The sequence below is a fragment of the Cupriavidus sp. GW822-FHT03E04 genome, from assembly GCF_058801495.1.
In genome coordinates, this window is the sequence record NZ_JBXANI010000044.1 from 1 (window position 1) to 55381 (window position 55381).

Annotated in this window: 54 protein-coding genes; 29 read left to right on the forward strand and 25 right to left on the reverse strand. The window is 66.5% G+C overall.

From position 1 onward, the window contains the following. Positions 1-180: 180 nt before the first annotated feature. The 4 genes from AC1RQC_RS38015 to AC1RQC_RS38030 all read right to left on the reverse strand — a co-directional run bounded on the left by AC1RQC_RS38015 (position 181) and on the right by AC1RQC_RS38030 (position 4732). The gene (locus tag AC1RQC_RS38015) at positions 181-660 is read right to left on the reverse strand and encodes a GlcG/HbpS family heme-binding protein (protein ID WP_492886560.1); all 480 of its coding nucleotides are present in this window, start codon (positions 658-660) and stop codon (positions 181-183) included. 63 nt (positions 661-723) lie between these two features. Next, positions 724-2184, reverse strand: a complete 1461-nt coding sequence (locus AC1RQC_RS38020) for an aldehyde dehydrogenase family protein (protein WP_492886562.1) — start codon at positions 2182-2184, stop codon at positions 724-726. 83 nt (positions 2185-2267) lie between these two features. After that, a complete protein-coding gene (locus AC1RQC_RS38025; RefSeq protein ID WP_416052223.1) occupies positions 2268-2999 on the reverse strand; it encodes an iron-containing redox enzyme family protein in 732 nt (243 codons plus the stop codon). 194 nt (positions 3000-3193) lie between these two features. Further along, on the reverse strand, positions 3194-4732 hold the full coding sequence (locus AC1RQC_RS38030) for a hypothetical protein (protein WP_492886564.1): 1539 nt from the start codon (positions 4730-4732) through the stop codon (positions 3194-3196). A gap of 328 nt (positions 4733-5060) precedes the next feature. Between AC1RQC_RS38030 and AC1RQC_RS38035 the strand changes: the two genes are divergently transcribed. From AC1RQC_RS38035 to AC1RQC_RS38065, 7 genes are all read left to right on the forward strand, one after another. Next, positions 5061-5813, forward strand: coding sequence for a sulfite exporter TauE/SafE family protein (locus AC1RQC_RS38035; protein ID WP_416052225.1), 753 nt, complete (start codon positions 5061-5063; stop codon positions 5811-5813). 66 nt (positions 5814-5879) lie between these two features. Then, a complete protein-coding gene (locus AC1RQC_RS38040; RefSeq protein WP_492831528.1) occupies positions 5880-6812 on the forward strand; it encodes an ornithine cyclodeaminase family protein in 933 nt (310 codons plus the stop codon). A gap of 179 nt (positions 6813-6991) precedes the next feature. Continuing rightward, on the forward strand, positions 6992-7723 hold the full coding sequence (locus AC1RQC_RS38045) for an iron-containing redox enzyme family protein (RefSeq protein ID WP_416052223.1): 732 nt from the start codon (positions 6992-6994) through the stop codon (positions 7721-7723). 88 nt (positions 7724-7811) lie between these two features. After that, on the forward strand, positions 7812-8180 hold the full coding sequence (locus AC1RQC_RS38050) for a 2Fe-2S iron-sulfur cluster-binding protein (RefSeq protein ID WP_492374649.1): 369 nt from the start codon (positions 7812-7814) through the stop codon (positions 8178-8180). 29 nt (positions 8181-8209) lie between these two features. Continuing rightward, on the forward strand, positions 8210-8563 hold the full coding sequence (locus AC1RQC_RS38055) for a ferredoxin (protein WP_492831527.1): 354 nt from the start codon (positions 8210-8212) through the stop codon (positions 8561-8563). Positions 8564-8623: 60 nt separating this feature from the next. Further along, the gene (locus AC1RQC_RS38060) at positions 8624-8971 is read left to right on the forward strand and encodes a 2Fe-2S iron-sulfur cluster-binding protein (RefSeq protein ID WP_492374647.1); all 348 of its coding nucleotides are present in this window, start codon (positions 8624-8626) and stop codon (positions 8969-8971) included. Positions 8972-9127: 156 nt separating this feature from the next. Continuing rightward, the gene (locus tag AC1RQC_RS38065) at positions 9128-10621 is read left to right on the forward strand and encodes a gamma-glutamyltransferase family protein (RefSeq protein ID WP_492815051.1); all 1494 of its coding nucleotides are present in this window, start codon (positions 9128-9130) and stop codon (positions 10619-10621) included. A 23-nt stretch (positions 10622-10644) separates the two neighbouring features. Here the strand turns inward: AC1RQC_RS38065 and AC1RQC_RS38070 are convergent, their stop codons facing one another. Both AC1RQC_RS38070 and AC1RQC_RS38075 read right to left on the reverse strand, forming a co-directional pair. Next, positions 10645-11331, reverse strand: coding sequence for a GntR family transcriptional regulator (locus tag AC1RQC_RS38070; protein ID WP_492374645.1), 687 nt, complete (start codon positions 11329-11331; stop codon positions 10645-10647). An 81-nt stretch (positions 11332-11412) separates the two neighbouring features. Then, on the reverse strand, positions 11413-11622 hold the full coding sequence (locus tag AC1RQC_RS38075; RefSeq protein WP_492886566.1) for a hypothetical protein: 210 nt from the start codon (positions 11620-11622) through the stop codon (positions 11413-11415). A 50-nt stretch (positions 11623-11672) separates the two neighbouring features. Between AC1RQC_RS38075 and pdxA the strand changes: the two genes are divergently transcribed. From pdxA to AC1RQC_RS38100, 5 genes are all read left to right on the forward strand, one after another. Continuing rightward, on the forward strand, positions 11673-14102 hold the full coding sequence (gene pdxA / locus AC1RQC_RS38080; RefSeq protein WP_492886567.1) for a 4-hydroxythreonine-4-phosphate dehydrogenase PdxA: 2430 nt from the start codon (positions 11673-11675) through the stop codon (positions 14100-14102). 29 nt (positions 14103-14131) lie between these two features. Further along, complete coding sequence (locus AC1RQC_RS38085) at positions 14132-15112, forward strand: Bug family tripartite tricarboxylate transporter substrate binding protein (RefSeq protein WP_492374642.1); 981 nt, start codon at positions 14132-14134, stop codon at positions 15110-15112. A gap of 72 nt (positions 15113-15184) precedes the next feature. Further along, positions 15185-15952 (forward strand): HpcH/HpaI aldolase family protein, encoded by a 768-nt coding sequence (locus AC1RQC_RS38090; RefSeq protein ID WP_174428449.1) that lies wholly within the window; start codon positions 15185-15187, stop codon positions 15950-15952. A 67-nt stretch (positions 15953-16019) separates the two neighbouring features. Beyond that, complete coding sequence (locus AC1RQC_RS38095) at positions 16020-17051, forward strand: aldo/keto reductase (protein WP_492374641.1); 1032 nt, start codon at positions 16020-16022, stop codon at positions 17049-17051. A 95-nt stretch (positions 17052-17146) separates the two neighbouring features. Beyond that, entirely contained in the window at positions 17147-18136 is a 990-nt protein-coding gene (locus AC1RQC_RS38100) for a Bug family tripartite tricarboxylate transporter substrate binding protein (RefSeq protein WP_492374640.1), read from the forward strand. A gap of 51 nt (positions 18137-18187) precedes the next feature. Here AC1RQC_RS38100 and AC1RQC_RS38105 read toward each other — a convergent pair whose 3' ends face one another. The 3 genes from AC1RQC_RS38105 to AC1RQC_RS38115 all read right to left on the reverse strand — a co-directional run bounded on the left by AC1RQC_RS38105 (position 18188) and on the right by AC1RQC_RS38115 (position 21828). Continuing rightward, on the reverse strand, positions 18188-19381 hold the full coding sequence (locus tag AC1RQC_RS38105) for an OpgC domain-containing protein (protein ID WP_492886570.1): 1194 nt from the start codon (positions 19379-19381) through the stop codon (positions 18188-18190). Between the two features lie 429 nt (positions 19382-19810). Continuing rightward, positions 19811-20557 carry a hypothetical protein gene (locus AC1RQC_RS38110; protein WP_492374638.1) on the reverse strand — a complete coding sequence of 249 codons (747 nt, stop codon included), beginning with the start codon at positions 20555-20557 and terminating at the stop codon, positions 19811-19813. Between the two features lie 347 nt (positions 20558-20904). Then, complete coding sequence (locus AC1RQC_RS38115) at positions 20905-21828, reverse strand: LysR substrate-binding domain-containing protein (RefSeq protein WP_492886572.1); 924 nt, start codon at positions 21826-21828, stop codon at positions 20905-20907. A 107-nt stretch (positions 21829-21935) separates the two neighbouring features. Between AC1RQC_RS38115 and AC1RQC_RS38120 the strand changes: the two genes are divergently transcribed. The 7 genes from AC1RQC_RS38120 to AC1RQC_RS38150 all read left to right on the forward strand — a co-directional run bounded on the left by AC1RQC_RS38120 (position 21936) and on the right by AC1RQC_RS38150 (position 28752). Further along, positions 21936-22184: a hypothetical protein gene (locus AC1RQC_RS38120; protein ID WP_492815064.1), complete on the forward strand. Its 249-nt coding sequence runs from the start codon at positions 21936-21938 to the stop codon at positions 22182-22184. A gap of 66 nt (positions 22185-22250) precedes the next feature. Next, positions 22251-23069 (forward strand): crotonase/enoyl-CoA hydratase family protein, encoded by an 819-nt coding sequence (locus AC1RQC_RS38125; RefSeq protein ID WP_492374635.1) that lies wholly within the window; start codon positions 22251-22253, stop codon positions 23067-23069. Positions 23070-23241: 172 nt separating this feature from the next. Next, positions 23242-24540 (forward strand): MFS transporter, encoded by a 1299-nt coding sequence (locus AC1RQC_RS38130; RefSeq protein WP_492374634.1) that lies wholly within the window; start codon positions 23242-23244, stop codon positions 24538-24540. Positions 24541-24703: 163 nt separating this feature from the next. Then, positions 24704-25195 carry a hypothetical protein gene (locus AC1RQC_RS38135; RefSeq protein WP_492815068.1) on the forward strand — a complete coding sequence of 164 codons (492 nt, stop codon included), beginning with the start codon at positions 24704-24706 and terminating at the stop codon, positions 25193-25195. A gap of 289 nt (positions 25196-25484) precedes the next feature. Further along, entirely contained in the window at positions 25485-27038 is a 1554-nt protein-coding gene (locus tag AC1RQC_RS38140) for a class I adenylate-forming enzyme family protein (protein WP_492374632.1), read from the forward strand. Positions 27039-27173: 135 nt separating this feature from the next. Beyond that, complete coding sequence (locus AC1RQC_RS38145; protein WP_150988223.1) at positions 27174-28340, forward strand: thiolase family protein; 1167 nt, start codon at positions 27174-27176, stop codon at positions 28338-28340. A 4-nt stretch (positions 28341-28344) separates the two neighbouring features. Further along, positions 28345-28752: a Zn-ribbon domain-containing OB-fold protein gene (locus tag AC1RQC_RS38150; protein ID WP_492815071.1), complete on the forward strand. Its 408-nt coding sequence runs from the start codon at positions 28345-28347 to the stop codon at positions 28750-28752. 423 nt (positions 28753-29175) lie between these two features. On the opposite strand, the gene tcuB is transcribed toward AC1RQC_RS38150, so the two are convergent. The 6 genes from tcuB to AC1RQC_RS38180 all read right to left on the reverse strand — a co-directional run bounded on the left by tcuB (position 29176) and on the right by AC1RQC_RS38180 (position 35496). Further along, entirely contained in the window at positions 29176-30351 is a 1176-nt protein-coding gene (tcuB, locus tag AC1RQC_RS38155) for a tricarballylate utilization 4Fe-4S protein TcuB (protein WP_492886574.1), read from the reverse strand. Beyond that, positions 30338-31765, reverse strand: coding sequence for an FAD-dependent tricarballylate dehydrogenase TcuA (gene tcuA / locus AC1RQC_RS38160; protein WP_492886576.1), 1428 nt, complete (start codon positions 31763-31765; stop codon positions 30338-30340). The genes tcuB and tcuA overlap by 14 nt, the downstream gene beginning before the upstream one ends. A gap of 183 nt (positions 31766-31948) precedes the next feature. Continuing rightward, positions 31949-32899 (reverse strand): LysR family transcriptional regulator, encoded by a 951-nt coding sequence (locus AC1RQC_RS38165; RefSeq protein WP_492374627.1) that lies wholly within the window; start codon positions 32897-32899, stop codon positions 31949-31951. Positions 32900-32980: 81 nt separating this feature from the next. Next, entirely contained in the window at positions 32981-33694 is a 714-nt protein-coding gene (locus AC1RQC_RS38170) for a 4-carboxy-4-hydroxy-2-oxoadipate aldolase/oxaloacetate decarboxylase (RefSeq protein ID WP_492886578.1), read from the reverse strand. Beyond that, positions 33691-34440, reverse strand: coding sequence for a PIG-L deacetylase family protein (locus AC1RQC_RS38175; RefSeq protein WP_150988240.1), 750 nt, complete (start codon positions 34438-34440; stop codon positions 33691-33693). Before AC1RQC_RS38175 ends, AC1RQC_RS38170 begins: the two co-directional genes overlap by 4 nt. An 84-nt stretch (positions 34441-34524) precedes the next feature. Then, complete coding sequence (locus AC1RQC_RS38180) at positions 34525-35496, reverse strand: tripartite tricarboxylate transporter substrate binding protein (protein ID WP_492886580.1); 972 nt, start codon at positions 35494-35496, stop codon at positions 34525-34527. Between the two features lie 123 nt (positions 35497-35619). Here AC1RQC_RS38180 and AC1RQC_RS38185 point away from each other — a divergent pair, with 123 nt between their 5' ends. The 3 genes from AC1RQC_RS38185 (at position 35620) to AC1RQC_RS38195 (ending at position 40091) form a co-directional block, all read left to right on the forward strand. Beyond that, positions 35620-36519 (forward strand): LysR family transcriptional regulator, encoded by a 900-nt coding sequence (locus tag AC1RQC_RS38185; RefSeq protein WP_492374624.1) that lies wholly within the window; start codon positions 35620-35622, stop codon positions 36517-36519. A gap of 211 nt (positions 36520-36730) precedes the next feature. After that, a complete protein-coding gene (locus tag AC1RQC_RS38190) occupies positions 36731-38563 on the forward strand; it encodes a methyl-accepting chemotaxis protein (RefSeq protein ID WP_492886582.1) in 1833 nt (610 codons plus the stop codon). Positions 38564-38843: 280 nt separating this feature from the next. Then, on the forward strand, positions 38844-40091 hold the full coding sequence (locus tag AC1RQC_RS38195) for a cation:proton antiporter (protein WP_183031132.1): 1248 nt from the start codon (positions 38844-38846) through the stop codon (positions 40089-40091). Between the two features lie 54 nt (positions 40092-40145). Here the strand turns inward: AC1RQC_RS38195 and AC1RQC_RS38200 are convergent, their stop codons facing one another. Continuing rightward, a complete protein-coding gene (locus AC1RQC_RS38200) occupies positions 40146-41150 on the reverse strand; it encodes a sulfate ABC transporter substrate-binding protein (protein WP_492374622.1) in 1005 nt (334 codons plus the stop codon). A gap of 174 nt (positions 41151-41324) precedes the next feature. Next, a complete protein-coding gene (locus AC1RQC_RS38205) occupies positions 41325-41861 on the reverse strand; it encodes a carboxymuconolactone decarboxylase family protein (protein ID WP_492886584.1) in 537 nt (178 codons plus the stop codon). 168 nt (positions 41862-42029) lie between these two features. Here AC1RQC_RS38205 and AC1RQC_RS38210 point away from each other — a divergent pair, with 168 nt between their 5' ends. After that, complete coding sequence (locus tag AC1RQC_RS38210) at positions 42030-43013, forward strand: AraC family transcriptional regulator (RefSeq protein WP_492886585.1); 984 nt, start codon at positions 42030-42032, stop codon at positions 43011-43013. Here the strand turns inward: AC1RQC_RS38210 and AC1RQC_RS38215 are convergent. From AC1RQC_RS38215 to AC1RQC_RS38245, 7 genes are all read right to left on the reverse strand, one after another. Next, positions 43010-43948: a 2-dehydropantoate 2-reductase gene (locus AC1RQC_RS38215; RefSeq protein WP_492886586.1), complete on the reverse strand. Its 939-nt coding sequence runs from the start codon at positions 43946-43948 to the stop codon at positions 43010-43012. The genes AC1RQC_RS38210 and AC1RQC_RS38215 overlap by 4 nt on opposite strands. A 76-nt stretch (positions 43949-44024) precedes the next feature. After that, positions 44025-44573, reverse strand: coding sequence for a winged helix-turn-helix transcriptional regulator (locus AC1RQC_RS38220; protein WP_492374619.1), 549 nt, complete (start codon positions 44571-44573; stop codon positions 44025-44027). Positions 44574-44658: 85 nt separating this feature from the next. Further along, positions 44659-45846, reverse strand: coding sequence for a thiolase family protein (locus tag AC1RQC_RS38225; protein ID WP_492374618.1), 1188 nt, complete (start codon positions 45844-45846; stop codon positions 44659-44661). After that, positions 45846-46076 (reverse strand): hypothetical protein, encoded by a 231-nt coding sequence (locus AC1RQC_RS38230; RefSeq protein ID WP_492814077.1) that lies wholly within the window; start codon positions 46074-46076, stop codon positions 45846-45848. Before AC1RQC_RS38230 ends, AC1RQC_RS38225 begins: the two co-directional genes overlap by 1 nt. Positions 46077-46099: 23 nt before the next feature. After that, the gene (locus AC1RQC_RS38235) at positions 46100-47734 is read right to left on the reverse strand and encodes a DHA2 family efflux MFS transporter permease subunit (protein ID WP_492886587.1); all 1635 of its coding nucleotides are present in this window, start codon (positions 47732-47734) and stop codon (positions 46100-46102) included. Then, positions 47731-48843, reverse strand: a complete 1113-nt coding sequence (locus AC1RQC_RS38240) for an HlyD family secretion protein (protein WP_416052190.1) — start codon at positions 48841-48843, stop codon at positions 47731-47733. The genes AC1RQC_RS38235 and AC1RQC_RS38240 overlap by 4 nt, the downstream gene beginning before the upstream one ends. A 59-nt stretch (positions 48844-48902) precedes the next feature. Further along, positions 48903-49436 carry a winged helix-turn-helix transcriptional regulator gene (locus AC1RQC_RS38245; protein WP_492886588.1) on the reverse strand — a complete coding sequence of 178 codons (534 nt, stop codon included), beginning with the start codon at positions 49434-49436 and terminating at the stop codon, positions 48903-48905. 150 nt (positions 49437-49586) lie between these two features. Here AC1RQC_RS38245 and AC1RQC_RS38250 point away from each other — a divergent pair, with 150 nt between their 5' ends. Then, positions 49587-51092 carry an efflux transporter outer membrane subunit gene (locus AC1RQC_RS38250; protein WP_492831147.1) on the forward strand — a complete coding sequence of 502 codons (1506 nt, stop codon included), beginning with the start codon at positions 49587-49589 and terminating at the stop codon, positions 51090-51092. A gap of 5 nt (positions 51093-51097) precedes the next feature. On the opposite strand, the gene AC1RQC_RS38255 is transcribed toward AC1RQC_RS38250, so the two are convergent. After that, positions 51098-51394, reverse strand: a complete 297-nt coding sequence (locus AC1RQC_RS38255) for a hypothetical protein (protein ID WP_492886589.1) — start codon at positions 51392-51394, stop codon at positions 51098-51100. 57 nt (positions 51395-51451) lie between these two features. Between AC1RQC_RS38255 and AC1RQC_RS38260 the strand changes: the two genes are divergently transcribed. The 5 genes from AC1RQC_RS38260 to AC1RQC_RS38280 all read left to right on the forward strand — a co-directional run bounded on the left by AC1RQC_RS38260 (position 51452) and on the right by AC1RQC_RS38280 (position 55225). Then, positions 51452-52186 carry a GntR family transcriptional regulator gene (locus AC1RQC_RS38260; protein ID WP_492374612.1) on the forward strand — a complete coding sequence of 245 codons (735 nt, stop codon included), beginning with the start codon at positions 51452-51454 and terminating at the stop codon, positions 52184-52186. Between the two features lie 91 nt (positions 52187-52277). Beyond that, on the forward strand, positions 52278-53060 hold the full coding sequence (locus AC1RQC_RS38265; RefSeq protein WP_150988280.1) for a transporter substrate-binding domain-containing protein: 783 nt from the start codon (positions 52278-52280) through the stop codon (positions 53058-53060). A 137-nt stretch (positions 53061-53197) separates the two neighbouring features. After that, positions 53198-53863, forward strand: coding sequence for an amino acid ABC transporter permease (locus tag AC1RQC_RS38270; protein ID WP_416052185.1), 666 nt, complete (start codon positions 53198-53200; stop codon positions 53861-53863). Next, the gene (locus AC1RQC_RS38275; RefSeq protein ID WP_174424714.1) at positions 53860-54516 is read left to right on the forward strand and encodes an amino acid ABC transporter permease; all 657 of its coding nucleotides are present in this window, start codon (positions 53860-53862) and stop codon (positions 54514-54516) included. The genes AC1RQC_RS38270 and AC1RQC_RS38275 overlap by 4 nt, the downstream gene beginning before the upstream one ends. Further along, positions 54497-55225, forward strand: coding sequence for an amino acid ABC transporter ATP-binding protein (locus AC1RQC_RS38280; RefSeq protein ID WP_253931565.1), 729 nt, complete (start codon positions 54497-54499; stop codon positions 55223-55225). Before AC1RQC_RS38275 ends, AC1RQC_RS38280 begins: the two co-directional genes overlap by 20 nt. The last annotated feature ends 156 nt before the right edge of the window (positions 55226-55381 follow it).

Consider the following 55381-nt stretch of genomic DNA (forward strand, 5'->3'; position numbering starts at 1 on the left):
GGCAAAAAGAGCGGCCGGGACCCAAACTCGCATCGCCTTAAGGCGATACTCAGACATGGGTCCCTCTTTTCCGCTCTTTTTGCCTGCCGACGAGGCGCCCCATACGGCCTGGTACACCTACGCCGCTCGCTTCGCATCGCTGCTCTTGCGCGGTTTTCGGGGCTGTTGCTGGGTCTGGATTTACTTCTTGATATCGGCCTCTGCCAGCACCTTCAGGTCGTCGCCGGCCAGCAGTTCCTGCAGGGCCTGCAGCGCTGCCACGCCTACGGCGGTGTCCTGCTCGCCGTTGCCGCCGCTCAGGCCGATGCCGCCGATGACTTCGCCGTTGACCACGATCGGGAAGCCGCCTACGAACACGGCGAACTTGCCTTCGAAGCTCCACTGGATGCCGAAGGCTTCATTACCCGGCAGCGCGGGGCCGTTCGGCGCCTGGTTGAACAGGTGGGTCGAGCGCTTGTGGCCGGCGGCGGTGAAAGCCTTGTTCCAGGCGATCTGCGGGCCGGTGATGCGCGCGCCGTCCATGCGCTCCAGCACCAGCGGGTAGCCGCCGTCGTCGACCACGCAGATCGATTCCAGCACGCCGATTTCCTCGGACTTGCGGATGGCTGCCGCCACCATGTGACGGGCTTCCTTCAGTTCCAGCTTGATGGCTTTTCTCATGTCCTGCTCCTGCTCGATACGTGAATGCTGCGTGAATGCCCGTTGGTTTGCGGGCGCGCTGGTTCAGCAGCCGCGGTAGACGGTCTTGATCTGCGTGTAGAACTCCAGCCCTGCCCGGCCCGACTCGCGGAAGGTGGAAGTGCTGGATTGCTTGAGGCCGCCGAACGGCGCGTTGATCAGGTTGCCCGTGGTGGTGCGGTTGATCTTGACCGTGCCCGACTGGATGTCATGCGCGAAATCATGCGCATAGCGTGGGTTGCTGGTCACGATGGCGGCCGACAAGCCGTACTCGGTGTCATTGGCCTTGGCGATGGCGTCGGCGTAGCTGCTGACCTCGATGATGGCGATCACCGGCCCGAAGATTTCCTCGCGAGCAATGCGCATCTGCTGGGTAACGCCGGTGAAGACGGCCGGCGAGACATAGAAGCCCTTGTCGTATGCCTCGCCGCCCAGGCGGTCGCCACCGCACAGGTGCGTGGCTTCGGCCTTGCCCGCTTCCACATAGCCGAGCACCGTTTCGAGCTGCTTGCGGGTGGCGAGCGGGCCCACGTCCATGCCGGGCGTCATGCCGCTGCCGATCTTCAGGGTCTTGACCTTGGCCAGCAATTTCTCCGTGTAGGCGGCCTTGACCGAAGCCATCACCAGCACGCGGCTGGTGCCGGTGCAGGCCTGGCCGCTGAGCGACAAGCCACCCTTGATGGTGAGGTCCACCGCGCGATCCAGGTCGGCGTCTTCCATCACGATCAGCGGGTTCTTGCCGCCGAGCTCCATCTGCGTGCGCGTGCTCAGCGACACCGAGCGATGGATATGCTGGCCAGCCGCCGTGGAGCCGGTAAAGGAGATCGCACGCACCGCTGGGGCTTCGGTAATGGCCGCACCCACGTCGCCGGCACGGCCGGTGATGAAATTGAGCACGCCCTTGGGGATGCCGGCGTCGACAAACGCCTGCGCCAGCCGGTAGCCGCTCAGCGGCGCGTCCGACGAAGGCTTGAACACCACGGTGTTGCCCGCGATCAGCGCCGGGGCAATCTTGCGCGCCGGGATCGACACCGGAAAATTCCACGGCGAGATCACGGTCACCACGCCCAGTGGCTCGCGCTGGCTGTAGACGATCATGTCGGGATCGTCCTGGGGATAGGTCTCGCCGGAGAAAGACTGTCCTTCCACAGCATAGAAGCGGATGGTCTGCGCCGAGCGCAGCACTTCATCCTTGCTCAGGTTGAGTGCCTTGCCTTCTTCGCGGGTCAGTTCCTCGGCGATCTGTTCAGCGTTGGCTTCCAGGTAATCGGCGGCGCCGTTGAGGATCTTGGCGCGTTTCGAGATGGGGGTTTTCTTCCAGGCGTCGAACGCGGCTGCGGCAGCGGCCACGGCGGCCTGCGCGTCATCCGCGGTCGAGGCCTGGAAACGGCCGACGATATCGCCGGTATCGGCCGGGTTGACGTTGTCGAAGGTGCGCCCGCTGGCGCTCTTCGACCATTCGCCGTTGATGTAGTTGTTGAATTCGTCTGTCTTTGCCACTGCCATGATGTCCAAGCCTTTCATCCGGTCAGGCCCCGGGCGGGGCCGTCAATACCAATGCAATGCCGCGATTCCGCCCAGGGGCAGGCTCAGGCAGCCATGTCCAGTTCAGGCAGGGGAATTTCCTGCGCGACATAGTCGTGATAGAGGGCGGTGGTGTAGAGCAGGCGCATCTGGGCACCGATCTCGCAGATCTTGAGGCAGCGCTGCTGCAGCTCCGGGGTGTTGGCGTGTTCCAGCACGATCTGGTAGCCGCGTTCGCCGTGGATTTCATCCGAGACGATATGCAGGTCGAAGAATTCGACTTCTTCGTCGGTGAAGTTGTACTTGTCGCGCAGGGTGGGGGTCTGCTTGCGGTAGATCGACGGCACCTGGGATTCCAGGCCAACGACCAGTCCGGCGACGGCCACGACGGGGTCTTCGCGCATGGCCACGGCGTAGCACCAGCTTTGCAGGCCACGGGTGGTGGGTGACATGTTGTCGGGGTCGACCACGCGCTCGCGGGTGGTGCCGCAGGCTTCGGCAAAGCGGATCAGGAGGTCGGTGTGGCGGTCGCCACCGATTTCTTCCTCATACATATTAGCCAGCAGGAAGTCCTTGGCTTCGGTGAAGCGGTCGGGGGTGCGGGCGTAGATGTAGGCGAGGTAGTCGGCGAAGGGGCCGACGTAGTGATAGTGGTTCTCGGCCCAGCGGGCGAGGTGGTCGCGGGAGAGCTTGCCGCTGGCCCAGGCTACGCTGAAGGGGGCTTTGTTGGCGCTCTTGCCCTTGATGGCATTTTCAAGGGCGGCGCGGAAATCATCACGGTTCATCAGTTCGGCCATCGGGGGCTCCTGGGGGAACGAGTTCAGGGTTGTGGGGACTGCGTAGCGTGGTCCGGGTGGCTTTAGCCGTGCCATCCGATACCTTGATGTAGATTGTATACTATCTACTGTTTTTGTGAAGAGAGTATTCGCGCTTCAGGAATAAAAAAGCGAGGCACGGATGGCCTCGCTTCTTGCCGCTCAGTGCGACAGGTTCAGCGCCAGAGGAACATGGCGCAAACGGTGGATACGCACAGCCCGATCAGCACCGGCAACAGCAAGGCGCGCACCGCATCGAGCACCGGCACCCGGGCAAATCCGGCCACCGCAATCAGGGAGGACCATGCGATCAGCGTGCCGCCGCCCGTCCACACCGCGCCCATCTGCCCGATTGCCGCCAGCGTGGCGGAATCGAATCCCACCACCGGGCCCAGCGCGCCGGCCAGCGTGCCGGTCAGCGGCAAGCCGGCAAAACCCGAGCCGTCGATGCCAGTGATCATGCCCACCAGCAGCACGCCGAACGCCACCAGCACATGGTTATCCGGAATCATGTGCTGGTAAGCCTGGATCAGTTCGAACAGCAGGCTGGGGGCTTTGTCGGCGCTGACGCCCAGGATCTGCGCCGCGGTCTCGCCGGCGCCGACAAAGAAAAAGCCGGCGATTGGCAGCACCGAGCCCATGGCCTTGAAGGCGAAGACAAAGCCATCGGTGATGTGCTCGGGGCACACATCGAGCATCTTGCGCGGGCCTTCCGCCGCCAGCGTGGCCAGCATCATCAGCAGCGCCGCAACGCCGCCAACCAGCGCGGCCGCATCGCCGCCCTTCAACTCCGGCAGGCCCGAACCCATCTTCGGCAGCACCATCACGGCCACCACCGCCAGGAAGGCCAGCGGCGTCACCACCGCGAAGCACTTCGACCACTTGACGCGGCGCAGCGCCACCATGGCCAGGCTGCGCTCGATATTGGCATCGGTGACGAGTGGCTCGTCGTGCTCGGTGCCGCGCGCGATCTCGGCCTTGTCGAAGGTGCCTGCGTGCTCGGCCTTTTCCACGGCGCCGCCCGCGCGCGCTTGCCAATTGGTCAGCAAGGCGCCGCTGGCAGGCACGATGTGCTTGCGCATCGACAGATAGGCCAGGGTCAGCGCGATGGCGCCGGTAATGATCGACAGTACCAGCGCGCGATCAGCGACCACCACCGCGCTGACCGCGGCGCCGGCTGCCTTGGCGCTGATCCCCGGCGCCACGCCAATCACATAGTCGGACGACAACGCCATGCCCTGCCCCGCAATCGCGATGGCCATGGCGCCCGCCAGCGGCGGCAGGCCAGCCGCGATCGCTGCCGGCAGCAGGATGGCCGAGACCAGCGGCACCGCCGGCGTGGGCCAGAAGAACAGCGAAATCACGTAGGTAATGCCGGCCAGGATGAAGAACGCGGAATGGCCGTTTTTCATCACCACCCGGAACGGCTCCACCATGCGGATATCCGAGCGCAGCGTCTTCAGCGAGTTGAGCAGCGCCGTCATGAAAGCGATGACCAGGAAGATGTTGAACAACTCCTTGGCCGCCACCAGGCTTGCCGAAAAAATGCCTCCCAGCGCCGAGACCGGGCTACCGGTCAGCGCGAACACCACCAGAAACGTACCCAGAATCGACGGCACGACCACATTGGCTCGCAGGATCATGGTCAGGACGATCACCGCCACGCCCGCCAGGTAGATCCAGTGTGCTGCGCCAATCACCGCTTCGTGTTGCATGTATTCCCCTTGGATCTTTATCTGTAGAGACCATCGTTTTGTCTTGCGGGGCTATGGCTGCCCCATGAACGTATACTATATTCTTGATCTGCATCAAAACAAGCGAAATCTACCGGGACTAGGGAATCCACCCAATCTGGTGCAAACCCTTATTTTTCGCGCTAAAACGGGGATGTCAGGCACCTTTTGCGAGCCAGCGGCGTCCATTCTGCCTATTCAAGATGTCTTCCACTTGAATTTTATGTAGACTGTATACCAAATCATCGCACCATCAAGATGCCATCGCCGATGGCGCAGCGTGCGATCCCTGACTTCAATCCAAGCCGCCATGACACTTTCCACCCTTCTTCCCGCCGGCACCACCGCCTGGCAATTCGGCCTGATGGGTGCGCTGATCCTGTGCGGCGCCTGCCTGCAAGGCGTGGGCGGGATCGGCTTCTCGATGGTGTCGGCGCCGGTGGCCGTGCTGTTTTTCCCGCAACTGGCCCCGGGCCCCTTGCTGGCCATGGGCGGGCTGGTCTCGTTGCTGGGTGCGATACGCGAGTTCCGTGCCATTGCCTGGCGCACGGCGGGCAATGCGCTGGCTGGCCGTGCGGCGGGCACGGTGGTGGCGGTGGCGGCGATGACGCAACTGCCGGCCGAAGTGCTGGCGCTGGTGTTCGCGCTGTCGATCCTGGCTGCAGTGGCGCTGAGCCTGCTGGGCTGGCGGGTGCAGGCATCCGGCCTGAACATGGCGGTGGCGGGTGCCGCCTCCGGCTTCATGGGCACGGTCACCTCGGCGGGCGCGCCGCCCTTTGCCATCGTCATGCAGCACCTGCCGCCGCCGCAATTGCGCGCCACCATCGGCTGCATCCTGTGCGCCGGTGCGGCGTTTTCGCTAGCCATGCTGGCTGCCGCCGGCCGTTTCGGGCTGGTGGACCTGTGGCTCAGCCTGAGCCTGTCGCCCATGCTGCTGATCGGCTTTGCGGTGTCCAATCACCTCAAGAACCGCTTTTCGGCCAAGGCCGTGCGCAAGCTGCTGCTGGCGCTGTGCACGGCCGGCGCCATTGGCGTACTGGTCAAGCTCGCCCTGCCCGCCTGACGCCACACCTCGCCTCACCTTAGACCCTACGCTCCCCTCCATTCCCGCTACGCCAGGAAACAGACCATGCTGCATATCACCGATGAGATGATCGACCGCCACGTCAGCCCCGCTGACGCCCAGCAAGTGATGCTGGACGCTTTCCGCAGCTTCGGCCAAGGCAAGGCCGCCATGCAGGAGCGTATCCGTACCGAGGCCGGCGGCGTCAAGCTGTCCACGCTGGGCGCGGTGATTCCCGAGCAGCAGGTGGCCGGCGCCAAGGTCTACACCACCATCAAGGGACAGTTTTCCTTTGTCATCCTGATCTTCTCCACCGAGGACGGCCGGCCGCTGGCATCGTTCGATGCGGGCGCGATCACCCGGCTGCGCACCGCTGCCTGCTCGGTGCTGGCCGCCCGGCACCTGGCGCGGCCGGGAGCCGAAGTGCTGGCGCTGTTCGGCGCCGGCACGCAAGGCGTGCAGCATGCCCGGCAGCTCGCCGCCGCCCTGCCGCTCAAGCGCATCCTGCTGTCCGACCCGTATGCCGATGCCGCCATGCCCGAGCGCCTGGCGCGGCACTGCGGCATCCCGGTCGACCTTGCCGAGCCGGACCAGGCCGTGGCCCAGGCCGATATCGTGGTCACCGCCTCGCGCTCTACCACGCCGTTGTTCTCTGGCCATTCCCTCAAGCCCGGCGCCTTCGTCGCGGCCATCGGGTCGAGCCTGCCGCACACCCGCGAGCTGGACGACGTGGCGCTCTCCCGCGCGGCCCGGCTGGTAGTGGAGTGGCGCCCCCAATCCATGCGCGAGGCCGGGGACATCGTGCTGGCGGATCCCGCCGTGCTGCCGGCCGACAAGGTCGTCGAGCTAGCCGATGTGGTGACCGGCAGCGTGAAGCCGCGCGGCAATGACACGGACATCCTGATCTACAAGTCCGTGGGCGTGGGACTGGAAGACGTGGCGCTGGCGGGCTTCGCCTACCGGCAGATCGAGGCCGCGGGTGAAGCCAGAGCCGCTTGATTCACGTTACGTGGGCCTGCCGGCATGCGGCCTGCATATTGTCACCATCGACCACTACCCCTTTCTTCTAATTGTAGATAGTATACAATTATCAAAACGATGACCGGTCAAGCAGATCGCTTCCGGACGATGCTACGCAGTCCCCCACAACCCTGAACTCGTTCCCCCAGGAGCCCCCGATGGCCGAACTGATGAACCGTGATGATTTCCGTGCCGCCCTTGAAAATGCCATCAAGGGCAAGAGCGCCAACAAAGCCCCCTTCAGCGTGGCCTGGGCCAGCGGCAAGCTCTCCCGCGACCACCTCGCCCGCTGGGCCGAGAACCACTATCACTACGTCGGCCCCTTCGCCGACTACCTCGCCTACATCTACGCCCGCACCCCCGACCGCTTCACCGAAGCCAAGGACTTCCTGCTGGCCAATATGTATGAGGAAGAAATCGGCGGCGACCGCCACACCGACCTCCTGATCCGCTTTGCCGAAGCCTGCGGCACCACCCGCGAGCGCGTGGTCGACCCCGACAACATGTCACCCACCACCCGTGGCCTGCAAAGCTGGTGCTACGCCGTGGCCATGCGCGAAGACCCCGTCGTGGCCGTCGCCGGACTGGTCGTTGGCCTGGAATCCCAGGTGCCGTCGATCTACCGCAAGCAGACCCCCACCCTGCGCGACAAGTACAACTTCACCGACGAAGAAGTCGAGTTCTTCGACCTGCACATCGTCTCGGATGAAATCCACGGCGAACGCGGCTACCAGATCGTGCTGGAACACGCCAACACCCCGGAGTTGCAGCAGCGCTGCCTCAAGATCTGCGAGATCGGTGCCCAGATGCGCCTGCTCTACACCACCGCCCTCTATCACGACTATGTCGCGCAGGAAATCCCCCTGCCTGAACTGGATATGGCTGCCTGAAGCAGCCGCCAGATCGTGCGATGACGCGCGGCCGGTGCGCATCCGCCCGGCCGCCCCTGACAGACCAGACCGCTTGCGGAAACGTTGTATGCCTAAAGTTGTATTTCACAAGAACGGCCAGACCTTCGAGGATGAGGTCAAGCCCAGCACCAACCTGGTGGTGCGCGCCGGGATCAAGCAGTTTCCGTATCCGAACCTGCGCTACGAGTGCGGCATGGGCAAGTGCTCCAAATGCGCGTGCCGCGTGATCGCCGGCGCCGAGCACCTGCCGCCGCCGAACTGGAAGGAAAAGAAGCAGCTCGGAGAACGGCTGGAGCAAGGCTATCGCCTGACCTGCCAGATCTGGCTGGAGCATGACATCGAGCTGATCCAGGACGAACTGCCAGTGCAAAGCGCAGCCACCGCCAGCGGCGGGGCCAATGTCCTGCAAGCCAGCGTCCCGGGCAACGCGCAGTAATCCATCAGCACCCACCAGGCAGCGCAGTCATGTACGTAATACTCAGCAGCAAGCCGGGGCAGTTTCGCACCGAACTGGTAGAGGGCCTGGTGGCCGTCGAGGCTTACGACTATCTCTTCTACGGCCGCAGGACGGCGCACTTCGTCATCGCCGAAATGGCGCACCCGGTAAAGGTGAAGGTTGTGGAGGAGTTCGGCGAAGACGTCGATGCCGCGAGCCGCCCGGCCCCCACCATCAACTACGTGCCCTCCAAGTTTCTCGAGCAGTTCGACACGCTGCAGGGCGCACGCGACGAGCTCACGCGCCTGGCCACCTTCGGCAGCATGGACATCACGCTGGTCAAGCGTGATGTCCATGCGCGTGACTGGCGAGCGACCGACTGAATCCACCGAGTATGACCGGCACAGCGCCGGGCAGCCCCCTCATGCCATCGGACCGTTTCCATGATTGAAATCACCTTTGTCAGCAACGACGGCAAGGTCGTCAGCGCCCCCGAGAACAGCAACCTGCTGCGCGTTTCCCTGCGCGAGAAAGGCGGCATCCCCTTCAAGTGCGGCGGCGGCCTGTGCGGCACCTGCAAGTGCAAGATCGAGCGCGGGCTCGAGTTCACCGACGCCATCAAGCCAAAAGAGCGCAAGCACCTGTCGGAGGCGCAATTTGGCGAGGGCTACCGCATGGCCTGCCAGACCTTCGTCACCGGCGACATCGCCGTGTCCTGGGAAGCCCAGGCGAGCCCGGCCAAGGCTGCCGTTCCGGTCACCGGGACGGTGGCCGGAGCTGCGGCCGAATAGGTCCGCGGCGCCAGGCCTGCTACGGCGCTGCTTCGGCGCGGACCGGCAGGCCTGGCGGCATCGACGGCGTGCGCGGTGGCCTTGAGGCGCTGCGTTGCCGCTCACGCACGCCATTTTGTCAAATCCGATTGATCTGATCCTCCTGGAGCGCCACGCATGACAACCACAGCTTGCGCCAGCCGTGCCAACACCACCGAGGGCGTGCGCGCGCCGCACTGCATGGTCGCCACCGGCCACCCGCTCGCTGCCGAGGCCGCGCTGCAGGTGCTGCGTGAAGGTGGCAGCGCCATTGACGCGGCGCTCGCGGCCGATGCCATCCTGGGCGTGGTGGAGCCGATGGCAACGGGCATCGGCGGCGACATGCTGGCGATGATCGTCGAGCCCGACGGCCACGCGGTCAGCTACAACGGCACCGGGCGCGCGCCGGCCGCGTTCCCCATGCATGCGCTGGCGGCCCTGCCCGGCCAGCGCATTCCCGAGCGCCACGCCCTATCGCTGACCACGCCCGGCGCGGTGCGTGGCTGGGAGGACCTGCACCGCCGCTACGGCCGGCTGGAATGGAAACGGCTGTTCGCGCCCGCCATTGCGCTAGCGCGCGACGGCTTTGCGCTCGCGCCGGTAGCCGCGCGGGAATGGGCGCTGTTCGACCGCGTGCTGCACCATGACCCGGTCTGCGCCGCGCTCTATCGCGCCGGCCGCCCACCTGCGTCCGGCGAGACCTTCAGCAATCCGGAGCTGGCCGCCACGCTGGCCGCCATCGCCGCCGAGGGTGCCGATGCGTACTACCTCGGCCAGCCCGCCCAGGCCGCCGAAATGGCGAGCCGCATCGCCGGCGGCGCGCTGGCTGCCGCCGACTTCGCCGCCCACCGGGGCGATTTCTGCACGCCCGTATCCACGGATTTCCGCGGACTGACGGTGCTGGAATGCCCGCCCAATACGCACGGCGTGGCCATCCTGCACGCGCTGGACGAACTCGGCGAACTCGATCCTGCCATGCTGGCCGAGGACGATCCCGCAGCCGTGCTGCGCACGGTGCGGGCCATGGGCCGCGCCATGCAGTACGCCAAGGAAACCGTGGCAGACCCGGCCGGCAACACCGTATGCACCGTGGTGGTGGACCGCGACGGCCTGGCGGTCACGCTGATGACCAGCATCTTCAAGCGCTTCGGCTCGGGCATCGCCGTGCCCGGCTGCGGCTTCGTGCTGCAGAACCGCGGCTTCGGCTTTGCCGGGCCGGGCCATATCAACAGCCCTGCTCCGGCCAAGCGCCCGTATCACACAGTAGTGCCCGGCGCGGCCCTGCGCGGCGGGCGCTTCCACGCGGGCTTCGGCGTGGTGGGCGGGCTGATGCAGCCGCAAGGCCAGTTGCAGTTGCTGGTAAGGCTGGCGGCCTGGCAGCAACCCCTGCAAGCCGCGCTGGATGCCCCTCGCTGGCGGCTGGAATCCGACACCGCCCTGGCCATCGAAGCCGGCATGCCGCCGGCCATCGTGCAAGCCCTGCGCGATGCAGGCTACAGCGATCCCGCCGGCCTTGGCGAACTGGGCGGGCGCAGCGACTTCGGCGGCGCCCAGATCGTCATGCGCAGTGCATGCGGCGACCTGCTCGGCGCATCGGACAAACGCAAGGATGGCATTGCGCTGGGGGAGTAAGCCCTGCCGGCGTTGCCCAAGCCCTACAGCGGAAACCTCTGCATGTAATACGCCTGCCACTCATGCAGGTGCTCCTGCATGGCGCGGCTGGCGGCGTCGCCATCGCGCGCGGCCAGTGCGTCGAGGATCTTGCGGTGCTCGGCCAGCGCCTGTGGAATCAGCTCGGCACGCATGCGCAGCTGGTTGAGGCCGTGGTGCAGCAGGCGGTAGCGCAGGATGTCCTCGCGCAGGCGCTTGCTGCCGCAAGCGTCTGCGATAGCCAGGTGGAAGTTGTCGTCGAAATCGGCCCAGCGCACCAGTGCCTCAGCATCGTCCACGCTGGTGGCGGCGCCGGCATCCATGGCGTCGGCCGCGTCGGACAGCGCCTTGAGCGTGACGCGGTCCAGCTGCGCGGCGGCGATGCGAGCCGCCTCGCTCTCCAGCAGCTTGCGCATATCGAACACCTCGCGGATATCTTCGCGCGAGAAGCGCGCCACCACCGGGCGCCGGTTCGCCTCCTGGGTGATGAGCCCATCCTTGACCAGTTCGCGAATCGCCGTGTGTACCGGCGTGCGGCTGACGCCGAGCTCCTGCGCGAGCCGGATTTCGTTGACCACCTCCCCCGGCTTTAGCTGCCCGCTGATGATGGCCGACAACATGGCCTGGTAGACCCGTTGCGAAAGCGGCTGGTCGTCCTGGTCCGGCGGGAGCGCGGGCAATTCCTGTGACATCTCTGCGATCGACATTTCTGGTGGGAAGAAGGCCCGGCATCGCTGCCCTTTGCGGGCGGTTGGACCGGACTGGCGAAAGCATTATGCAGCAAAGCCCAATGGCTGCGCATTTTTCGCCAGTTGAATGCCAAACCAAATAATTGCATGCATTTTTTTGATATGGCGTGTAATATCGACTGAATGCTGAGGCTTGCCGCACGGAAACAGCACGACAGAGTGCTCAAAAAACCATATTTCACCGGGATACGGCAAACCAGCAAGTGAGACAGGCAGGGGCGCAGGAGACACCATCCCCATGCCTTCCCCCTTGATTCATCAAGCTCAGACCCATGCCAACAGCCGTGCCCCCACCAAGGTTCGCCGCCGTGCGCATCGTTGCCGACGATCTTTCCGGCGCGTGCGACAGCGTGGCGGCGTTCGCCGGCAATGGCAGCGGCGAAGTGCGGATGCGCGCGCAAGGTGCGGCGGCCGGTGCGGCTTGCGCGGCATGGGACGGGCGGATCCAGGCGCTCGATGCCCACTCGCGGGCACGCCCCGCCGCCGAGGCCGCGCAGGTGTTCGCCCAGGCCTTTGCCGATGGCTTCGGCCCGCTCAGGCCGGATAGCGCAGCGGCCATGGACTGCCTGCATTTCCACAAGCTCGATTCCACGCTGCGCGGCCATATCGGCGCCGAGCTGGTAGCGGCGCGCAACGCCGTTGGGGCCGCTGGCCCGATCTGGGTCTGTCCGGCGTTTCCGGCGCAGGGCCGCACGCTGCGCGAAGGCCGGGCCTACCTGGATGGCAGGCCGCTGTCGGGCACCAGGCTGTGGTCCACGCTGGGCCTTGCCAGCGATCACCTGCCGACGCTGCTCCGCACGGCCGGCCTGCGGGTCAGCGTGCTGACGCTGCCGGCTTTGCGGGCACTAGGCAACGCCGGTGCCGCACCGCTTGGCCTGGATCACGCATGCGACGCACTCGTGTGCGATGCGCAAACCGACGACGATCTCGCGTTGCTGGCCACGCTGATCGCGTCCCGGCCCGGGCCCGTGCTGGCCGCTGGCTCCGCCGGGCTCGCGCGGCAACTGGCCGCGCATGTGGCGATGCCGCCCGCGGAAACAAACCCCGACAGCACACGCGTGGCCGGCGCGACGGCGCCGGCAACCACTGGCCGGCTCGCTGTCATCGGCAGCATGTCGGCGCTTGCCGCCGAACAGGTCCAGGCGCTGTGCGCCACCTGCCTGCCGGTGCCCTGCTCGCCGCGCCTGCTGGTTGACGGCGCGGCATCCAACGCCTGGCTCGCGCAGCGCCAGCAAGCCGCTAACGCGCTGGCGCTGGGCCGCGATGTGGTGATCCACGTCGAAGGCCCGGCCGACCCGGCATTGGACGGCAGCACCTTGTGCGCCGCGCTGGCCCGCTTTGCCGCCCCGCTGGCGCAGGTGGCGACGGGGCTGGTGCTGTCTGGCGGGGAAAGCGCGCGCGCCGTGCTGGAGATGCTGGGCGTGAGCCAGCTCACCAACGTGCGCGCACTGGTGCCCGGCGTGACCAGCGCCCGCGCGCAGCTGCGCGACGCAACGGGCACGGCAGGCGCGGCAGGCCTCGATCACGACAACAACACGGTGCCGGTCTGCATCAAGGCCGGCGCCTTTGGCCAGCGCGACACGCTGCTGGCCTGCATGGCGCACCTGCGCCAGACCACCGCGCCGGCGTCTCCTGCCGATGCCATGCGCGCCAGCCCCACGCATCCGGAGCAGGCCGGCCCTGCCAACACCCGCCTCAGCGAGCCCTCCATGTATCGACCGAGAATTGCCATCACCATGGGTGACGCCGCCGGCGTTGGCCCCGAGATCATCGTCAAGTGCCTGGCCGACGGCACGCTCTATGCGCAATGCCGGCCTTTCGTGGTGGGCGACGCCGCGCGCCTGGAAGACGCCTGCCGCCGCACCGGCACCGAGCTGCGCATCGCGCGGGTGACGGACCCCGACGAAGCCACGTTCGAGCCCGGCACCCTCGCCTGCATCGACCTGGCGCTGATCCCCGCCGACACGCCTTACGGCAAGGTCTCGGCCATCTGCGGCGATGCCGCCTACCGCTATATCGCGCGCGCCGTCGAGTTCGTGCAGGCCGGCATGGTCGATGCGATCTGCACCGCGCCGCTCAACAAGGAGGCCCTGCACCTGGGCGGCCACCGCTACCCCGGCCACACGGAGATGCTGGCCGCGCTCACGGGCACCGAAGAGGTCTCGATGATGCTGCTGGCGCCGAACCTGCGGGTGATCCATGTCACCACGCACATCGGCATCCTGGATGCGGTGGAGAAGATCAACGCTGGCCTGGTCGAGCGCACCATCGCGCGCGGCGTGCAGGCCTTGCAAAAGAGCGGCATCGCCCAGCCGCGCGTGGCGGTGTGCGGCATCAACCCGCACGCCGGCGAGAACGGCTTGTTCGGGCGCGGCGAGGAAGCCGGGAAAATCGCCCCTGCCGTGGCAGCCTGCCGTGCACGCGGCTGGCTGGTGGATGGCCCGCTGCCGGCCGACACGCTCTTCTACCGCGCCACCCGCGGCGACTTCGACCTGGTCGTGGCGATGTATCACGACCAGGGCCACGGGCCGGTCAAGGTGCTGGGGCTGGAAGCCGGCGTCAACGTCACTATCGGCCTGCCGGCGGTGCGCACCTCGGTGGACCACGGCACCGCGTTCGACATTGCCGGCAAGGGCGTGGCCGATCCGCGCAGCATGACCGAAGCCATGCTGCAGGCGATCGCGATGGCGCCAAAGCCGCAGCAAACAGCCTGAAAAAAACCAAAAGAACAAAGGAGACAACCATGCTGCGCAAATGGATCACCCTGCTGGCGGCCGCATCGCTCACCGCGCTGGCGCTGCCGGCCAGCGCCGATGGCCCCGCGCCCTGGCCGCAGCGCCCGGTGCGCGTGGTGGTGCCCTATGCGCCGGGCGGTGCCTCCGACGTGCTGGCCCGCCTGCTCGGCAGCAAGCTGCAGGAGACCTGGAAACAGCCCGTGGTGGTGGAGAACCGCACCGGCGCCGGCGGCAATATCGGCACGGACAACGTCGCCAAAAGCGCGCCCGATGGCTACACCCTGCTGCTGGGCGACCTGTCCAACTTCGTGATCGCGCCGGTGGCCTACAAGAACCTGCCGTACGACGTGATCAAGGATTTCAGCGCGGTGGTCACGCTGACCTACTCGCCCTACATGCTGCTGGTCTCGCCGCAGACCAAGGCGAGCTCGCTCAAGGAGCTCGTGGACTACGCCCGCGCGCATCCGGGCAAGCTCAACTGGGCCACCACCGGCATCGGCAGCGGCCCGCACCTGGCCGGCCTGCAGTTCGCCCGCAAGCTCGGCATCGACTGGCTCTACCTGCCCAACAAGGGCGGCGCGCAGGCCAATCTGGACGTGATGGGCGGGCAGGCCGACCTGATGTTCAACAGCATGGTGGCCAGCGCGTCCTACGTGCGCGGCGGCAAGCTGCGCGTGCTGGCCTTCACCAGCCGCGAGCGTAATCCCGAATGGCCTAACGTGCCGACCGTGGCGGAGGCCGTGCCGGGCTTTACCGCCGGCGGCTGGCAGGGCATGCTCGCGCCCGCTGGCACCCCGCCGGAGGTGATCCGCAAGATCAACGCCGATGTGGTGCGCATCCTGCAGCAGCCCGAGATCCGCCAGCGCCTGGCGCAGCTCGGCGCGGAGCCGGTCGGCAATACGCCCGAAGCCACGCAGGCGTTTGTCCGCGAAGAGAAAACACGCTGGGCCGACCTGATCCGCGAGAGCGGCCTGAAGCTGGACATGTAGGCGCGCACGCCAGCACGCCAGCACGCCAGTACAGGGCCGCACCTTCAACAACCGACCCCCCGGAGACTTTTCATGCAACTTCCCGTCAACGCCTTCAAGCAAGCCATTCTCGCCGACCAGCCGCAGATTGGCCTGTGGTGCTCGCTGTCTTCCTACCAGGTGGTGGAACTGGTGGCGCGCTCGCAATTCGACTGGCTGCTGCTCGACATGGAGCATGCTCCCAATGACATCTCCACCCTGCACACGCAATTGATGGCCACCGAAGGGACCAAGAGCCATCCCGTGGTGCGCCCGCCCTGGAACGACATGCTGTGGATCAAGCGCTGCCTGGATATCGGCGCGCAATCGCTGCTGCTGCCCTATGTGCAAAACGCCGAGGAAGCCGCCAATGCCGTGGCGTGGAGCCGCTTTCCCAAGGGCGGCATGCGCGGTGTGGCCAGCGGCACGCGCGCCGGCGGCTTTGGCCGCATCAAGGATTTCCTGCATAACGTGCAGGAGCAGACCTGCGTGCTGGTGCAGCTCGAATCGATGGAAGCCATCCGCAACGTCGACGCGATCTGCGCGCTGGACGGCGTGGACGGCGTGTTCATCGGCCCGAGCGATCTCTCCGCCGACATGAACCACCTCGGCGACATCCAGCACCCCGAGGTGCAGGAAACCATCGCCGCCGCGATCCGCCGCATCCGCGCCAACGGCAAGGCCGCTGGCATTCTCACCACCGAAGCGCAGGGCCAGCAGTACATCGACATGGGCGCGCGCTTTGTCGCGGTGGGGACCGACATGACCCTGCTGCGCCTGGCCACCGACGCGCTGGCGGCGCGCTTCAAGCAGGCGCAATAAGCCGGATAAGCCAGAACCGGCCACAACAGGCCCCCACCGCATTTATTTCTCTCCTGGAAGATTCGAGATGTCTGACTTCAAGATGCAATACCGGCGCCTGGGCGCCAGCAACCTGCAGGTGTCCGCCCTGTGCCTGGGCACCATGATGTTTGGCGACCAGACCGACGAGGCCGAGGCCGGCCGCATCGTCGACAGCGCCCGCGCGCATGGCGTCAATTTCATCGATACCGCCGACATGTACAGCCTGGGCGGGTCGGAAACGATGGTGGGCAAGCTGCTGGCGGGCGATCGCCAGGACTGGGTCCTGGCCAGCAAGCTGGGCAACCCGATGCAGGCCGCCCCCAACCACTCGCACTACTCGCGCGTCTGGATCATGCGCGCCGTGGAAGACAGCCTGCGCCGCCTGGCCACGGACTATCTCGACATCCTCTACCTGCACCGCGACTACGCCGGCGAGAACCTCGAAGAAGCCGTGCGCGCCATGGGCGACCTGATCCGCGCCGGCAAGATCCGCTACTGGGCCGTGTCGAACTTCCGCGGCTGGCGCATCGCTGAGATCGCGCGCCTGTGCGACATGCTCAACGTGCCCCGCCCTGCGGTCTGCCAGCCTTACTACAACCTGCTCAACCGCATGCCCGAAGTGGAGATCCTGCCGGCCTGCGAGCATTTCGGGCTGGGCGTGGTGTCCTACAGCCCGATCGCGCGTGGCGTGCTGACGGGCAAGTACCTGCCCGGCCAGCAACCGCCGCGGGACTCGCGCGCCGGCCGGGCGGACCGCCGCATGATGGAGACCGAGTTCCGCGAGGAGTCGCTGGTGATTGCGCAGACGCTGAAGCAGCATGCGCAGGCGCGCGACCTCAAGCTGGGCCAGTTCGCCACCGCCTGGGTGCTCGCCAACCCCATCATCAGCTCGGTGATCGCCGGGCCGCGCACGCTGGCCCAGTTCGAGGACTACTTCGGCGCCGTGGGCGTGGCGATCTCACCGCAAGAGGAAGCCATGGTCGACGCCCTGGTGCGCCCCGGCCATGCGTCCACGCCGGGCTACAGCGACCCCAGCTATCCGCTCACGGGGCGGCCGGTGGCGGTATCGGAAGGCTGATCCCCTTGGGCACTGGCTAAGGCAAAAAGTGCAAAAAGCGCAAAAAGCGCAAAAAGACAGACCTGACCCACCCTGGCAACGGGGGAGGAGACAAGATGACTGCAAGACGATTTCCCGCATTGGCGGCAGCGGCGCTGGCCACGGCCGTCACCGCCCTCGCTTTGGTGCCGGCCGCCGCCCGCGCCGATGACTACCCCAACCGCCCGATCAAGCTGATCGTGCCCTTCCCGCCCGGCGGCGGCAACGACAATGTGGCGCGCCCGATCGCCCAGAAACTGTCCGACGCGCTCGGCCAGCAGGTGATCATCGACAACCGCCCCGGCGCCGGCACCATGATCGGCGCGGAAGCCGCGGCCCATGCCGCGCCGGACGGCTACACGCTGTTCCTCGGCTCGATTGCATCGCACGCCATCAGCCCCAACCTGTATGCGCGGGTGCCCTACGATCCGATCAAGGATTTCGAGCCGGTATCGCTGCTGGCGTCGGCGCCGACGCTGCTGGTGGTCAACACGCATACGCCCTACAAGACCTTGAAGGATGTGCTGGTGGCCGCCAAGGCCAGCCCCGGCAAGCTGACTTACGGCTCCGCCGGCAGCGGCACGCCGCCGCACCTGTCCGGCGAGATCTTTCGCGGCCAGGCCGGGATCGACCTGCTGCATGTGCCCTACAAGGGAGGATCTGGGCTGCTGCCTGATGTGATCGCGGGCCGGGTCGACATGATCTTCGATACCGCGGCATCCGCCATGCCCCACGTGCGCAGCGGCAACCTGCGCGCCATCGCCATTGCCCGCGCCACGCGCCAGCCGGACCTGCCGGATGTGCCCACCTTCGCCGAACAAGGGTTTCCCAAGTTCCAGACCTCAGGCTGGTACGGCATCCTGGCGCCCGCGAAGACGCCCAAGCCGGTGATCGACAAGCTCTACGCCGCGTTGCAGAAAGCCATGGTGCAGCCGGAGGTGACAAGCCGGCTGAAGACGCTCGGGGTGGATCCCATCGTCAGTACCCCGCAGGAGTTCGGCACCTTTATCCGCGCGGAGCTGGACAAGTACAAGCAGGTGATCCGCCAGGCGGATATCAAGGAATGACGGCGTAATCGCACACAAGCACAATCACAATCACAAGCCAGCGAAGGCTGCCTAAGCGGCGGCCTTTTGCACTTCCTTACTTTCTTCCCTTCTCTCTTCCCTGCTCTCCTCCTTGCGCGCTTCCTTGCGCCCCTCCTTGCGCCCCTCCTTGCGCCGCCCATACCAGCCACCAATCACCAGCAACAGCGCCACGGCCACGATATCGCCACCCAGCGCGATCGGCCGCGACGGCCGGCCGCCGGCAATGCCATAGGTAAAGCCCTCGATCACCACCGACACCACCGCGCCAAAGACAAAGCAGAACAAGCTGTGGCGGCCAATCTGCACTACCGGCCCCATCACCGACGCCAGCCGCGCTACCCAGCCCGCGCGGACAGCCAGATAGCACAGCCAGGCCAGCCCGAGGAAACTCACGATGCGCAGCGCCGCCAGGCTCTTCTTGGGCAGCGGGAAAACCATGGCCGGCAGCCACGTGGGCAACCATGGCTCGTACACATGCGGACGCATCCACAGGTAAGCCAGCAGCACGCCGGCCAGCGTCACCGCCACGGCGAGCACCGTCACCACCCAGCGCACCAGCGCCTGGCGCGGCAGGATCACATCGGGGCGCAGGCGCGCCATCAGGCCCAGCCCAAACAGCAGTTGCCACGCGAAGGGGTTGAAGCTCCAGCCGTTGCCATCGCTGCTAGGCAGCAGCGGCGTGAGCATCGGCGCCATCAGCCACAGCAACCCGCTGGCGCCGACAAACGTCAGTGGCACCGCGCGCGCCATGCGGATCGCCAGCGGCGCAAACAGGATGAAGACTGCGTACATCGGCAGCACGTCCGACACAAAAGGCTGCCGCGCCACGCTGAACACCTCAATCAGCGTGCTGAACGGATGCGCCATGAAGATCGGCGCCTCCGTGGACCGGATCGCGGGCGCCGGCACCTTGGCCAGCGCCAGCAACAGGCCGAACACCAGCATCAGCACGCCGGTCAGTACGAACGCCTTGTAGATCTCCCAGCTACGGCGGATCAGGCGGTTCTGCGCGGCGGAGGCACCGTGCCGCGCCTCCATGGCGACGTAGGCCGCCCCTGCCGAATAGCCGGCCAGGAAGACAAAGATCTCCGCCGCATCGAAGAACGCGAAATTGCGGATGGTGTAATCGGCCAGCACGCTGCCGTTCACATGGTCAACCACGATGAAAATCAGCGCGATGCCGCGAATCAGGTCAACCTCAGTTCTACGCTGGGTTTCGTTCATGGACAAAAGCAACTCCTGCAATACCTGGCAATCCGGGCGCCCCGACAAAGCGTCCGGATGTCTCCGAGGCCACTTATCAGTGGCCTCTGTTTATTCAATGTGAGCAAAACCGCACCCAGGGGAGGCGATCTGGCGCCCGGCAGGCTGCCGGCGCACCTTGGCTTTGTCCCGGATTTCCTGAAAAAGTGCGATGGGGCACGCTCGCAGCCCAAAGACGGCAAAACGCCCGGCAGCGCGACGCCCGGGCGTGATGATACGGTATATTGGGGATTACCCTAGGAAGAGGTCGCCAGGGATTGGAAAGGAAAAAGCAAGCGGGCCTTGTTGCGGCCCCGGTCAGCGAATTCCTGGCTCCCGTTCGATGATGGGCGCCAGCGCGCCAGCACCCTGCCGCGGCGCTCGCGCGCGGCAGGATGGCATTGCCAATGCCTATTGCGCCGTGGCACCCGAAGACACAGCGGCGCTTGTGGCCGTTGTCATCTGCTCCATAAACAACGCCGCGCGCAGTTTCGAGGTTGCAGCCCGCGTGCTCGCGTCCACCGACTTCATCAGGTTGCTATATTCCGGCGCGTCATCCCATTCGCCGGTCACGGGCGTGTTGACTGTCACCGGCTCGTACCATTGCAGCCGATTGGTATGCAGATCGATCAACTGCCCCACCAGCGATACATAGCCCTCCGGCGCTCCCAGCGGCATGAAACCATAGTAGCTGCGCGAAGTGCCCAGCCAGCGCGACGCCACCAGCAGCAACCGATCCGCGCCATACTGCTTAGCCAAAGGCCGGTAGTCCATCTCCGCAATACCGTCACCGGAACCTTCCGTGAACTTCTTCAACTGCTCCGTATCCACGGGAGCCGCCACCAGCACGACCTTGACCTGGCGGGACTCCAGCCCCTTCGCCAGTTCCTGCGGCAGCCCCTTTACCAGCGAGAAGTCTTGCCGCTGCAAACGCTCCACGATTGCCTGTGCATTGGCCTTGTTGATGGCGTAGTCAAGGATCCCCTGCGCCCCGATCATGTTCTGGTTAGGTTCTGGCAGCTTTTGCACTGCCACCGCGACCGTGCTCGTCCGATCATCAAAGAGCTTCGCGGAAGCAGGAATTGGCTTCTGCACGACCGCACAACCAGCCAACGAACACAACGCCAGGAACAGCCCGGCAAGACGGATACGACCCATGATTCTCCTGTTTTATCTAAGCCACAACTTACGGGGGCGATAAGCACGCCGCTGCCCCGCTTGGATAACGGCGGGAAACCAACTGCCCAATACCCCACCGAAGTCTGGCTTGACGGCTACCGCGCTCACTCGATGGCCCTTGCGGCTAGCTTGGGGAGCGCTGCGCTGGTTTTCCCCGGCATTCGCAAAACAGAAATTAATTCAATTACCAATAAATAATAATTTAATTATATTAAATTATTATTTTTGAAAATTCATTTAATAAATAGACACCCAGACCTACAACGCCAAATGTCTCGGTCGTTTACGAATGACTGTCGTTGCTTAGTTTTCCCCTACGGCCGCCCTCACCCAATCACCTCCCCCGCCAACTCCGTCTCCAGCCAGGCCCGGAACCGCTCCACCCCGGGCCGCACCACGCTGGACGTCACGATCTGATAGGTCGGCCCGTCAGCCACATGCTTTGGCAGCACCACCTGCAACTGCCCGCTCTTGAGCATCGGCAACACCATCGGCGTACGCCCTATCGCAATGCCCGCCTGTTGCGCGGCGGCATTCAGCACGTGCGCGTACTGCGAGAAGTACAGGCATGCCTGCTTGGACGAGCGCATCAGCCCGAGGCGCTGATACCACTGCGTCCATGACATCCAGTCAAAGCGGGCGCCGGGGTCATGGAACACCAGCAGCGGCGTATCGAGTATCTGCCGGGCGTCGGCAATGCGCGCGGCCACGGCAGGCGCGGCGACCAGCATCAGGCGCTCCTGCAGCAGCGGGCGCGGACCGTCGGGGTCCAGGGGCTGTGTGTTGAGACGGATGGCGAGGTCGATGCCCTCGCGCTCCAGGTTGAGCATGGGCTCGGAAGCATCGATGCGCACGTCGATGCCGGGCTCGGCGGCCTGGAAGCGGGCGAGCTTGGGCACCAGCCAGAGCGACGCGAAGGACGGCGTGGTGGTGACGGCGATGGATATGCGGTCAACGGCGAGCAGGCGGTCGATGGCCGCGCCGAGCTGGCCGATGGACAGGCGCGCCGCCTCGTAAAGCTGGCGGCCTTCCGGGGTCAGGCTCAGGCCTTTGCCGCCGCGCAGGAAGAGCGCGGTGCCGAGCACGTCTTCGAGGCTCTTGACCTGTTTGCTGACGGCGGACTGGGTGATGAAGAGTTCTTCGGCGGCGGTGGTGAAGCTGAGGTGGCGTGCGGCGGATTCGAAGCCGCGCAGGGCTTCAAGCGACATGGCGCGCAGCGCATTGGTGGAGGCTCGGCTCAGGATTGACATGACAGCCAGGCATACCCTTCATGAAAAGGCTTCCGGGCAGCGTTGGCTGTTCCCCGCAAGAATGCAAGCACCGTTGCAGAAATTGGCGGGCTAGCCAGGAGGCGATCGTGAGCACAAGACAAGGCAATTGGATCCTCGGCCCGGATGCGCTGCGGATCCCGCTCGGGTTGGGATCTTACCTGATCTGCGTGGAGGGCATCGTGTGGCTCACGCAGCAGTCGGCCATGCTGGAGGCGGCTTGCCGCGACACGGTACTGGTGAGCGGCGAGCGCTTTTGCGCCAGGCAGAAGGCCATTGTCTTTGTCTCCGGCTTTCGCGGCCACCCGGCGCGCATCGCCGTTCGGACAATCGACTAACCGCACCGGCAAGCCTTGCAAACAATCAGGACAACAAAACAACAAGACAACCAGGACCTACCGAAGATGAACAGCCTATCCGACATGACCAACGCAAACGACTTGGTGTGCTATGAACGATCCGGCCAGCATGCACTGCTGGTGCTGAACCGCCCCGACAAGCTCAATGCCCTGAGCTACGCGCTGATCGACGCGCTGATGGTCCGGCTCGATGCGATTGAGGCAGATCCCGCGGTGCGCTGCGTGATCCTGACCGGCCGCGGCTCGCGGGCCTTCAGCGCGGGGGCCGACATTGCCGGCTTCGCGCCTGACATCGCGGCCTCCCCCGAGCAGGCGCAGCGCCGCTTCCTGCTGCGGGGACAAGCCATGACGCGGCGCATCGAAATGTTTCCGAAGCCGGTCATCGCTGCGGTCAATGGCCTGGCCTTCGGCGGTGGCTGCGAGATCGTGGAGGCTTGCAGCCTGGCCATCGCGGCCGGGCATGCCACCTTTGCCAAGCCTGAGATCAAGCTGGGCTTCCCGCCCACGTTTGGCGGCACACAGCGCCTGCCGCGTCACGTGGGCCGCAAGCGGGCAAACGAAATGATCCTTGCCGGCGAGGCAATCGATGCCGACAGCGCATTGCGGTTCGGCCTGCTCAACGACGTTGTGAGCGCCGCCGACCTGCTGCCCGCCTGCCTGCGGCTGGCCGAACGGATCGCTCGGCATTCCGCGATTGCGGTCACCGCGTCGCTGCGCGCGGTCACGCGCGGCATCAACCTGCCCATCGATGAGGGGCTGGCGGTGGAGGCGATGCAGTTCATGATCGCCGCGGCGTCGCAAGACGCGCGGGAAGGCACCAGCGCTTTCGTGGAGAAGCGCCCGGCCATGTTTCGCGGCGCCTGAGTATCGGGCGAGGCGCCGGGGGGTGCCTGGCGGCTCGCGCCTCACACATGCGGGACTGGCGCTGGCGGCTTGCAAGGCATATATTGACCAGCACAAGCGCGCCCGCACAGGCTAGCCGACCTTTCGCGAAAGGCGGCGGATAGCCGGGACGTCGTGGCGAAGGAGACTGGCGATGCAAGCGGAAATGGCAGGCGCGGCAGTGCCTGGATCCTCAAAGCTGGGCGCGGTCCTGCGGGTTACCAGCGGTAACTTCCTCGAACAGTTCGACTTCTTCCTGTTCGGTTTCTACGCCACCTACATCGCTCACACCTTCTTTCCGGCAAACAGCGAGTTCGCCTCGCTGATGCTGACTTTCGCCGTGTTTGGCGCAGGCTTCCTGATGCGCCCGCTCGGCGCCATCCTGCTGGGTGCCTATATCGACAAGGTGGGACGCCGCAGGGGCCTGATCGTGACGCTGTCGCTCATGGCCTGCGGGACCATCCTGATCGCGCTCGTGCCGGGCTATGCCAGCATCGGCGTGCTGGCGCCGCTGCTGGTGCTGATCGGGCGACTGCTGCAGGGCTTCTCGGCGGGCGCCGAGCTGGGCGGGGTATCGGTCTACCTGGCCGAAATGGCCACACCCGGCCATAAGGGCTTTTATACCGCCTGGCAGTCGGCCAGCCAGCAGATCGCCATCGTGGTCGCGGCCGGGCTTGGCTTTGGGCTGAACCACTGGCTGACGACCGATGAACTGGGCGCATGGGGCTGGCGTATTCCGTTCTTTATCGGCTGCCTGATCGTGCCGTTCCTCTTCGTGTTGCGCCGCTCGCTGCAGGAGACCGAAGAGTTCCGTACGCGCCGGCACCATCCGAGCACGCGCGAAGTATTCGACTCCATGCTGCGCAACTGGCGCACGGTGCTGGCCGGCATGCTGCTGGTGGCAATGACCACGACCACCTTCTACCTGATCACTGTCTATACGCCCACGTTCGGCAAGACGGTGCTCAAGCTCAGCACGGCCGACAGCCTGGCCGTCACGCTCTGCGTAGGCATTTCCAACTTTATCTGGCTGCCCATCGGCGGTGCCCTGTCCGACCGCATTGGCCGCCGCCCTATCCTGCTGACCATTTCGGCCATCGCGCTGGTCACCGCCTATCCCGCGTTGTCGTGGCTGGCGGGCGCGCCGAGCTTCGAGCGCATGCTGATCGTGCTGCTGTGGCTGTCCTTCCTCTTTGGCATGTACAACGGCGCCATGGTGGTGGCCCTGACCGAGGTGATGCCGGTGGAGGTGCGCGTGGCCGGCTTCTCGCTGGCTTACAGCCTTGCCACGGCGGTGTTTGGCGGCTTTACGCCGGCGGTCTCGACCTACCTGATCGAGGTGACCGGCGACAAGGCCGCGCCGGGCTACTGGATGAGCTTTGCCGCGGCATGCGGGCTGCTGGCCACCCTCATCCTTTATCGCAAGGCGCGTCCCGTGGCATCGGCTTTTTGAGCCCCATCATCAACTTATTGCTGTATTTGGCGCCGCCAGCATCACAAAATTACCTGCATTGCCCTACAGATCCGCTTCACGAGTTCGTTAATTCCGGGTACCCAGGTGTGCCGTGCGCGGCCGCCTCCCGTGCGTTCGCGCACTACCTGAAGGAACAAATCCGATGAGCACGATCGATCCGGCGTCCTCCACCGGCGGCCAGTTTGCGGCCGCCACGGCCCTGGCCGGCGCAGCCAGCCTTGCCACCGCCAGCCAGGCAACGCCCGCCAGCCAATCGGGCGGCGGCAAGCCGTCCGATGGCATCCATGTCGATCTTTCATCGGCTGGCCGCACGCTGGCGTCAGGCAAGCCGGCCGGCTCCAGCGGCCGCAACAGTGATATCGACAACAGCAACCTGCCGGATACGGCCAAGGACCTGCTCAAGCGAATCCGTGAATTGCGCGACGAGCTGGCGCGCAAGCAGCAGGAACTGCAAGCCGTGGCCTCGGCCCAGAACCTCTCTGCCGACCAGAAGCAGGTCCGTCTTGCAGCGCTGAACCAGGCCATGAGTTCGCTTACCGGTGCCATATCCAGCGCCAGTGGCGCGCTGGCCAAGTCCATGGAAAAGACCTCGCCCGAGCAGCAGATGAGCGCGGCGGCCTTGGCCATGGGCTGATTCCGCCATAGGGTGGCTCCATCGAGGGCCACCCCGCACGTTGGTTTTCACTCCGTCTCCCCGCGCAGCGCCCCTCCCCTAGCTTGTCCCCTAGCTTGTCCCCTAGCTTGTCCCCTGGCTTGCCCCTTCCGCGCCATTTTGTGCGCCGCAACAACGATTCCCGGCAAGCCCCTCTTCCAAAAAGCCAAATTGTCGAACCCGGCACAAGGCGCGACACTCTTTCACAGCCGCGGCAGGCCGGCCATGAATGAGACACCCAAGCACACCCCAAGAGCCCAACGGCAGCCCTATGTCACCGACAAGCACTGACTTCACCCCTCTCGCCGCCCTCGTCGACGCCCAAGCCGCGCTGCGGCCGCGGCATCCGGCCGTGGTGCTGGATGAACGCAGCGTGGATTTCGCCAGCCTCAACCGGCTTGCCGACCGCGTTGCCGCCGCGCTGCAGCGAGACGGTGTGCCGGCGCAAGGCGCCGTCGCCATCTGCGCCGCGACGTCGATCGAATACGTTGCCGCCTTCCTCGGCTGCCTGCGGGCAGGCGTAGCGGTGGCACCACTGTCGCCCTCGCTCAACCCGCAGACGCTGCGCGGCATGGTGCAGGACTCGGGGGCGCGCCGGCTGTTGATCGATGCCAGCACGCGCCAGGCCCTGCACGGGCTGGAGGCCGAGCTCGGCATTCCCTGCATCGCACTGGACGACAGCCACGCGGGCCTTGCCTTTGGCCAGTGGCTGGCCCCCGAAGATGCCCGGCCGGCTCCGGTCAACGTGCAGCCCGACTGGGCTTTCAACCTGATCTATTCATCCGGCACCACCGGCGTGCCCAAGGGCATCATCCAGCCGTTCGGCATGCGCTCGTCGCATGTGCAGCGCGCCACCCAGGGCGGCTATGGCCCGGACACCGTGGCGCTGCTGTCCACGCCGCTGTACTCCAACACCACACTGGTCAGCCTGTTCCCCACCTTGTCGCTGGGTGGCACCGTGGTGCTGATGCGCAAGTTCGATGCCGGCCAGTACCTGGCGCTGGCCGCACAGTACCGCGTCACCCATACCATGCTGGTGCCGGTGCAATACCAGCGCATCCTGGCCCACCCCGACTTCGCCAGCACCGATCTGTCATCGTTCCGCTATAAGTTCTGCACCAGCGCGCCCTTTGCCGCCGCGCTCAAGGCGCAGGTGCTGGCACGCTGGCCCGGCGCGCTGATCGAGTACTACGGCATGACCGAGGGCGGCGGGCGCTGCGAGCTGCGCGCGCATGAGCACCCGGACAAGCTGCATACGGTCGGGCGCCCCTCGCCGGACACCGATATGCGGCTGCTGGACGATCAAGGCCGCGAGCTCCCCGCCGATGCGCCGCGCGACACCCCAGGCGAGATCGTCGGGCATTCCCCCGCGATGATGTCCGGCTACCACAATCATCCAGCGAAGACCGCCGAGGCCGAGTGGTTCGACGCCACCGGCAAGCGCTTCATCCGCACCGGCGACGTTGGCTACTTCGATGCCGACGGCTTCCTCATCCTGATGGACCGCAAGAAGGACATGGTCATCTCGGGCGGCTTCAACATCTATCCGAGCGACATCGAAGCGGTGCTGCTCGGGCATCCCGACATCGCGGACGCGGCGGTGGTCGGCGTGCCCTCGGAACGCTGGGGCGAGACGCCCGTCGCCTTCGTGGTGCTGCGGCCCGGCGCCATCGCCCAAGCCGCCGCGCTGCTGGACTGGGTGAATGGCCGGCTGGAGAAAATGCAGCGCCTGGCCGCGCTGGAGCTGTCGCAGGAACTACCGCGCAACGCCATCGGCAAGGTGCTCAAGCGCGATCTGCGCGAGCAATACGGGCGCGCACCTTGACACTCGCGGCACCAAACAAGAACACAGGACTTCGGTTATAGCCATAGTTCATAGGCCATAGTTCATAGGCCATATTCCATATTCCATAGTCATCACCGCACACCAACTTACCCGGGACAACAACTAGGGAGACCCATGAGCATCAACGGCAAGGCTTATATCGTCGGGGCCTACGAGCACCCGACCCGCAAGGCACCGGACAAATCCGTCGCGCAACTGCACGCCGAATCCGCCAAGGGCGCGCTGGAGGACGCCGGCCTCACCCTGCAGGACGTGGACGGCTACTTTTGCGCGGGTGACGCGCCTGGCCTTGGCGCGCTCAATATGGTCGATTACCTCGGCCTGAAGGTGCGCCACGTCGACTCCACCGATACCGGCGGCTCGGCGTATATCGTCCACGTCTCGCACGCCGCGCAGGCCATCGCCGCCGGCAAGTGCAATGTGGCGCTGATCACGCTGGCAGGCCGCCCACGCTCGGAAGGCTCGAGCGGCACGCAGGCGCGCAACTGGGGCGCGAACCTGCCCGACCAGCCGTTCGAGGCGCCGTTCAGCCCGGTGACCGTGAACCTGTACGCGATGGTGGCGATGCGCCATATGTTCCAGTACGGCACCACCGCCGAACAGCTTGCCTGGATCAAGGTAGCGGCCTCGCACCACGCGCAGCACAATCCCCACGCCATGTTGCGCGATGTGGTGACGGTGGAGGACGTATTGAATTCGCCGATGATCTCGGATCCGCTGCGCAAGCTCGACTGCTGCGTGGTGTCCGATGGCGGCGGCGCGCTGATCGTCGCCCGCCCGGAAATCGCGGCCAAGCTCAAGCGCCCCATGGTGAAGATCCGCGGCGCCGGCGAAGCCGTCAAAGGCCAGCTCGGCGGCATGGTCGACCTGAGCTGGTCGGGCGCCGCCATCTCCGGCCCGATCGCGTTTGAAGAGGCCGGCATCCGCCCGTCCGACATCAAGTACGCCTCGATCTACGACAGCTTCACCATCACCGTGCTGATGCAGCTGGAAGACCTGGGCTTCTGCAAGAAGGGCGAAGGCGGCAAGTTCGTGGCCGACGGCAACCTGATCTCCGGCGTGGGCAAGCTGCCCTTCAACACCGACGGCGGTGGCCTGTGCAACAACCACCCGGCCAACCGCGGCGGCATCACCAAGGTGATCGAAGCGGTGCGCCAGCTGCGCGGCGAAGCCCATCCCGCCGTGCAGGTCAAGAACTGCGACCTGGCCCTGGCCCAAGGCACCGGCGGCTACCTCGGCTCGCGCCACGGCAGCGCCACCGTCATCCTGGAACGGGAGTAATAAGATGAGCACACCTTACACCGCCACTCCCCTCAAAGCACCGCAGGTCGCCCCGGACAACACCGAGTTCTGGGAAGCTGCCCGCGCCGGCCGCCTGCTGGTCAAGCACTGCAAATCCTGCGGCAAGCCCCACTGGTACCCGCGCACGCTGTGCCCGTTCTGCATGGGCGAGACCGAATGGAAGCAGGCCTCGGGACGCGGCACCATCTACTCGTTCAGCGTCACCCGCCGTGCCGGCCCCACGCCCTTTTGCATTGCCTATGTGACGCTGGAAGAAGGCGTGACCATGATGACCAACATCGTGGATTGCGACCTGGATACCGTGCGCATCGGGCAGGAAGTGAAGCTGACGTTCACGCCGACGGACGACGGGCCGCCGGTGCCAACGTTCACGCCGGTTAGCGCCGCCTGAAGCCAACAGGAACGCGAGGGACATCGCAATGGCGAGCACCCGCCCTCTCCCCCGGCCCCTCTCCCACAAGTGGGAGAGGGGGGCCAACCGACGGCAAGATCAACCCATTGTGGTAGCCGTGTGAAGCGCCCGAAGGGCGGGCCACACCCCAACGCGATGCGAAGCGAGCCGTGGTGTGCCAAGGCCGTATGGGGCGCCTCGGGATTCGGCGAAAAGAGCGGAAACGAGGGACCCATGTCTGAGTATCGCCGTAAGGCGATGCGAGTTTGGGTCCCGGCCGCTCTTTTCGTCGAAGCCCGAGGAGGTAGTCGCCCCATCCGGCGCGCCTTCTTTGCCTACTTTCTTGGCAAGACAAGAAAGTAGGTCGCCGCCCCGCAGGGGTGGTGAAACTGCAGTTGCTTTTGACGCCCAGCCCACAACACCTCAATCGGGCCGACCAAGCGCCAGGCTGCCGGGCCGGCGTTTTTCGATATTCCATTTGAGCAGCGCCGCGCCGCGGTAGACGCCGTGCGCGAACTTGCCGTAAGGCAACGTCAGGAACAACGCCATCACCACGCCCAGGTGCACCGCCAGCAGCAGCGCCATGGCCTCGGTGTCGCGCCAGGCCAGCAGCGCCAGGCCCGTCAGGCTGGTGAAAAACAGCAGCGCGATAAAGCCGCGGTCCATCGGCTTCTGAGCGGCATCGCCGGTGCGCGGGTCGCGCTTCAGGTTGAGCCAGAGCAGGCCCGCCGGGCCGATCAGCAAGCCGATGCCGCCGGCCGTGCCCAGCAACACCGGCAGGCTGGTGGGCGCATACGGTGCATGCAGGCCCAGCAGGTAGTGGTACAGGGTGGCGACCGCCGTGGCGGCAAAGCACAGCATGAAGCCATAGAACGTGAAATGGTGGAAGCGCCGGCGCCACAGCGTGAACGTGTCGTCCGCGTTGTTGCAGCCCTGGCCGTGGCCGCCGTCCAGATAGCGCAGCCGCAATGCATCGTGCGCGGCGCCGCCGATGGCCGGGCCGCGCGCCTCGCCTTGCAGCTCGCCGGGCGAGACCCTGCGCCAGAAGCGCGTCACGCCCACGCCCAGCGCCAGCACCGCGCAGCCGAACACCAGGCCGAACATCGCCGCCAGCAGGTTGTGCGGGAAGATGGCGTAGAAGTTGCCGGCCAGCGGTGCGTGCAGCAGGCTGCCACGCATGGCAAGCACCATCGCCAGGAACAACGCCAGCCCGGCTGCCAGCGCCAGCGCGGTGGCCAGGCCAGCGCGGCGGTACAGGCTACCGAGCGCGGCGGGCCAGGCGTAGTCGGAATACGTCTGGACCCGCACCTTGGCCATGGCCTGCGGCACGTTGACCGCGAACTCGTGCGGTGGCGCGTACTGGCAGGCGTGATAGCAAGCGCCGCAGTTGTGGCACAGGTTGGACAAGTAGTGGATATCGGCCTTGCCGAACTCCAGCCGGCGCGTCATGGCGGGAAACACCGCGCAAAAACCTTCGCAATAACGGCAGGCATTGCAGATCTGCATGACGCGGCCCACCTCGGCCTCGTCCCCGCTGAGCGGCAGCGCGCCCTGGGCCAGTGCCGCCGCTTCGCGCGTCAGCGCTTCAAGATGTTGCATGCTGCTCTTCCTGGAATGCGTTGCGGTTTGGCCGCCCGAGCGCGGCGGCGGCGGCCTGGGTGCCGGCGATGCGCCCGAAGGCGGTGCCGATGGCCATGCCGACACCTGCCGTATAGCCCTTGCCGAGCACGTTGCCGGCCATCATCTCGCCGGCAACGAACAGGTTGGCGCTGGGCTTGCCGCCGAAGTGCACGGCGGCGTGCTCGTTCACCTTGATGCCGAGGTAGGTAAAGGTGATGCCGGGGCGCAGGGCGTAGCCGAAGAACGGCGCGGTATCGATCGGCCGCGCCCAGTGGGTCTTGGCCGGGGCGATGCCCTCGGTGTGGCAGTCGTCCAGCACGGTGTGGTCGAATGTGCCGACACGGCACGCCGCGTTGTAAGCCTCGATGGTGCGCATGAAGGTGGCCTCGTCCAGCCCGAGCTGGCGCGCCAGTTCCGGCAGCGTGTTGGCGCGCACCCCCGGAAACACGGGCGGCATGAAGCGGCCCACGGCCTTGGCGTCGATGATCGAATAGCCGATCTGTCCGGGCTGCTGCGCGACCAGCCGCCCCCAGATGGCGTAGCGCTTGGGCCAGAAATCCTCGCCTTCGTCGTAGAAGCGCTCGGCATTGCGGTTGAGCATCACGCCCAGCGAGACGCAGTCCACCCGCGTGCAGATGCCGCCGTCGTACAGCGGCGCGCGCGCGTCGATGGCCACGCAGTGCGATTGGGAAGGGTCGCCGATGGCGTCGGCGCCGGCTTCGATCATGAACTTGAGCAGCACGCCCATGTTGAAGCGCGTGCCGCGAATCAGGAAGTTGTCGGCCGGCCAGTCACCATCGGCGTTCTGGCCCCAGGCCTCGCGCAGCCATGCGCGGTTGGACTCGAAGCCGCCGGCGGCCAGCACGCAGCTGCGCGCCTCGATGCGCTCGCTGCCGATGCGAGCGGCTTTGAAGCGCCCGCCGTCCAGCTCGATGGCGTCCACCGGGGCGTTGTAGCGCACCTTGACGCCAAGGGCTTCGGCGCTGCGGAAGTACGCGTTGACCAGCGCCTTGCCGCCGCCCATGAAGAAGGCATTGGTGCGCGCCACATGCAGCGCGCCTGACAGCGGCGGCTGGAAGTGCACGCCGTGGCTGCGCATCCAGTCGCGGCAGGTCGACGAGGCGCGGATGGCCAGGCGGGCCAGGCGCTCGTCGGTCAGGCCGCCGGTGACCTTAAGCAGGTCTTGCCAGTATTCCTCTTCGGGATAGGCCTCGATCAGGACGTCTTGCGGCGCGTCGTGCATGCAGCGCAGATTGCGGGTGTGCTGGGAGTTGCCGCCGCGCCACTCGCGGGGCGCGGCTTCCAGCAGCAGCACGCTGGCGCCGGCTTCGCGCGCCATCAGGGCCGCGCACAAGGCGGCATTGCCGCCGCCGATGACCAGGACGTCGATCATGGGTGCGCGCCTCCGGCAAGGCTCGGGAGAGCCGGCAGGGGCGGCTCCAGGATTTGAATGATGGACAGCACGATGAGGGTTCCGGTGGGGATGCCCGCACTGTAGCGGCCCGCTAGCGTCCTGCTAAGCCCCCGGATCGCATGGGGGCATCACGAATCGTGATACCCCCCCGGGGCACGTGCATCATCCCTCCGGCCCAAGCAGCCGAGCCCCCCGCCAGGCGCCGGAGCGCACCAGTTCGCGGGCGCAGTCGGCCAGTACCACGCGCAAGGCCAGCGCGGCGGGCGATAGTTCGTCGTCGGAGAGGCTGCACAGCACGTTCTGGCGCCGCACCTTGGGGTCCGCGATCTCGGCCAGGTGGAAACGCGCTTGCGCATCGGCATAGCGCCCCACCGCGGCCCAGGGCTGCAGGGTGGCGCCAAACCCGAGGTCCACGGCGTCCATCAGCATGGCCAGCGAATCCACCTCCTGCACCACCTGCGGCACGATCTTCACGCGGGCGAAGGCGGCATCGAGCGTGCTGCGCAGCCCATGCAGGCCGGTGGGCATGATCAGCGGCACGTCCCGCAACTGCGCCATGCGCAGCCGAAGCGGCGCCTCGGCGTCAACCTCGGCCGGCAGCGCGCGGCGCGAGCGGATCAGGAACAGGGTTTCCTCAAGCAGCGGCGTCACGCTCCAGCGGCGCGCTACAACGGTGTCGAACAGCACGGCCAGGTCGAGCTGGCGGGCGTTGAGCATGGCGCCGAGGTGGCCGGACAGGCTCTCCACCATATGCAGGCGCACATCCGGATAGCGCTCGCGCATGGCGCGCATCAGCGGCACTCCGATGACCGAAGCCGTGGTGGGCGCCAGCCCCACGCTGACCGTGCCGGACAGCCGCGCATGGTGGGCGGCGCGCTTGGCCTGCTCGGCATGGCGCAGCGCCAATTGAGCCTCGCGGAAGAAGGCCAGCCCGGCCTCGGTGGGCGTCACGCCGCGCGTGGTCCGGCGCAGCAGCCGGGTGGCCAGCTCGCTCTCCAGACGGCTGATCTGCTGGCTCATGGCGGATTGCACCATATCGAGGTCGAGCGCCGCGCGGCTCATGCTGCCAAGCTCCACCACGCGGACGAAATACTGAAGCTGGCGCAGTTCCATCGGGTTCCCCGGCCTGGATTCGTGTCTGGATTTGTGTCTGCGACGCTTATACCAGATCGCGAACCGGCTGCGGCCGCCCGGTCAGGCCTCGTCGAAACCGCTGTACCAGTCCACGGTCTGGTCGGCGTACACCAGGCCCTTGGCCGCCAGCGCCTCGCGCATCTGGTACATGTCCAGCCCCAGCACGCCGGAGGCCAGCGTAGTGCGCTTACCCTCCTCCATGGCACCGCGCTCGGCGGCACGGCGCGCGGTCTCGGCAGCGAGCGGGCGCGGCACCACCACCACGCCGTCGTCGTCGGCCACGATCACGTCGCCGGGCCGCACGTGGGCGCCGGCGCAGACCACCGGCACATTGACCGCGCCCACGGTTTCCTTGACCGCGCCCTGCGCCGAAACCGCCCGCGACCAGACCGGGAAGCCCATGGCATTGAGCGTGGCCACATCGCGCACGCCGCCGTCGATCACCAGGCCGCGCGCGCCGCGCGCCTTGAGCGAGGTGGCCAGCAGGTCGCCGAACAAGCCATCGGTGCAGTCGCTGACCAGCGCCACCACCAGGACGTCGCCGGGCTGCACCAGTTCCACCGCGACGTGGATCATCCAGTTGTCACCGGGATGCATCAGCACCGTCACGGCGCTGCCGGCAATGGCGGCGCGGGCCTGGATTGGCCGCATGTATGGCTTCATCAGCCCGGTGCGGCGCTGCGCCTCGTGCACCGTGGCGACACCGGCGGTGCCCAGTGCGTCGATGTCCGCGGCGGCCGCGCGCAGGATGTTGCGATAGGCGATGGTCTTCATGACAGGCTCTGTGCTACCTGCGGGAACACGCGCGCATAGCCTTCTCCGTACTTCACCTTGCGATCGGAGTTGCGCGCGGCCTGCGCGCCGCGCTGCAGCGCCACGCGGGTGTAGTACTCCCACAGGTGCTCCTGCGCCGCCATGGTGGCGAAGGCGCGCTGCTTCTTTTCCCACACCGAGGAGATATCGAGCAGCACGTCGGGCTTCCAGTTGCATTGCTCAGGCTGATGCGGCTCGAACAGGAACACAGGCGGCGCGCCGATCACCGGCACCTCGGGCTTGTAGCCATGCGCCTGGGCGATGACCCGCGCTTCCTGCGCGACGTGCGTGGCGAGCGGATGGTCAAAGTTGTAGATGTCCTCGCGCGAGTGGCTCAACACCAGTTCGGGCCGCAGCGCGCGGTAGAGATCGGCCAGGCGTAGCAGCGCTGCGTCGGTCACGCGCATGGGGTAGTCGCCCAGGTCGAAGCACTCCAGCGTCGCGCCCAGGATGTCGGCGGCCTGCTGCGCTTCTTCATGCCGAGCCGCCTTGACGCGCTCGATGGTCATGCCCGGCTGGCGCCACATCTTGGCGGACTCGCCGCGCTCGCCAAAGGACAGGCAGACGATTTTGACGTTGTAGCCGCGCTCGGCGTACAGCGCGATGGCGCCGCCGGCACGCCAGACAAAATCGGCGGCGTGCGCGCTGACCACCAGGATCGAGGGACGCTGCGCGTCCGGCTGGGCTTGGGCTTGGATGTCGGACATGGGGACTCTCTTGGATCTTGTTAGGTCGTATTGGATCGTATTGGGTCGTGTCGGATCGTAGGATCGTCGGATGCGCGTGAGGCCTCAGTCGGCCGTGATGCCCGCCTTGCGGATGACGCCGTTCCAGGTGGCGGTTTCGCCGCGCACGAACTGGCCGAAAGCTTCAGGCGTGCCCGGCAGGATGGTTACGCCCAGTTGCGCGAGCTGTTTGCGCACATCGGGGTCGGCCAGCGCAGCATTGGCTGCGGTATTGAGCTCATGGATCACGGCCGGCGGCGTCTTGGCCGGCGCCACCAGCCCCCACCAGACCGAGGCGGTGAAGCCCGGCAAGCCTTGCTCGCGCGAGGTCGGCACGTCCGGCAGCAGCAGCGTGCGCTGGTCGCTTGCCACCGCGATGGCGCGCAGCGTGCCGGCGCGGATATGGGTGATGACTTCGAGCGGGTTGATCGGCATGAACGAAATGCGCTCGCCCAGCAGGTCGGTGATCGCGGGCGCGCCGCCCTTGTAAGGCACATGCAGCACGTCGATGTGTGCCGCTTCCTTGAACAGCTCGCCGGCGAGATGGCCCGAGCTGCCGTTGCCGGCCGAGGCATAGCTGAACTTGCCCGGCTGGGCCTGCGCCTGGGAAACCAGGCCCTTGAGCGACGTCACGCTGGATTTTGCCGGCACCACCAGCACCAGCGAGGCCTGTCCCACGCGCGCCACCGGCGTGAAATCCCGTGCGGGGTCGAACGGCAGCTTGGCGAACAGCGCCGCATTGGTGGCCAGGCTATTGGACGCCATCATGATGGTGTAGCCGTCCGGCGCGGCCTTGGCCACGGCCTCCATGCCGATATTGGTGCTGGCGCCCGGGCGGTTGTCGACGATGATGGGCTGCTTGAGCAGCACGCTCATCTTTTGCCCGACCGAGCGCGCCACGATGTCCACCGCGCCACCGGCGGCATAAGGCACGACCAGCCGGATGGGCTTGGCCGGGTAGGTCTGGGCGCTGGCGGCGCTGGCGGCCAGCGAGAGCGCGGCGGCCAGGAAGCCGGCAAGGTAGGGGCGGCGCAGCATGGTTGTCTCCTGATGGTGCAATTTGTCATTCGGCTCAAGGCCGCTTGCGTGCATTCTGGGCATCTGCCGTGATACTGTCCAATACGTTTTCAAACCCCTTGTTATTTCACTTCGATATAAGCAATGGATTTCCGCCAGCTCCGCTATTTCGTCGCCGTGGCCGAAGCGCTGAGCTTCAGCGAGGCCGCGCGCAAGCTCCATATCAGCCAGCCGCCGCTGAGCACCCAGATCAAGGCGCTGGAGGACGAACTCGGCAGCCCGCTGCTGGACCGGTCCCGCCACCATGTGGCGCTCACGCCGGCGGGCACGCTGTTCCTGGACAAGGCCAGGGCGGCGCTCGCCAACCTGGAGCAGGCCCGCGAGGTGGTCAGGCAGGTTGCCGCCGGCGAGGCGGGCGAGATCCGCGTGGCCTTTACCGCCTCGGTGCCGATGCAGGACGCGTTTCCGCGCGCGGTGCAGCAGTTCCGCGTGGACCACCCGCGCGCCATGCTGGAGCTGGTGCATATGTCCACCGGCCAGCAGTTGCAAGGACTGGAGAAAGGTGAGATCGACATTGGCTTCCTGCGACCGTCGCCCCAGTTCTACCCGCCCGCCAGCGTCACCGTGCACGAAGTGCTGGCCGACCGCCTGGTCGCCGTGCTGCCTGCCTCGCACGCACTGGCAAACCCGGTGGACGACGCCGGGATCGATATCGGCGCGCTGTCCGCACAGCCTTTCCTGCTGTTCCCCCGCGGGCTGGGCTGCGGGCTGTTCGACCACGTCACCACGCTTTGCAACCGGGCGGGTTTTGCCCCGCGCATCGGCCAGGAGGCGCGCGAGGCGACCACCATCATTGGTCTGGTAGCGAGCGGCGCCGGCGTATCGGTGCTGCCGGAGATCTACGCGCGCACCGGCATCCCCGGCGTGACGTATCGGCCACTGGCTGGCCAGGATGCCGCCAGCCGTGTGCTGGTGGCGCATCGCACCGGGGCGCTGTCACCCATCATGCGTCGGTTCCTGGCATTTTTTGAGGTTGGCGGCTGAGGTAAGGACGGTGCGGAAACTGAGTCCCGTTGCGCAATAGCGGCGTATTCACCACGCCGCGGGGCGCCGCCATGCACTAGTACGGCGAAATGTCTGCACATTGCCGTTTCAGCCCTACAGTTCCCCTCCAGCCTTCCGTTAGCCGGGGCATGCTGGCCGACAACAAAATTGTCGGAGGCCTTTTTTAACCACCGCCCCCTACCCAACGCGCATGCTTCTCTCGCTCCGTACACGCATTACGGCGACCTGTGTCGCCATCGTTGTCACCGCCTTGTCGGCATCCACCGGCATCACCTACGTAGTCACGAAGCACAGCGACGAACGCACGCTGCGGCAAAACCTCGCCACCATCACCCAAGGCAACGCGCAAGCCATCACCGAGTGGCTGACCGCGCGGGCCGACATGGTGCAAGCCGTATCCCCGGAGAGCCTTTCCACCGATCCCATGTCCGCAGTCACGCAGCTGGAAAGATCCGGCGGCTTTGTCGTGGCCTATGCGGGCTACCCGGACAAGCATGCGGTGTTTTCCCGCGACCTCGGCATCCCGGCCGACTACGATCCCACGGGCCGCCCGTGGTACCAGGCCGCCGTCAGCGCCGGCAAGCTGGTCATCACGCAGCCGTATGAAGATGTGGCGACCAAGAAGCTCGTGGTGACGCTGGCCCTGCCTGTGCTGGCCAATGGCCAGTTGAAGGCCGTGGTGGCTGCCGATGTGAACCTGGACGCCGTGACCTCCACCGTGAACGGCATCCACCCCACCCCGGCCAGCTTTGCCTTCCTGGCCGACAAGAGCGGGCGCATCGTGGCGCATCCGGACGCCAAGCTCAACCTCAAGCCGGCCACCGATCTGTCCGCCGACCTGACGGCGAACGCCCTGGCCAGCCTGTCGGATCCCGAGCAGCCCCTCGCAGTCAAGATCGCGGGCGCCACCAAGCTGCTGCATGCAGAGCCGGTCAAGAACTCCGACTGGGAAGTGGTGGTTGCCATGGATGAGGACGAAGCCCTGGCCGGCCTGCGCAATGTGCTGCAAGCCATGTTCATGACCCTGGTGGCGGTGGCCTTCCTCGCCGCGGGAGTCGGCTCGGTCATGACTGCCTCTGCGTTCCGGCGGCTGTCCCAGGTGCGCGAGGCGATGGACGAAATCGGCTCCGGACACGGCGACCTGACCAAGCGCCTGCCGGCCGACGGCAACGATGAGGTCACGCAGATCGCCCGCGCGTTCAACCAGTTTGCCGACAAGCTCGCCACGGTGCTGATCGATATCCGGGACAGCAGCGAATCGGTTCGCACGGCAACCGCCGAAATCTCACAGGGCAATATCGACCTGTCCTCGCGTACCGAGCAAGCCGCAGCCAGCCTGGAGCAGACAGCGGCTGCCATGGACGAGCTCACCGGCACCGTGCAAAACTCGGCCGAGGCCGCCGTGCGCGCCGGCGAGCTGGCGGCCGCGGCCTCCCAGGTCGCCAACCGGGGGGGCGATGCCGTCTCTCGCGTGGTGACCACCATGCAGGAAATCTCGACCGCCTCCGCCAAGATCCACGACATCATCGGGGTCATCGACGGCATCGCCTTCCAGACCAACATCCTGGCGCTCAACGCTGCCGTGGAAGCCGCCCGCGCCGGCGAACAGGGACGCGGATTCGCCGTGGTGGCTGGCGAAGTCCGCACGCTGGCCCAGCGCAGCGCGCAGGCCGCCAAGGAAATCAAAGGACTGATCAGCCAATCGGTGGCCAAGGTGGACTCGGGCGCGGAGCTGGTGCGGGACGCCGGCGAGACCATGAACAGCATCGTGGCCAGCGTGAAGCAGGTCGAGCAGGTGCTGCGCGAAATCTCGAATGCCGGCAGCGAGCAAAGCGTGGGCATCACGCAGGTCAACCAGGCCGTGAGCCAGCTCGACGGGGCAACGCAGCAGAATGCGGCGCTGGTCGAGCAAGCCTCGGCGGCCGCCGGTTTCCTGCATGAGCAAGCCAACAAGCTCGCCGATGCGGTAGGCCAGTTCCGCCTGGCCAGGGCGCATGGCGGCGCGATAGGGTCCGGGGCTTGAACCGCTGACGCAGCGGCGAGCCAGGTAAGCAAGGGGGTTCAGCGGCGGCTGAACCTCTTTTTTTTGTCAGGCGGGCGCCACTTGAAGAAATTTCCCAATTGCTGATATGGTTGATGTGGCACAAAATCCACATAGCGTCGCACCCGACGCGGACTGCCAGTAGTGCCGCTAGTGCCGCTAGTGCCGCTAGTGCCGCTAGTGCCGCTAGTGCCGCTAGTGCTTGTAACGCTTGTAATGCTTGAAACACCCGCATCACCCATCTGCAAGGAGAACTCCCCGCATGACTGTATTCCAAGGGACTGGCGCCCTTTTCACCCTCATCGCCATTTTCGGCGTCATCAACCACCGCTTCATCAAGCTGCCCGACACCCTGGGCATCACCGCCGTCGGGCTGGTGACCTGCCTGAGCGTGTCCATCCTCGGCTTCAACCACCCTGAAATGGTCGCGCAGGCCCGCAAGCTCGTGGCCCAGATCGATTTCTCCGACGTGGTCTTCCACGGCCTGCTCAGCCTGCTGCTGTTCGCCGGCGCCCTGCACGTCGACCTCTCACGCATGCGCCGCCAGCGCCGGGCCGTGGTCATGCTGGCCACGGTCGGCGTGGTGATCTCGACCGCCGCGGTCGGGTTCGGCTTCTTCTATGTCGCACAGTGGCTGGGCCACCCGGTCAGCCTGCTGTGGTGCCTGGTGTTCGGCGCGCTGATTTCCCCTACCGACCCGATCGCCGTGCTCAGCGTGCTCAAGAACGCGGGCGCATCGGAAAGCCTGGAAACCAAGATTGCGGGCGAATCGCTGTTCAACGACGGCACCGCGGTGGTGGCATTCCTGACCCTGGTGGGGCTAGCTACCGGCGCCACCGAATTCTCTGCTTCGCACGTGGCGCTCGCGCTGGTGCGCGAAGTGCTGGGCGCCGTGGTGCTGGGCATTGTGGTGGGCTATGTGGCGTCGGTGCTGCTGCGCGGGATCGACAGCTATCCGGTCGAGATACTGATCACGCTGGCGCTCGCCACCGGCGGCTACAGCCTGGCTGAAGCGGTGCACGTGTCCGCGCCGCTGTCGGTGGTCATCATGGGCCTGGTGATCGGCAACCATAGCACCAGCAAGTCGATGTCGGAGAAGACCCGCGAACACTTGTTCAATTTCTGGGGCCTGCTGGACGAGTTGCTCAACCTGGTGCTGTTTGGCCTGATCGGGCTGGAGATCATCGCGCTGTCGCTGCAGCTGCATATCGTCTGGCTGGGGCTGGCGGCGATTCCCGTGGTGCTGATTGCGCGCGGCATCAGCGTGGCCATCCCGCTGCTGGCGCTGCAGAATTTCCGCCGGCTCAATCCGCACTCGGCCACCATCATGACCTGGGGCGGCCTGCGCGGCGGCATCTCGATTGCGCTGGCGCTATCGCTGCCGGAGTTCCCCGGCCGCGAGATGCTGATCGGCGTGACTTACCTGGTAGTGGTGTTCAGCCTGCTGATCCAGGCCACCACGCTGGGCAAGCTGGTCAAGCACCTGAATGGGCTGAGCCCGAAGCCGTAGCGGATACGCCATCCGCAAGCGGGCGGCGGGACTCACCCGCCGCCTGCGCCTGGCTTACAGGCGGCTCTGGTAGATCTTGTCGAACTCGCCGCCATCGGCAAAATGCCGGCTCTGGGCCTGCGCCCAGCTGCCAAACACGTCGCTGACGGAAAACAGCTGGATCGGCCGGAACAGCGCCGCGTGAGTCTTGAGCACCGCGGCCGAGCGCGGCCGGTAGAACTGGCGGGCGATCACGTCCTGGCCGGCATCGGACCACAGGTATTGCAGATAGGCCGTGGCCACCTTGCGCGTGCCGCGCTTGTCCACCACCTTGTCGACCACAGCCACCGGCGCTTCCGCGATGATCGACTGGCTCGGATACACCACCTCGAAGCTGTCTCCCAGCTCCTTGCGGATCTGGTGCACCTCGCTCTCGAAGGTGGCCAGCACATCGCCAAGCTGGCGCTGCGTGAAGCTGGTGGTCGCGCCCCGGCCGCCGGTATCGAGCACCGGCACATTGCGGAACAGGCGGCCCACCGCATCGCGCGCCTGGGCCTCGCTGCCGCCCTTGCGGATAGCCGCGCCCCACGCCGCCAGGTACGTGTAGCGCCCGTTGCCCGAAGTCTTGGGGTTCGGCACGATCACCTGCACGCCAGCGCGGCCCAGGTCCTCCCAGTCCAGGATGCGCTTGGGATTGCCCTTGCGCACCAGGAACACGATGGTGGAGTAGTACGGCGCCGCGTTGTCCGGCAGGCGCTTCTTCCAGTCCTGCGCCACCACGCCCCGCTGCACCAGGATATCGATGTCGGTCTCCTGGTTCATGGTCACAACGTCGGCCTCCAGGCCATCGGCTACCGAACGCGCCTGCTTGCTCGAGCCGCCATGCGACTGGTTGATGACCAGCGTCTCGCCACTCGCCTGCCTCCAGTTAGCGACAAAGCCGGGGTTGATCTCACGGTACAGCTCGCGGGTGACGTCGTAGCCGGCGTTGAGAATGGCGGTGTCGGCCAGCGCGGAGAACGTGGCGCCGAGCAGCAGGCCAGTGGCAAGAATGCGGAGTAGGGATCGGGGTCGGGACATGAATGGACGCTGGTTGGATCGATCGGATTAATGTCTTGCCGAAAAGACAGGCATGACGCTCGTGATCCTCATTGTCCACAGCAGGGGCATCGCAGCGGAACGAAAGATTCCGCATGTCGATAGACGCGAGCCAAACGGAAGGCGGGTCACGATCTCCTCGCCTTCCGCCGCCTCTCACGCCACCTTCGGGAAATCGATCACCGTATCGTTGACGCGGTTGATCATATTGGTGAACAGGATCGCGCTGATGGCCTGGATGCTCTCGACGATCTGCCGATCGGTGTAGCCGGCTTCGCGCACATTGGCGACGACGCCGGCAGGCACCGTGCCGGAAGTCGTGGTCACGGCCAGTGCGAAGCGGACCAGCGCGTCGATCTTGCTGTCTTGCGGGTACTCGCCGGCGCGCAGCTCACGCGTTTGTTCGGCGGTATAGCCGGCCATCTTGCCGGTCATGGTGTGCGCGGCCACGCAATAGTCACAACCCGACGCTTCGCTGACGGCAAGGTTGATCGCTTCGAGCTCGCGGGCGCTGAGCGTAGCATTCTTGAGCAGCGCGCCGGTTTGCAGCGCGTGGGCCAGCACCTCGGGGGCATTGCTGCCAATCACCGCGTAAGCGTTGGGCACCTTGCCCACGGCGCCCTTGATGGCGGCGAACAGTTGGGCGGCCTGGCCGGTGGCTTCGGCGGGGTTGATGGTGTAAAGACGGGACATGACGGCACTCCTTTGCGGTTGGTTGATGGACCCGCGCTGTGTTTGTTGCGCTGCTTCCATGGACTGAAGTCTAGGCGCGCCATATGCGATTTACCGCATATAATCGTCGCATTATCTTGCCCTATCGTCTCAACACGCCGTATCCGTCTTGATGCCACCGTTCCCACCATGGATAGCTTGACCGAACTTGTGCGTATGCTTTCGCCCGCCGGCACCGTCGACCTGCACTGCCATTTCGCCGGCAACTGGCGGGTGGACAACGCGGCGGCGCCCGCCGGCCACCTGCCGTATCACATCATCCTGAAGGGGCAGGCGCGCGCGCTGGTGGCGCAGGAGGCCATCTCGCTCGATACGGGCGACGTGCTGCTGTTCCCGCATGGCAGCGCGCACACGCTGCGCAGCCTGCCCGATGGGACCGAGGGGGCCGAAGGTGCCGCCGGCGCGCACCGCGCCATGCCGGCCCAGACGACGCGCTTCAATGGCTTGCTGACCGAGGTGACGATGCCCGGCGACGCGCATCCGCTGGACATGCTGTGCGGCACGTTCGTGCTGGGCTTGCCGGGCACGGTGCTGTTGCGCAACCTGCCGCCGGTGCTGCGTGTGGCCACCGCGCGGCGCGCCGATTGCGCCTGGCTGCATGCGCTGATCGACATGATGCGCAACGAGGCGCAGGCGCCCGAGCCAGGTGGCGCGGCGGTCATCGGGCAGCTCTCCACCGCGTTGCTGACCCTGCTGTTGCGCGCGCTGATCGCGCAGGGCGGCGTCACGCATAGCCTGCTGGCGCTGATGGCCGATGCGCGGCTGTCCAAGGCGATCGATGCGGTGCTGCGCGCCCCGGCCGAGCCGTGGTCGGTGGCGTCGCTGGCGGCGGTGTGCAATGTGTCGCGCGCCACGTTCGCGCGGCGCTTCGCCCAGCTCAGCGGCGAGACGCCGCTGCAGTTCGTGACCACCTTGCGCATGGAAATGGCCGCCCGCCTGCTGACGCTGGACCGCGGCTCCGCGGCCAGCATCGGCGAGCATTGCGGCTATGCCTCCGAGGCCGCCTTCGGGCGCGCCTTCAAAGCGTACTTTGGCGTGGGGCCGGGCATGTTCCGGCGTGCGGCGCGGGAGCGCCGCGCGGCCGCCGCCGCGCAGGCGGCCTCGGCGCGTTAGGCCGCGGCGCGCTGCGCTTCGTAGACCTGCAGGTGGCTATAGGCGATGCGCACCAGCGGCACCGCATGCCCCAGCCGCGCGGCACGCTGCGCCATGTCGCCGACGATGTCGTACGCCTCCAGGCGGGGCGCGCCCTGCGCGATATCGCGCATCATGGAGGCGGCCCAGGCCGAGTTCTCGTCCAGCAGGCGCGCGGCCATGGCTTGGGCCACCGGCTCGGGCAAGGCGTGCCCGGACAAACGCGCCACCGCCGCGCATTCGTCCATGGCCTGCTGCATCAGCGCCCGGCCGTCCACCGTCCTGACGATCTCGCCGACGGTGCCGCGCATCAGGCAGGTCATCAGCGCACCAGCCGAGATCATCACCCACTTGTTCCATAGCGCCTGGTCGATGGCCGGTGACAACTCACGCGTGCCGGGCGTGCTGGCCGCAAGCGCATGGAAGGCGCTGGCCAGGCCCTGTGCCGACTCGACACGCGCGCCCACGATGAGCCTGTCGACCGCGCCTTGATGCACCACCGCGCCAGCGGCGTCCAGCGTGGTGGCAATGTACGACACGCCGCCAAGCACCCTGTCGCGGCCGTAGCGCGCGTCCAGCGTCTCATACGCGCGCAACCCGTTGACCAGCGGCAGGATCGCCGCGCGCTTGCCCCCGCTGGCAGAAAGCACCGGGCCCAGCGCGGCCATCGCGCTGTCCAGGTCATAGGTCTTGCATGCCAGCAGAACCAGGTCGTAGTCTGCCTTGGCGTGCTCGGCCAGCACCGTCTTCACGGCGGCGCGGATATCGCCAAGCTCGCTGCGCACGGTCAGGCCGTCTCTCGCCAGCGCTTCGGCGCGCCGTGGCCGCACCAGGAACGTGACATCCGCCCCCGCCTGCATCAGGCGAGCGCCATAGTAGCCACCCATGGCGCCAGCGCCCAGGACCAGAATCTTCATGACGTTCCCCGCTTCAATGTCCGACTTGCTTAACCGTGGTTAACTGCGGCCAACAGTGGCTAACAGTGCAAAGCGCCTACGGCAGGTCGCCGGTGAGCACCGCGTCGCCCGCCTCCCCGGCTTGCTCGGCGCCCCCGAGGAAGCCGGCGGCGGATGCCAGGCGCCGGCGCATGCCGTCCGCGGCGGCCGGGCCGGCCACCAGGGCATGCCGCTTGAAACTCAGCCGCTCGCCCGTGCCGGCATCCACCAGCACGGGATCGACCACCTTGCCGGTTTCCTTGTCGCGCAATTCCACGCTGGGGCCTTCCGGCGCGAAGTGCTTGTTGCCCCAGGCCAGCATGGCCAGCAGCACGGGCAGGAAATCCCGCCCGCATTGCGTCAGCACATACTCGTAGCGCGGTGGCTTCTCCGAGTACTGCTGGCGCTCCAGCAGCCCCTCCTCCACCAGCGCGGTGAGGCGGCGCGTGAGCATATTGGGCGCGATGTCCAGGTTCTTCTGGAAGTCGTCGAAACGCCGCGCGCCATAGAACGCCTCGCGCATCAGCAGCATGCTCCACCACTCGCCAACCCGCTCCAGCCCGCGGGCGATGGGGCATTGCATGTTCCTGAAGGTTTTTCTTTGCATGGTTGAGGACTCCGCTTCGGCATCTTGATACTTTCAACATGATAGCTGGATTGAAACGCCGCAATGCCGTCCCCGCCGGTGCCGTCTAGTCCAGTGCTTCGAGCGCCAGCGCAATGCCCTGCCCGCCCCCGATGCACAGCGTCACGATGCCCCGGCGTAGCCCATGCGCACGCATCGCGTACAGCAGGCGTGTGGTGAGCACCGCCCCGGTTGCGCCGATGGGATGGCCATGCGCGATCGCGCCGCCCTCCACGTTGATGATGTCGAGCGGCAATCCGAGCTCCCCAGCCACTGCCAGGGGCACCGCAGCGAAGGCCTCATTGATCTCGAGCCACTCGACATCGCCCAGCGCCCATTGCGCGCGCTGCAGCGCCTGGCGCACAGCCGGAACGGGCCCAAGGCCGAACAAGCCCGGCTCGACGGCGCCTACGCCATAGGCCACCAGCCGGGCCATCGGCGCCAGCCCGAGGCTCTCGGCCAGCGATCGTTCGGCGACCAGCATGGCGGCCGCGCCGCTATTGAGCCCCGGTGCATTGCCCGCGGTGATGGTGCCGTCCTTGCGAAACGCCGGACGCAGCTTGCTGAGAATCTCGAAGGTGGTATCCGGCCGGTTCGCTTCATCCACGTTGAACGTGGACGTGCCGCCCTTTGCCTTCACGGGCACACCGATGATCTGCTCCACGAAACGGCCTTGCTCCTGCGCGCGGGCAAAGCGGCTTTGCGAGCGTTCGGCCCAGCGGTCCTGTTCGTCGCGGCTGATCTTGTTGCGCGCCACCAGGTCCTCGGTATGCCAGCCGGAGTGCTCACCCGAGAATGCATCCACCAGGCCATCGCGCAGCATGCTGTCCTGCAGTGCCGCGTCGCCCATGCGGCTGCCCCAGCGGGCGGCGGGCATCAGGTAAGGCGCCTGGTCCATATTCTCCATGCCACCGGCAATCGCCACGTCGACATGGCCGAGCCAGATTTCATCGGCGGCACTGGCGATGGCCTGCGCGCCGGAACCGCACACGCGGTTGACCGTCATCGCCGGCAGCGAAACCGGCAGGCCCGCGCCGATGGCCGCCTGCCGGGCGGGATTCATCCTGTTGCCCGCCTGGATCACATTGCCAAAGACCACGCTGCCGATCCGCTCTGGATCGACGCCAGCGCGGCGCACCGTCTCGCGGATGACCGCCGCGCCCAGTTCGGTTGCCGGCGTGGCCTTGAGCGAACCGTTATAGGCGCCGATGGCGGTGCGAACGGGGTGGCATAACACAACTTCCCTGGTTTTCATCACAGGCTCCTTGGGGTGGTGGACGAAGCCGGCCGCGTAGCGGCCAGCCATGGCGCTTGCGCATCGCCAGCCGCCGCGCCCTGCGGCGCCTTGCAATAGCGGTTGTCGGCGCGGGCGCATCCCACGCCGGAGTCGCGCGGGCGCTCCGTGCCGGCGTGGACGGTTTGTGCCGCCATGGCGGCAAACAGCGCGGCACAGGCCAGCGCGCTAGCTAAACGGGTGTTCATCATTCATCTCCCGGGTGTGGAAGGCCTCAATGCGCATCGGCCGATGGCGCCATGGGCGGCCCCGCCTTGCGCAGCAGCGGCACCATGGCGGTGGCGATGGCAAAGCACACCATGATGACCAGGAAGGCATCGCCAAACGTCTGCGTCTGCGCCTCGCGCCAGGTCAGTGCCCACAGTTGCCTGAGCGCGGCGGACTGCGCATCGGCGACGTCATGGCCCAGCGCGGCCATATTGCTGCCCACCGCCTGCAGCAGCGCGCCCATGGCCTCGTTGCTGTAGTTCAGGTGCTCAGCCAGGCGCTGGAAATGCAGGTTGGTGCGGTCGTTCAGGATGGTCGCGCAACTGGCAATGCCGATCGCGCCGCCCAGGTTGCGCATCAGGTTGAACAGCCCGGACGCCAGCTTGAGCCGCTCCGGCGCTAGCGATCCCAGCGTGAGCGTGACCGCCGGCGCCACCGAGAACTGCTGCGCCATGCCGCGGAACGCCTGCGGCAGCAACAGTTCCTGCGCGCCCCAGTCATGCGTAATCGGCGCGAACTGCCACATCGAGAAGGCAAAGCAGCCCAGCCCGAACATCATCAGCCAGCGCAGGTCCACACGATTGGCGAAGAAGGCATAGACAGGGATCGACATGACCTGGAACACACCGGTCGAGAACACCGCCAGCCCGATCTGCAGCGCGCTGAAGCCACGCACGTGGCCCAGGAACAGCGGCGTGAGATAGATGGTGGCGAAGATGCCCACGCCGGTGATGAACGAGAAGAAGCAGCCGAGTGCGAAGTTGCGGTCCTTGAGCGCGCGCAGGTCCACCACCGGATGGGCGTAGGTCAGGCTGCGCCAGACAAAGCCGACGCCCGCCATGCCCGAGATCCAGGCCGTGGTGAGAATCACATCGTCGCCAAACCAGTCCCAGCGCGGGCCTTCTTCCAGCGTGTACTGCAGGCAGCCGAGGAACAGCGCCATCAGCGTCATGCCGAGATAGTCGGCGCCACGCACCAGCGACCAGTTGGGCTGGTCCACGCGCACCAGCAGCGGCACCGCCACCGTGATGAAGATGCCCGGCACCAGGTTGATGAAGAACAGCCAGTGCCAGGAGTAGTTGTCGGTGATCCAGCCGCCCACGGTGGGCCCGAGCGTGGGCGCCAGCGAGGCCAGGGCACCGATGGTGGCTGCGGCAATCACACGCTGCTTGCCGCCGAAAAAGGCGAAGGCGGTGGTGAACACCAGCGGAATCATCGAGCCGCCGAGGAAGCCCTGCATGGCGCGAAAGGCGATCATGCTCTGGATGTTCCAGGCGAGGCCGCACAGCAGGCTGGTTAGCGTAAAGCCCGCCGCCGAAACGGCAAACAGCCAGCGTGTGGACATCACGCGCGACAGCCAGCCCGACAGCGGAATCACGATGATCTCGGCGATCAGGTAGCTGGTCTGCACCCACACGGTTTCATCGGTGCCCGCCGACAGCCCGCCGCCGATGTCGCGCAGCGAGGCCGAGACGATCTGGATATCCAGCAAGGCGATGAACATGCCCACGCACATGGTAGCGAAGGCCAGCACCTTGGCGCCCGTGCTCATGGAGGCCACGGAATACGCCGGCGCGGACGGCTGCGCGGGCTCGGCTGGCTGCGTGGCCTGCCCGGGCTCGGCCAGGACGCTGCTGCTCATGGTTGCACCTGCGCGTCGGCGCGGGAATCGACTTGCGCCAGCACCGACAAGCCGGGCCGCAGCATGGCCAGCGCGGCCTCGTTGTCATCCAGCATGATGCGCACCGGCACGCGCTGGACGATCTTGGTGAAGTTGCCGGTGGCGTTCTCCGGCGGCAGCACGCTGAACTGTGCCCCCGTGGCCGGCGCCAGGCTGAGTACGCGGCCGTGGAACACGCGGCCGGGCAACACGTCGGCCTCCACGGTGGCACGCATGCCCGGGCGCAGATGCGCAAGCTGCCCTTCCTTGAAATTCGCATCGACCCACAGGCCGCGTGCCGGCACCACCGACAGCAGTTGCGCGCCGCCCGCGGCGTAGGCGCCCACGCGGGCGCGGCGGTTGCCGATGGTGCCGTCGATGGGCGCGCGCAACTCCGTGTAGCCCAGGTTCAATTTGGCGATGTCGCGCTCGGCAACGGCTTGCGCGAGCGCCGCCTGCGCTTGCAGCTTCTGCGTGGCAATCACGTCGACCTGGCGCTGCGCCGCGAGCAGGCTGGCCTGCGCCTTCTGCGTGTTGGCGAGAGCTTGCTTGTAGTCCGAGTCAGCCTTCTGCGAGCTCTGGACCGATACGGCCGATTTGGCAGCCAGGCTCTGGTAACGAACCTGGTCGTCGCGCGAGCGCAGGGTGTCGGCATTCACCGCGGTGACCGCCGCCCGGGCCTGGCCGATCACGGCTTCCTGCAAGGAGCGGGTGGCGTCCAGGTTGGCCAGCAGCGCCTGCTGGGCGGCCACCGCCCCTTCCGCCTTGGCCAGCGCGGCGCGGTAGTCGCGGTCATCGATGCGGGCCAGCAAGTCGCCGGCGTGCACCTGCTGGTTGTCGGTCACCAGCACTTGCGCCAGGTAGCCCGGCACCTTCGGCGCAATCACCGTGACTTCACCGCCGACATAAGCATCGTCGGTGCTTTGCAGGAAGCGGCCGTGCGTCCACCAGTGCTGGCCATAGGCGGCGGCGCCAAGGCCGGCGGCGATGAGCGCGCCGGTCATGATCAGCCGCTTGCGGCTGATGCGGGGCTTGCGGGTAACGGGGATGGGCGCCGGGCCTGCACGCTCGGCGGTGATATCGCTTGTCATGACGCTTCCTCTGGTTTTCGCTCTAACTTTTGCTTCAACACGCTAACGCTGCAGCGCTTTCACATATGGACAGTTGCCTGCGGGACATCGGGGATGGTGGCCGCGCGTGCCCGCGCCGACTTTTCGAGCTTGCGGCGGACGCCCTCGCTGGCGGCCGGGCCGGCCACGACCACGTGATCGGCATCGGTAATCGGATGCCCGGTCTGCGCATCCACCAGGATCGGGATAACGGTGGCGCCGGTCTGGCGGTCCACCAGCAGCACGCTCTCGCCCTCGGGCGAGAAGTGGCGGTTGCCCCAGGCCAGCAGCGCCAGCATCACCGGGCGGAATTCGCGGCCCCGGTCAGTCAGCAGGTATTCGAAACGCGGCGGCCGCTCGCAGTACTGGCGCCGCGCAAGCAGGCCCTCGCGCACCAGGGTTTCGAGGCGGCGCGCCAGCATGTTGGGCGCAATGCCCAGCTGCTTCTGGAATTCGTCGAAGCGGCTGTTGCCATAGAACGCCTCGCGCAGGATCAGGATGCTCCACGGCTCACCCACCCGCGCCAGGCTGCGGGCAATGGGGCAAGGCGCGTTGTCGAGCGGCTTTTTCTGCATGTTCGCCACCTCCGGGAAATCAGGTTGCTATCAAGATGAAAGTTAGTATAGAGTTGTAAATATCATCATGCAAGTAACTTGTTGAACAAAACCGCTGGGGCGGCGATCAAGCCGCTTCCTGGTTTCCCTGAATCCCTGAAGGAGATGGACATGAGCCGTACCCCGCCCCGCCCCGGACTCGCGCCTGAACAGCCGCGGCCGTACCAGCACCTGCGCCGGCACGCGACGCGGGCCACCGCGCTCTGCGCGGCAGCGCTGACGGCGCTGGGCCTGGCGGCTTGCGCCGCGGCAGGCCCGGACTACAAGACGCCCGCGGCCGACACCGCAGCCAGCTACCCGCATGCCGATGCGCTGGCTGCACGCGCCACGCGCCAGCCTGCGCCGCCGCTGGATACCTGGTGGACGGGATTCGACGATCCCGCGCTCACGCGCATCGTCCAGCGCGCGCTGGACCAGAACCTGGACCTGGCCGCCGCGTTTGCCCGCGTGCAGCAGGCGCGGGCCGCTGCCGCCGAGGCCGGTGCGCAGTTGCTGCCCCAAGGCAGTTTGTCGGCGCAGGCGGCCAAGGTGCATCAGTCGCTGGAAAGCCCGCTAGGCAAGATCGCGAGCAAGTTCCCCGGCTACGACCGCAATGCCGCGCTCTACGATGTGGGCGCGGGCGCGAGCTGGGAGATCGACCTGTTCGGCGGCCTGCGGCGTGGCGCAGAGGCGGCCGACGCCGAGGCGCAGGCCGCGCAGGCCAACCAGCTCGGCGCGCGCATCTCGGTGGCGGCCGAGGCCGCCGATGCCTACTTCCGCGTGCGCGGCGCGCAGCAGCGCATTGCCATTGCGCAGGAGCAGGTGACGAACAACGGCAAGCTGCTGGACCTGGTGCAATTGCGCTTGCACGACGGGCTTGCGTCCAGCCGCGAGGTAGCCCAGGCGCAAGCGCTGGTGGCGCAGGCGCGCGTCACCATCCCTCCCTTGCGGATCGAGCTGCAAACCCAGTTGAACCGGCTCGATGTGCTGATGGGCGCGCAGCCGGGCACCTACGCCGCCGAGCTTGGCCCCCTGCCGAACGGCGTGGCCGTGCCGGCCATCTCCGTGGCCCAGGGTCCCGCCGACCTGCTGCGCCGCCGCCCCGACGTGATCGCGGCGGAGCGCAGGCTGGCCGCCAGCAGCGCGCGCATCGGCGCGGCCACCGCCGAGTACTACCCCAAGCTGTCCCTATCCGCGCTGCTCGGCTTTGAGAGCCTGAGCGGCGGCAAGCTGTTTTCCGCTGCCGCGTTCCAGCCGGTGGCGGCAGCGGGCTTGCGCTGGCGCCTGTTCGACTTCGGCCGTGTGGATGCCGAGGTGGCGCAAGCCAAGGGCGCCAACGCCGAGGCGCTGGTCAACTACCGCAAGGCCATGCTGCGCGCGACCGAAGACGTCGAGAACGCCATCGTCACGCTGACCGAGCTGGAATCGCAAGGCAAGGAGCTGAGCACCGAGATCGACGCCCACGAACGCGCGCGCGGCGCTTCCGAAGATGCTTACAAGGGCGGGGCCGTGAGCCTGTTCGAGGTGTTGGATGAGGAGCGCCAGTTGCTGGCCGCGCGCGACCAGCAGGCCCGCGTGCACGCCGACAACGCGCGTGCCGCGGTGGCGACGTTCCGCGCGCTGGGCGGTGGGTGGTGATCGGATCAGGCCAGGCTTGGCGCGAGAACCCGTTCCCTCAGCAAGGCGGAAACATCCTCCGATGCGAGCGGCCCGGAGAACAAGTAGCCCGCGCCGAAATCGTCGATGCTGATGCACATGCTCAGGCCGCGCAGCCCTTTCTCGGCAAGGGCCTCGGCCTCCACGCGCGCCTTGCACACGCAGCCTGAGCACTTTGCCGGCAGCGCTCGCCGCACCACTGCCGTGCACTTGCACTCGCCAGCGGCATAAGCCGCGCCCAACTGGTGCGCGCCCAGCCCGGGCCAAGGCCGTTTTGCGTACAAAAACTGCACATCACGCTTGTATATCAGTCTGGCATACCTCTTGCGTCTGAGGCTGGCATGACTTTCGCCGCTCCCTCCATGCCAGCCTTCAGCGATACCGCCGGCCACGCCCGCGGCAGCACTTCCGCCGAGATTGCCGAACGCATCACGCAATCGATCCTGGCCCAGCGCCTGGCGCCCGGCACGCGGCTGGGCGAGCAGGCGCTGGCCGGGCTGTTCAGCGTCAGCCGCACGCTGGTGCGCGAAGCCCTGACCCGGCTGGCGGCGCGCGGCATTGTCACGGTGTCCGCCCGGCGCGGCTGGTTTGTGATCGAGCCGTCGCGGCAGGAAGCCCGCCAGGCATTTGCCGCCCGGCGCGCGATCGAGCTTGGCTTGCTGCGCTATGCGGCGCCGGTCTCCGCCGCTGCCATCGGCCGGTTACAGGAGCACGTGGCGCAGGAGCAGCGCGCGCTGAGCGCCGACGACACCGCCCTGCGCAGCTACCTGCTGGGCGACTTCCATGTGTGCCTGGGCGAATGCGTGGGCAATGTGCTGCTGGCCGACACGCTGCGCGACCTGACGGCGCGCACCACGCTGATTGCCATGCGCTACCAGTCCAGCCACCAAGCCAACGAGTCCTGCGCCGAGCATGTGCTGATCGTGGCAGCGCTTGCCGCTGGCGATACCGAGCGCGCCATCGCGCTGATGGACGCCCACCTGTGCCACGTCGAAGCCGGCCTGAGCGCCGCCACGCCGGCGGACCCGCCCGATCCGCTGCGCCAGGCGCTGAGCCCGCTGGGGCATGCGGCCTGAGCGCGCGGGCAACCGCTAGATAGCAACGACCTGCTTCTTCGATTTCGATTCTTTGAATTTCCACCCTAACGGCAAGCTAGCAAGGACCCTTATGAAGCTCTCCAAACTCCTCCTCGGCCTCGGTGCCGCTGCCCTCGCCTTCTCGATGCAAACCGCCGGCGCCGAAGCGCTGGACGATGTGGTCAAGGCCGGCGTGCTCAAGGTCGCGGTGCCGCAGGACTTTCCGCCGTTCGGCTCGGTCAACGCCGAGATGAAGCCCCAGGGGCTGGACATCGACGTGGCGGCACTGATCGCCAAGAAGATGGGCGTGAAGCTGGAACTGGTGCCCGTGACCAGCACCAACCGCGTGCCCTACCTGCAGACCAGGAAGGTGGACCTGGTGATCTCCAGCATGGGCAAGAACGCCGAGCGCGAGAAGGCCATCGATTTCAGCGAGGCTTACGCACCGTTTTATAACGGCGTGTTTGGCCCGGCCGACCAGAAAGTGACCGGTGCCGCCGAACTGGCCGGCAAGACCATCGGCGTGACGCGCGGCGCGGTGGAGGACCTGGAACTGACCAAGATCGCCCCGGCGACGGCCACCATCAAGCGCTACGAAGACAACAACGGCACCATCAGCGCGTTCCTGTCCGGCCAGGTGCAACTGGTGGCGACGGGCAACGTGGTGGCAGCCGCCATCCTCGCCAAGAACCCGCCCAAGAAGCCAGAGCCGAAGTTCCTGATCAAGAACTCGCCCTGCTTCATCGGCCTGAACAAGGGCGAGCCCAAGCTGCAAGCCAAGGTCAACGCCATCCTGGCGGAAGTGAAAAAGGACGGCGAGCTCAATGCGATCACGGTGAAGTGGCTGGGCATGCCGCTGCCGGCCACGCTTTGATGCGTTGATGCATTGATGCACTGACGGCCCAAGCCACGCGAAGCCGTGCCCGGCGGGCAGCCGCTGCGGCATGGCGTACTGCGCCAGCTCCGCGCTCATGAGCGCCCCAACCGGGCGCCTCCACCGATCGCTACCGCATGTCCTACCAATTCGATTTCCTCTCGGCCTTCGACTACGCCGGCGTATTCGCGCACGGCGTCAAAGTCACGGCTGAACTCACCGCCATGGGCGGCGTGCTGGGGGTGACCCTCGGCATCGCCTGCGCATGGGCGCGCACCCAGGGCCCGGCCTGGCTGGCGGCCGTCGCGGGCGGCTATGTGGAGCTGATCCGCAATACGCCGTTCCTGATCCAGCTGTTCTTTATCTTCTTCGGCCTGCCCAGCGCGGGCGTGCAACTGGGAGAAATGCAGGCCGCCATCCTGGCCATGGTGATCAATCTTGGCGCCTACAGCGCGGAGATTGTCCGCGCGGGCATCGCGGCCGTGCCGCGCGGCCAGCTTGAAGCGGGCGCCAGCCTGGCGATGTCGCCCTTCCTGGTGTTTCGCCACGTGGTGCTGCGCCCCGCCCTGAAGAAGATCTGGCCGGCGCTGTCCAGCCAGGTGGTGATCGTCATGCTGGGCTCGGCGGTGTGCTCGCAGATCGCGGTCGAGGACCTGACCTTTGCCGCCAACTTCGTCCAGGGCCGGAATTTCCGCGCGTTCGAGGTCTACCTGCTGACCACCGCCATCTACCTGCTGCTTGCCATCGGGCTGCGCCAGGTGCTGCGCGGCATTGGCGGCATGCTGTTCCGGAGGGCGTCATGACCGATTTTTCAACCTGGGACATCCTGCGCAACCTGCTGATGGCGGTGCGCTGGACCGTGGTGCTGTCGCTGGTGGCCTTTGCCGGCGGTGCCGTCATCGGGCTGCTGGTGCTGCTGATGCGCATCAGCCGGCGCGCGCCGCTGCGCCGCGCGGCGTGGGCCTTTATCGAAGTGTTCCAGGGCACGCCGCTGCTGATGCAGCTGTTCCTGGCGTTCTTCGGCCTGGCGCTGTTCGGCGTGGAGATCCCGGCCTGGCTGGCCGCTGGCCTGGCGTTATCGCTGTGGTCCGGCGCCTACCTGGCGGAGATCTGGCGCGGCTGCGTCGAGGCCATCCCCAAGGGCCAGTGGGAAGCCGCCGGCTGCCTCTCGCTGGGCCACCTGCAGCAGATGCGCTACGTGATCCTGCCGCAGGCGCTGCGCATTGCCATTGCGCCCACGGTGGGGTTCGTGGTGCAGATCATCAAGGGCACGGCGCTGGCGTCCATCATCGGCTTTGTCGAGCTGTCCAAGGCGGGCACGGTCATCACCAACGCCACCTTCAGCCCCTTTACCGTCTACGCGCTGGTCGCGCTGATCTACTTTGCGCTGTGCTGGCCGCTATCCCGCTACAGCCGTCACCTGGAAAGGAAGCTCAATGTCGCTCATCGCCATTGAAAACGTAAAGAAGCGCTTCGGCGCGAACGAAGTGCTCAAGGGCATCGACCTGAAGGTGGAGGCCGGCGAGGTGATTGCCATCATCGGCAAGAGCGGCTCGGGCAAGAGCACCTTGCTGCGCTGTATCAACGGCCTGGAGAGCATCGACGAAGGCAACATCACCGTGGCAGGCGCCAAGCTCGGCAGCAGCGAGCTGGAGCTGCGCGCGCTGCGGCGCAAGGTCGGCATGATCTTCCAGCAGTTCAACCTGTTCCCGCACCTGAGCGCGGGGCGCAACGTGATGCTGGCGCCCACCGTGGCGGCCGGCGTCAAAGAGCCGGAAGCATTGAGCCGCGCGCGCGAGTGCCTGGCCAAGGTGGCGCTGGGGGAGAAGTTCGACAGCTATCCCGACCAGCTTTCCGGCGGGCAGCAGCAGCGGGTGGCGATTGCGCGCGCGCTGGCCATGCAGCCACGGGCGCTGCTATGCGACGAGATTACCTCGGCGCTGGACCCGGAGCTGGTGGTGGAGGTGCTGAACGTGGTGCGCCAGCTGGCCAGCGAGGGCATGACGCTGCTGATGGTGACGCACGAAATGCGCTTTGCGCGCGAGGTGTGCAATCGGGTGGTGTTCATGCATCAGGGGCGCGTGCATGAGATCGGGCCGCCGGAGCAGCTGTTCAGCAACCCGGCTACGCCCGAGTTGCAGCAGTTCCTGGGAATGGCGGCCTGAGTTGGCCTGCTGACAAACCAGAGGCATTCGCCGAAGCCGCCGAATGGGCCAACGCCGAGCGCCATGACGAAGGCTGTTTTCTCCCTCTCCCCTCATGGGGAGAGGGCCGGGGAGAGGGGCGGTTTGGCTAGGAGCCACTTGAAGCGAAGCCAACGG

Bases quoted from the DNA above. Each gene is read 5' to 3' on its own strand.
- AC1RQC_RS38015 (WP_492886560.1), bottom strand. From the start codon at position 660: ATGAGAAAAGCCATCAAGCTGGAACTGAAGGAAGCCCGTCACATGGTG.
- AC1RQC_RS38020 (WP_492886562.1), bottom strand. From the start codon at position 2,184: ATGGCAGTGGCAAAGACAGACGAATTCAACAACTACATCAACGGCGAA.
- AC1RQC_RS38025 (WP_416052223.1), bottom strand. From the start codon at position 2,999: ATGGCCGAACTGATGAACCGTGATGATTTCCGCGCCGCCCTTGAAAAT.
- AC1RQC_RS38030 (WP_492886564.1), bottom strand. From the start codon at position 4,732: ATGCAACACGAAGCGGTGATTGGCGCAGCACACTGGATCTACCTGGCG.
- AC1RQC_RS38035 (WP_416052225.1), top strand. From the start codon at position 5,061: ATGACACTTTCCACCCTTCTTCCCGCCGGCACCACCGCCTGGCAATTC.
- AC1RQC_RS38040 (WP_492831528.1), top strand. From the start codon at position 5,880: ATGCTGCATATCACCGATGAGATGATCGACCGCCACGTCAGCCCCGCT.
- AC1RQC_RS38045 (WP_416052223.1), top strand. From the start codon at position 6,992: ATGGCCGAACTGATGAACCGTGATGATTTCCGTGCCGCCCTTGAAAAT.
- AC1RQC_RS38050 (WP_492374649.1), top strand. From the start codon at position 7,812: ATGCCTAAAGTTGTATTTCACAAGAACGGCCAGACCTTCGAGGATGAG.
- AC1RQC_RS38055 (WP_492831527.1), top strand. From the start codon at position 8,210: ATGTACGTAATACTCAGCAGCAAGCCGGGGCAGTTTCGCACCGAACTG.
- AC1RQC_RS38060 (WP_492374647.1), top strand. From the start codon at position 8,624: ATGATTGAAATCACCTTTGTCAGCAACGACGGCAAGGTCGTCAGCGCC.
- AC1RQC_RS38065 (WP_492815051.1), top strand. From the start codon at position 9,128: ATGACAACCACAGCTTGCGCCAGCCGTGCCAACACCACCGAGGGCGTG.
- AC1RQC_RS38070 (WP_492374645.1), bottom strand. From the start codon at position 11,331: ATGTCACAGGAATTGCCCGCGCTCCCGCCGGACCAGGACGACCAGCCG.
- AC1RQC_RS38075 (WP_492886566.1), bottom strand. From the start codon at position 11,622: ATGGTGTCTCCTGCGCCCCTGCCTGTCTCACTTGCTGGTTTGCCGTAT.
- AC1RQC_RS38085 (WP_492374642.1), top strand. From the start codon at position 14,132: ATGCTGCGCAAATGGATCACCCTGCTGGCGGCCGCATCGCTCACCGCG.
- AC1RQC_RS38090 (WP_174428449.1), top strand. From the start codon at position 15,185: ATGCAACTTCCCGTCAACGCCTTCAAGCAAGCCATTCTCGCCGACCAG.
- AC1RQC_RS38095 (WP_492374641.1), top strand. From the start codon at position 16,020: ATGTCTGACTTCAAGATGCAATACCGGCGCCTGGGCGCCAGCAACCTG.
- AC1RQC_RS38100 (WP_492374640.1), top strand. From the start codon at position 17,147: ATGACTGCAAGACGATTTCCCGCATTGGCGGCAGCGGCGCTGGCCACG.
- AC1RQC_RS38105 (WP_492886570.1), bottom strand. From the start codon at position 19,381: ATGAACGAAACCCAGCGTAGAACTGAGGTTGACCTGATTCGCGGCATC.
- AC1RQC_RS38110 (WP_492374638.1), bottom strand. From the start codon at position 20,557: ATGGGTCGTATCCGTCTTGCCGGGCTGTTCCTGGCGTTGTGTTCGTTG.
- AC1RQC_RS38115 (WP_492886572.1), bottom strand. From the start codon at position 21,828: ATGTCAATCCTGAGCCGAGCCTCCACCAATGCGCTGCGCGCCATGTCG.
- AC1RQC_RS38125 (WP_492374635.1), top strand. From the start codon at position 22,251: ATGAACAGCCTATCCGACATGACCAACGCAAACGACTTGGTGTGCTAT.
- AC1RQC_RS38130 (WP_492374634.1), top strand. From the start codon at position 23,242: ATGCAAGCGGAAATGGCAGGCGCGGCAGTGCCTGGATCCTCAAAGCTG.
- AC1RQC_RS38135 (WP_492815068.1), top strand. From the start codon at position 24,704: ATGAGCACGATCGATCCGGCGTCCTCCACCGGCGGCCAGTTTGCGGCC.
- AC1RQC_RS38140 (WP_492374632.1), top strand. From the start codon at position 25,485: ATGTCACCGACAAGCACTGACTTCACCCCTCTCGCCGCCCTCGTCGAC.
- AC1RQC_RS38145 (WP_150988223.1), top strand. From the start codon at position 27,174: ATGAGCATCAACGGCAAGGCTTATATCGTCGGGGCCTACGAGCACCCG.
- AC1RQC_RS38150 (WP_492815071.1), top strand. From the start codon at position 28,345: ATGAGCACACCTTACACCGCCACTCCCCTCAAAGCACCGCAGGTCGCC.
- tcuB (WP_492886574.1), bottom strand. From the start codon at position 30,351: ATGCAACATCTTGAAGCGCTGACGCGCGAAGCGGCGGCACTGGCCCAG.
- tcuA (WP_492886576.1), bottom strand. From the start codon at position 31,765: ATGATCGACGTCCTGGTCATCGGCGGCGGCAATGCCGCCTTGTGCGCG.
- AC1RQC_RS38165 (WP_492374627.1), bottom strand. From the start codon at position 32,899: ATGGAACTGCGCCAGCTTCAGTATTTCGTCCGCGTGGTGGAGCTTGGC.
- AC1RQC_RS38170 (WP_492886578.1), bottom strand. From the start codon at position 33,694: ATGAAGACCATCGCCTATCGCAACATCCTGCGCGCGGCCGCCGCGGAC.
- AC1RQC_RS38175 (WP_150988240.1), bottom strand. From the start codon at position 34,440: ATGTCCGACATCCAAGCCCAAGCCCAGCCGGACGCGCAGCGTCCCTCG.
- AC1RQC_RS38180 (WP_492886580.1), bottom strand. From the start codon at position 35,496: ATGCTGCGCCGCCCCTACCTTGCCGGCTTCCTGGCCGCCGCGCTCTCG.
- AC1RQC_RS38185 (WP_492374624.1), top strand. From the start codon at position 35,620: ATGGATTTCCGCCAGCTCCGCTATTTCGTCGCCGTGGCCGAAGCGCTG.
- AC1RQC_RS38190 (WP_492886582.1), top strand. From the start codon at position 36,731: ATGCTTCTCTCGCTCCGTACACGCATTACGGCGACCTGTGTCGCCATC.
- AC1RQC_RS38195 (WP_183031132.1), top strand. From the start codon at position 38,844: ATGACTGTATTCCAAGGGACTGGCGCCCTTTTCACCCTCATCGCCATT.
- AC1RQC_RS38200 (WP_492374622.1), bottom strand. From the start codon at position 41,150: ATGTCCCGACCCCGATCCCTACTCCGCATTCTTGCCACTGGCCTGCTG.
- AC1RQC_RS38205 (WP_492886584.1), bottom strand. From the start codon at position 41,861: ATGTCCCGTCTTTACACCATCAACCCCGCCGAAGCCACCGGCCAGGCC.
- AC1RQC_RS38210 (WP_492886585.1), top strand. From the start codon at position 42,030: ATGGATAGCTTGACCGAACTTGTGCGTATGCTTTCGCCCGCCGGCACC.
- AC1RQC_RS38215 (WP_492886586.1), bottom strand. From the start codon at position 43,948: ATGAAGATTCTGGTCCTGGGCGCTGGCGCCATGGGTGGCTACTATGGC.
- AC1RQC_RS38220 (WP_492374619.1), bottom strand. From the start codon at position 44,573: ATGCAAAGAAAAACCTTCAGGAACATGCAATGCCCCATCGCCCGCGGG.
- AC1RQC_RS38225 (WP_492374618.1), bottom strand. From the start codon at position 45,846: ATGAAAACCAGGGAAGTTGTGTTATGCCACCCCGTTCGCACCGCCATC.
- AC1RQC_RS38230 (WP_492814077.1), bottom strand. From the start codon at position 46,076: ATGATGAACACCCGTTTAGCTAGCGCGCTGGCCTGTGCCGCGCTGTTT.
- AC1RQC_RS38235 (WP_492886587.1), bottom strand. From the start codon at position 47,734: ATGAGCAGCAGCGTCCTGGCCGAGCCCGGGCAGGCCACGCAGCCAGCC.
- AC1RQC_RS38240 (WP_416052190.1), bottom strand. From the start codon at position 48,843: ATGACAAGCGATATCACCGCCGAGCGTGCAGGCCCGGCGCCCATCCCC.
- AC1RQC_RS38245 (WP_492886588.1), bottom strand. From the start codon at position 49,436: ATGCAGAAAAAGCCGCTCGACAACGCGCCTTGCCCCATTGCCCGCAGC.
- AC1RQC_RS38250 (WP_492831147.1), top strand. From the start codon at position 49,587: ATGAGCCGTACCCCGCCCCGCCCCGGACTCGCGCCTGAACAGCCGCGG.
- AC1RQC_RS38260 (WP_492374612.1), top strand. From the start codon at position 51,452: ATGACTTTCGCCGCTCCCTCCATGCCAGCCTTCAGCGATACCGCCGGC.
- AC1RQC_RS38265 (WP_150988280.1), top strand. From the start codon at position 52,278: ATGAAGCTCTCCAAACTCCTCCTCGGCCTCGGTGCCGCTGCCCTCGCC.
- AC1RQC_RS38270 (WP_416052185.1), top strand. From the start codon at position 53,198: ATGTCCTACCAATTCGATTTCCTCTCGGCCTTCGACTACGCCGGCGTA.
- AC1RQC_RS38275 (WP_174424714.1), top strand. From the start codon at position 53,860: ATGACCGATTTTTCAACCTGGGACATCCTGCGCAACCTGCTGATGGCG.
- AC1RQC_RS38280 (WP_253931565.1), top strand. From the start codon at position 54,497: ATGTCGCTCATCGCCATTGAAAACGTAAAGAAGCGCTTCGGCGCGAAC.